The 57201-nt window shown below is 64.7% G+C and carries 54 protein-coding genes and 1 tRNA gene (1 of these 55 only partly in view); 27 read left to right on the top strand and 28 right to left on the bottom strand.

Annotated features, from left to right (window positions below; translation table 11 throughout):
* Both clpA and gloB read right to left on the bottom strand, forming a co-directional pair.
* A protein-coding gene (clpA, locus tag LV82_RS12165) for an ATP-dependent Clp protease ATP-binding subunit ClpA (RefSeq protein WP_104072070.1) crosses the window boundary here: on the bottom strand, positions 1-2117 show its 5' portion. It extends 193 nt beyond the left edge of the window; 2117 of the gene's 2310 nt are visible here — the first part of the coding sequence; it begins with the start codon at positions 2115-2117; its stop codon lies beyond the left edge, outside the window.
* 210 nt (positions 2118-2327) lie between these two features.
* Positions 2328-3095: a hydroxyacylglutathione hydrolase gene (gene gloB, locus LV82_RS12160; RefSeq protein WP_104072069.1), complete on the bottom strand. Its 768-nt coding sequence runs from the start codon at positions 3093-3095 to the stop codon at positions 2328-2330.
* Between the two features lie 61 nt (positions 3096-3156).
* On the opposite strand from gloB, the gene LV82_RS12155 reads away from it, so the two are divergent.
* The 6 genes from LV82_RS12155 (at position 3157) to LV82_RS12130 (ending at position 9092) form a co-directional block, all read left to right on the top strand.
* Positions 3157-3903: a class I SAM-dependent methyltransferase gene (locus LV82_RS12155; RefSeq protein ID WP_104072158.1), complete on the top strand. Its 747-nt coding sequence runs from the start codon at positions 3157-3159 to the stop codon at positions 3901-3903.
* A 288-nt stretch (positions 3904-4191) separates the two neighbouring features.
* Complete coding sequence (locus LV82_RS12150; RefSeq protein ID WP_104072067.1) at positions 4192-4752, top strand: F0F1 ATP synthase subunit delta; 561 nt, start codon at positions 4192-4194, stop codon at positions 4750-4752.
* Complete coding sequence (gene atpA / locus LV82_RS12145; RefSeq protein WP_104072066.1) at positions 4752-6290, top strand: F0F1 ATP synthase subunit alpha; 1539 nt, start codon at positions 4752-4754, stop codon at positions 6288-6290. The genes LV82_RS12150 and atpA overlap by 1 nt, the downstream gene beginning before the upstream one ends.
* Before the next feature lie 24 nt (positions 6291-6314).
* The gene (locus tag LV82_RS12140; protein WP_104072064.1) at positions 6315-7190 is read left to right on the top strand and encodes a F0F1 ATP synthase subunit gamma; all 876 of its coding nucleotides are present in this window, start codon (positions 6315-6317) and stop codon (positions 7188-7190) included.
* 18 nt (positions 7191-7208) lie between these two features.
* On the top strand, positions 7209-8651 hold the full coding sequence (gene atpD / locus LV82_RS12135; RefSeq protein ID WP_104072062.1) for a F0F1 ATP synthase subunit beta: 1443 nt from the start codon (positions 7209-7211) through the stop codon (positions 8649-8651).
* A gap of 9 nt (positions 8652-8660) precedes the next feature.
* Entirely contained in the window at positions 8661-9092 is a 432-nt protein-coding gene (locus tag LV82_RS12130) for a F0F1 ATP synthase subunit epsilon (protein ID WP_104072060.1), read from the top strand.
* 145 nt (positions 9093-9237) lie between these two features.
* Here LV82_RS12130 and LV82_RS12125 read toward each other — a convergent pair whose 3' ends face one another.
* Positions 9238-10944 (bottom strand): bifunctional sulfate adenylyltransferase/adenylylsulfate kinase, encoded by a 1707-nt coding sequence (locus tag LV82_RS12125; protein ID WP_104072059.1) that lies wholly within the window; start codon positions 10942-10944, stop codon positions 9238-9240.
* A 218-nt stretch (positions 10945-11162) separates the two neighbouring features.
* Positions 11163-12131: a thioredoxin-disulfide reductase gene (gene trxB / locus LV82_RS12120; RefSeq protein WP_104072057.1), complete on the bottom strand. Its 969-nt coding sequence runs from the start codon at positions 12129-12131 to the stop codon at positions 11163-11165.
* Positions 12132-12325: 194 nt separating this feature from the next.
* On the opposite strand from trxB, the gene LV82_RS12115 reads away from it, so the two are divergent.
* Positions 12326-12826: an Lrp/AsnC family transcriptional regulator gene (locus LV82_RS12115; protein ID WP_104072056.1), complete on the top strand. Its 501-nt coding sequence runs from the start codon at positions 12326-12328 to the stop codon at positions 12824-12826.
* A gap of 11 nt (positions 12827-12837) precedes the next feature.
* Here LV82_RS12115 and LV82_RS12110 read toward each other — a convergent pair whose 3' ends face one another.
* From LV82_RS12110 to lgt, 4 genes are all read right to left on the bottom strand, one after another.
* On the bottom strand, positions 12838-13410 hold the full coding sequence (locus tag LV82_RS12110; protein WP_170063418.1) for a Hint domain-containing protein: 573 nt from the start codon (positions 13408-13410) through the stop codon (positions 12838-12840).
* Between the two features lie 761 nt (positions 13411-14171).
* A complete protein-coding gene (gene pgeF / locus LV82_RS12105; protein ID WP_104072156.1) occupies positions 14172-14933 on the bottom strand; it encodes a peptidoglycan editing factor PgeF in 762 nt (253 codons plus the stop codon).
* 5 nt (positions 14934-14938) lie between these two features.
* Positions 14939-16015, bottom strand: a complete 1077-nt coding sequence (locus LV82_RS12100; protein ID WP_104072053.1) for a class I SAM-dependent methyltransferase — start codon at positions 16013-16015, stop codon at positions 14939-14941.
* Entirely contained in the window at positions 16012-16920 is a 909-nt protein-coding gene (gene lgt, locus LV82_RS12095) for a prolipoprotein diacylglyceryl transferase (protein ID WP_104072051.1), read from the bottom strand. Before lgt ends, LV82_RS12100 begins: the two co-directional genes overlap by 4 nt.
* 114 nt (positions 16921-17034) lie before the next feature.
* Between lgt and LV82_RS12090 the strand changes: the two genes are divergently transcribed.
* The 4 genes from LV82_RS12090 to LV82_RS12075 all read left to right on the top strand — a co-directional run bounded on the left by LV82_RS12090 (position 17035) and on the right by LV82_RS12075 (position 19173).
* Positions 17035-17298, top strand: coding sequence for an accessory factor UbiK family protein (locus LV82_RS12090; RefSeq protein ID WP_104072050.1), 264 nt, complete (start codon positions 17035-17037; stop codon positions 17296-17298).
* A gap of 166 nt (positions 17299-17464) precedes the next feature.
* Positions 17465-17968: a type III secretion system chaperone family protein gene (locus LV82_RS12085; protein ID WP_104072048.1), complete on the top strand. Its 504-nt coding sequence runs from the start codon at positions 17465-17467 to the stop codon at positions 17966-17968.
* Positions 17969-18034: 66 nt separating this feature from the next.
* The gene (gene proC / locus LV82_RS12080; protein ID WP_104072046.1) at positions 18035-18841 is read left to right on the top strand and encodes a pyrroline-5-carboxylate reductase; all 807 of its coding nucleotides are present in this window, start codon (positions 18035-18037) and stop codon (positions 18839-18841) included.
* Positions 18838-19173, top strand: coding sequence for a tRNA-binding protein (locus tag LV82_RS12075; RefSeq protein ID WP_104072045.1), 336 nt, complete (start codon positions 18838-18840; stop codon positions 19171-19173). Before proC ends, LV82_RS12075 begins: the two co-directional genes overlap by 4 nt.
* Before the next feature lie 7 nt (positions 19174-19180).
* Here the strand turns inward: LV82_RS12075 and LV82_RS12070 are convergent, their stop codons facing one another.
* Entirely contained in the window at positions 19181-19783 is a 603-nt protein-coding gene (locus LV82_RS12070) for a thymidine kinase (protein ID WP_104072043.1), read from the bottom strand.
* Between the two features lie 427 nt (positions 19784-20210).
* Here LV82_RS12070 and LV82_RS12065 point away from each other — a divergent pair, with 427 nt between their 5' ends.
* Both LV82_RS12065 and LV82_RS12060 read left to right on the top strand, forming a co-directional pair.
* Positions 20211-20669 carry a hypothetical protein gene (locus tag LV82_RS12065; protein ID WP_104072042.1) on the top strand — a complete coding sequence of 153 codons (459 nt, stop codon included), beginning with the start codon at positions 20211-20213 and terminating at the stop codon, positions 20667-20669.
* A gap of 1 nt (position 20670) precedes the next feature.
* Positions 20671-21246 (top strand): hypothetical protein, encoded by a 576-nt coding sequence (locus LV82_RS12060; RefSeq protein WP_104072040.1) that lies wholly within the window; start codon positions 20671-20673, stop codon positions 21244-21246.
* Positions 21247-21293: 47 nt separating this feature from the next.
* Here the strand turns inward: LV82_RS12060 and carB are convergent, their stop codons facing one another.
* Together carB and LV82_RS12050 are read right to left on the bottom strand one after the other, a co-directional pair.
* The gene (gene carB, locus LV82_RS12055; RefSeq protein ID WP_104072039.1) at positions 21294-24647 is read right to left on the bottom strand and encodes a carbamoyl-phosphate synthase large subunit; all 3354 of its coding nucleotides are present in this window, start codon (positions 24645-24647) and stop codon (positions 21294-21296) included.
* A 51-nt stretch (positions 24648-24698) separates the two neighbouring features.
* A complete protein-coding gene (locus LV82_RS12050) occupies positions 24699-26000 on the bottom strand; it encodes a glycosyltransferase family 87 protein (protein WP_170063417.1) in 1302 nt (433 codons plus the stop codon).
* A gap of 145 nt (positions 26001-26145) precedes the next feature.
* Here LV82_RS12050 and aspS point away from each other — a divergent pair, with 145 nt between their 5' ends.
* The gene (gene aspS / locus LV82_RS12045) at positions 26146-27927 is read left to right on the top strand and encodes an aspartate--tRNA ligase (protein WP_104072036.1); all 1782 of its coding nucleotides are present in this window, start codon (positions 26146-26148) and stop codon (positions 27925-27927) included.
* A 239-nt stretch (positions 27928-28166) separates the two neighbouring features.
* Here aspS and LV82_RS15230 read toward each other — a convergent pair whose 3' ends face one another.
* Both LV82_RS15230 and LV82_RS12040 read right to left on the bottom strand, forming a co-directional pair.
* On the bottom strand, positions 28167-28295 hold the full coding sequence (locus LV82_RS15230) for a hypothetical protein (protein ID WP_281259919.1): 129 nt from the start codon (positions 28293-28295) through the stop codon (positions 28167-28169).
* Positions 28296-28417: 122 nt separating this feature from the next.
* Entirely contained in the window at positions 28418-29077 is a 660-nt protein-coding gene (locus tag LV82_RS12040) for a response regulator (protein ID WP_170063416.1), read from the bottom strand.
* Between the two features lie 178 nt (positions 29078-29255).
* Between LV82_RS12040 and mce the strand changes: the two genes are divergently transcribed.
* Positions 29256-29660, top strand: coding sequence for a methylmalonyl-CoA epimerase (mce, locus tag LV82_RS12035; RefSeq protein ID WP_104072033.1), 405 nt, complete (start codon positions 29256-29258; stop codon positions 29658-29660).
* Entirely contained in the window at positions 29660-29944 is a 285-nt protein-coding gene (locus tag LV82_RS12030) for a DUF1467 family protein (RefSeq protein ID WP_104072031.1), read from the top strand. Before mce ends, LV82_RS12030 begins: the two co-directional genes overlap by 1 nt.
* On the opposite strand, the gene LV82_RS12025 is transcribed toward LV82_RS12030, so the two are convergent.
* Positions 29945-31825 (bottom strand): monovalent cation:proton antiporter-2 (CPA2) family protein, encoded by a 1881-nt coding sequence (locus LV82_RS12025; protein ID WP_104072029.1) that lies wholly within the window; start codon positions 31823-31825, stop codon positions 29945-29947.
* A gap of 179 nt (positions 31826-32004) precedes the next feature.
* Entirely contained in the window at positions 32005-34143 is a 2139-nt protein-coding gene (locus tag LV82_RS12020) for a hypothetical protein (RefSeq protein ID WP_104072028.1), read from the bottom strand.
* A gap of 161 nt (positions 34144-34304) precedes the next feature.
* On the opposite strand from LV82_RS12020, the gene LV82_RS12015 reads away from it, so the two are divergent.
* Positions 34305-35003 carry an SIMPL domain-containing protein gene (locus LV82_RS12015; RefSeq protein WP_104072026.1) on the top strand — a complete coding sequence of 233 codons (699 nt, stop codon included), beginning with the start codon at positions 34305-34307 and terminating at the stop codon, positions 35001-35003.
* A 51-nt stretch (positions 35004-35054) separates the two neighbouring features.
* On the opposite strand, the gene LV82_RS12010 is transcribed toward LV82_RS12015, so the two are convergent.
* The 4 genes from LV82_RS12010 to LV82_RS11995 all read right to left on the bottom strand — a co-directional run bounded on the left by LV82_RS12010 (position 35055) and on the right by LV82_RS11995 (position 39056).
* Entirely contained in the window at positions 35055-36341 is a 1287-nt protein-coding gene (locus LV82_RS12010; protein WP_104072025.1) for an O-acetylhomoserine aminocarboxypropyltransferase/cysteine synthase family protein, read from the bottom strand.
* Positions 36342-36412: 71 nt separating this feature from the next.
* Complete coding sequence (locus LV82_RS12005; RefSeq protein ID WP_104072023.1) at positions 36413-37789, bottom strand: trypsin-like peptidase domain-containing protein; 1377 nt, start codon at positions 37787-37789, stop codon at positions 36413-36415.
* Positions 37790-37845: 56 nt separating this feature from the next.
* Positions 37846-38865 (bottom strand): hypothetical protein, encoded by a 1020-nt coding sequence (locus LV82_RS12000; protein WP_245873158.1) that lies wholly within the window; start codon positions 38863-38865, stop codon positions 37846-37848.
* A gap of 116 nt (positions 38866-38981) precedes the next feature.
* Positions 38982-39056 (bottom strand) — tRNA-Thr (locus LV82_RS11995).
* Between the two features lie 88 nt (positions 39057-39144).
* On the opposite strand from LV82_RS11995, the gene LV82_RS14945 reads away from it, so the two are divergent.
* The 8 genes from LV82_RS14945 (at position 39145) to LV82_RS11960 (ending at position 44446) form a co-directional block, all read left to right on the top strand.
* Positions 39145-39297, top strand: coding sequence for a hypothetical protein (locus LV82_RS14945; RefSeq protein ID WP_170063415.1), 153 nt, complete (start codon positions 39145-39147; stop codon positions 39295-39297).
* 6 nt (positions 39298-39303) lie between these two features.
* On the top strand, positions 39304-40572 hold the full coding sequence (gene murA, locus LV82_RS11990; RefSeq protein ID WP_104072020.1) for a UDP-N-acetylglucosamine 1-carboxyvinyltransferase: 1269 nt from the start codon (positions 39304-39306) through the stop codon (positions 40570-40572).
* Positions 40573-40574: 2 nt separating this feature from the next.
* Positions 40575-41051, top strand: a complete 477-nt coding sequence (locus tag LV82_RS11985; protein ID WP_104072154.1) for a DUF2948 family protein — start codon at positions 40575-40577, stop codon at positions 41049-41051.
* A gap of 63 nt (positions 41052-41114) precedes the next feature.
* Positions 41115-42428: a histidinol dehydrogenase gene (gene hisD, locus LV82_RS11980; RefSeq protein ID WP_104072019.1), complete on the top strand. Its 1314-nt coding sequence runs from the start codon at positions 41115-41117 to the stop codon at positions 42426-42428.
* Positions 42425-42904 (top strand): UPF0262 family protein, encoded by a 480-nt coding sequence (locus LV82_RS11975; RefSeq protein ID WP_104072017.1) that lies wholly within the window; start codon positions 42425-42427, stop codon positions 42902-42904. The genes hisD and LV82_RS11975 overlap by 4 nt, the downstream gene beginning before the upstream one ends.
* A 3-nt stretch (positions 42905-42907) precedes the next feature.
* On the top strand, positions 42908-43372 hold the full coding sequence (locus LV82_RS11970) for an arsenate-mycothiol transferase ArsC (RefSeq protein WP_104072016.1): 465 nt from the start codon (positions 42908-42910) through the stop codon (positions 43370-43372).
* 91 nt (positions 43373-43463) lie between these two features.
* Entirely contained in the window at positions 43464-43862 is a 399-nt protein-coding gene (locus LV82_RS11965; protein ID WP_104072014.1) for a ketosteroid isomerase-related protein, read from the top strand.
* Entirely contained in the window at positions 43859-44446 is a 588-nt protein-coding gene (locus tag LV82_RS11960) for a GNAT family N-acetyltransferase (protein ID WP_104072013.1), read from the top strand. The genes LV82_RS11965 and LV82_RS11960 overlap by 4 nt, the downstream gene beginning before the upstream one ends.
* 8 nt (positions 44447-44454) lie before the next feature.
* Here LV82_RS11960 and LV82_RS11955 read toward each other — a convergent pair whose 3' ends face one another.
* The 9 genes from LV82_RS11955 to LV82_RS11915 form a co-directional block, all read right to left on the bottom strand.
* Positions 44455-45192 carry an SDR family oxidoreductase gene (locus LV82_RS11955; protein ID WP_104072011.1) on the bottom strand — a complete coding sequence of 246 codons (738 nt, stop codon included), beginning with the start codon at positions 45190-45192 and terminating at the stop codon, positions 44455-44457.
* A complete protein-coding gene (locus LV82_RS11950) occupies positions 45189-46502 on the bottom strand; it encodes an FAD-binding oxidoreductase (protein WP_104072010.1) in 1314 nt (437 codons plus the stop codon). The genes LV82_RS11955 and LV82_RS11950 overlap by 4 nt, the downstream gene beginning before the upstream one ends.
* A complete protein-coding gene (locus LV82_RS11945) occupies positions 46483-47493 on the bottom strand; it encodes a lysylphosphatidylglycerol synthase transmembrane domain-containing protein (protein ID WP_104072008.1) in 1011 nt (336 codons plus the stop codon). Before LV82_RS11945 ends, LV82_RS11950 begins: the two co-directional genes overlap by 20 nt.
* Before the next feature lie 97 nt (positions 47494-47590).
* Entirely contained in the window at positions 47591-48217 is a 627-nt protein-coding gene (locus LV82_RS11940; RefSeq protein ID WP_104072007.1) for a 3-oxoacid CoA-transferase subunit B, read from the bottom strand.
* Entirely contained in the window at positions 48217-48954 is a 738-nt protein-coding gene (locus LV82_RS11935; RefSeq protein ID WP_104072005.1) for a CoA transferase subunit A, read from the bottom strand. The genes LV82_RS11940 and LV82_RS11935 overlap by 1 nt, the downstream gene beginning before the upstream one ends.
* A gap of 78 nt (positions 48955-49032) precedes the next feature.
* Positions 49033-51609 (bottom strand): type I DNA topoisomerase, encoded by a 2577-nt coding sequence (gene topA, locus LV82_RS11930; protein ID WP_104072003.1) that lies wholly within the window; start codon positions 51607-51609, stop codon positions 49033-49035.
* 123 nt (positions 51610-51732) lie between these two features.
* Positions 51733-52944, bottom strand: a complete 1212-nt coding sequence (gene dprA / locus LV82_RS11925) for a DNA-processing protein DprA (RefSeq protein WP_245873157.1) — start codon at positions 52942-52944, stop codon at positions 51733-51735.
* A gap of 85 nt (positions 52945-53029) precedes the next feature.
* Positions 53030-53836 (bottom strand): tellurite resistance TerB family protein, encoded by an 807-nt coding sequence (locus LV82_RS11920; protein WP_104072001.1) that lies wholly within the window; start codon positions 53834-53836, stop codon positions 53030-53032.
* Positions 53837-53912: 76 nt separating this feature from the next.
* Complete coding sequence (locus tag LV82_RS11915) at positions 53913-55280, bottom strand: cytochrome P450 (protein ID WP_211289212.1); 1368 nt, start codon at positions 55278-55280, stop codon at positions 53913-53915.
* Positions 55281-55395: 115 nt separating this feature from the next.
* Here LV82_RS11915 and LV82_RS11910 point away from each other — a divergent pair, with 115 nt between their 5' ends.
* The gene (locus tag LV82_RS11910) at positions 55396-55983 is read left to right on the top strand and encodes a hypothetical protein (protein ID WP_104072148.1); all 588 of its coding nucleotides are present in this window, start codon (positions 55396-55398) and stop codon (positions 55981-55983) included.
* Positions 55984-56071: 88 nt separating this feature from the next.
* A partial coding sequence (gene tuf, locus LV82_RS11905) for an elongation factor Tu (RefSeq protein WP_104072000.1) occupies positions 56072-57201 on the top strand: 1130 nt, incomplete at its 3' end.

Below are 57201 nucleotides of genomic sequence, written 5' to 3'. Positions count from 1 at the left end.
CCCATCTTGTCGTCATAGCCCCGCTCGGCCAGCCAGTTCGCCGCTTCGGGCGTCAGGTCGATATGGACGTTGCGGTCCATGAGCTGTGCCTCGAGCTGCAGCACGAATTTCTCGACGACCTGCAGGATGACCTCGCGCGACAGCGGCGCGAACGAGATGATCGCATCCAGCCGGTTGCGGAATTCCGGCGTGAACGTCCGCTCGATCGCGGCGGTGTCCTCGCCCTCGCGCCGCTCGCGGCCAAAGCCGATGGCCGACTTGGCCTGCTCGGCCGCGCCCGCATTCGAGGTCATGATCAGGATCACGTTGCGGAAATCGACCTGTCTGCCGTTGTGGTCGGTCAGCTTGCCGTGATCCATGACCTGCAACAGGATGTTGAAGACATCCGGATGCGCCTTTTCGATCTCGTCCAGCAGCAGCACGCAATGCGGGTGCTGGTCGACGCTGTCGGTCAGAAGGCCCCCCTGGTCAAAGCCCACATAGCCCGGCGGCGCCCCGATCAGACGGCTGACGGCGTGCTTCTCCATGTATTCCGACATGTCGAAGCGCAGAAGCTCGACGCCCAGCGTATTGGCCAATTGCCGGGCGACCTCGGTCTTGCCGACGCCGGTGGGCCCTGCGAACAGGTAATTGCCGATCGGCTTTTCGGGCTCGCGCAGGCCGGCGCGGGCCAGCTTGATCGCCGAGGCAAGTGCCTCGATCGCCTTGTCCTGGCCGAACACGACGCGCTTGAGCGTGCCTTCGAGGTCCTTCAGAACCTCGGCATCGTCCTTGCTGACATTCTTTGGCGGGATGCGCGCGATCTTGGCGACGACGGCCTCGATTTCCTTGGCGCCGATCGTCTTGCGCCGCTTGCTTTCCGCGACCAGGTGCTGTGCGGCGCCGGCCTCGTCGATGACATCGATCGCCTTGTCGGGCAGCTTGCGGTCATGGATGTAGCGCGCCGAAAGCTCGACCGCCGTGCGGATCGCGTCATGCGTATAGCGCAGCTCGTGATGCTTCTCGAAATAGGGTTTGAGCCCCATCAGGATCTTGACCGCATCCTCGACCGAGGGTTCGTTCACGTCGATCTTCTGGAAGCGCCGGGACAGGGCCCGATCCTTCTCGAAATGCTGGCGGAATTCCTTGTAGGTCGTGCTGCCCATGCAACGCAGCTTGCCACCGGCAAGCGCGGGCTTGAGCAGGTTGGACGCATCCATCGCGCCCCCAGAGGTCGCGCCGGCCCCGATCACGGTATGGATCTCGTCGATGAACAGGATCGCGTCGGGGTGCTCTTCCAGTTCCTTGACGACGGCCTTCAGGCGTTCCTCGAAATCGCCGCGATAGCGCGTGCCGGCCAAAAGCGCGCCCATGTCGAGCGAGAAGATCGTCGCGTTCTTGAGCACCTCTGGCGTTTCGCCGCGCACGATCTTCAGCGCCAGCCCCTCGGCAATGGCGGTCTTGCCAACGCCGGGATCGCCAACAAGCAGCGGGTTGTTCTTGCGCCGTCGGCACAGAACCTGGATGCAGCGTTCCAGCTCGGCCTCGCGCCCGATCAACGGATCGACTTCGCCCTTGCGGGCCTTGGCGTTCAGATCGACGCAATACTTGGCCAGCGCCGTGTCCTTTTCTTCGGAATCGTTCGTCTGGGTCTCTTCCTCGGCGCCCGTCACCGGCCGCGCTTCGGCATATTTCGGGTTCTTGGCCACGCCATGCGCGATGAAGTTCACCGCGTCATAGCGCGTCATGTCCTGCTCTTGCAGGAAATAGGCCGCGTTCGATTCCCGTTCGGCAAAGATCGCCACCAGCACGTTGGCGCCGGTCACCTCGGTGCGGCCAGACGACTGGACATGGATCGCGGCGCGCTGGATCACGCGCTGGAAGGCGGCGGTCGGCACCGCCTCGGAGCCCTCGACATCGGTGACAAGGGTCGACAGGTCTTCGTCGATGAAGTTGGTCAGCGTCTTGCGCAGCGCCTCGATATCGACCGAGCAGGCGCGCATGACCTTGGCCGCGTCCGGCTCGTCCAGAAGGGCCAGAAGCAGATGCTCAAGCGTCGCAAGCTCGTGCCGACGCGAATTCGCGATGGCGAGCGCTGCATGGATTGCCTGTTCGAGCGTGTTCGAGAATGACGGCACGTTCGTGCTCCTTTCCGTTGCGCGAGACGGGTTTCGGGACCTGTGTCCCAGTCTCGTCCCATAGGATTAAAGTTCGGTGGAATTCCGACTTCTTCAAGTGTTTTGTGTCGGAAATCGTGATTTCTGGCCGCGCCGCCGCAAAATGTGATCGCGGGGCCGACGCATGGCCGCGCGTGATGCGTTTCCGCGACTTCGGCGTGTGGTGCTGGTTCAGAACCGGTCCTTGCGGCGTCGGATCTCGGCAAAGACCTCGGCGTCACTGGCACCTTCCATCTTCAGCGTGCGCTTGATCGCCGGCTCGCCGGCGCGAAGGAAGGGGTTCGTCGCCAGTTCCTCGGCCAGGGTCGAGGGTACGGTCGGGCGCCCCTGTTCGCGCGCCACGCGCACGGCCTCGACCCGCTTGACCAGTTCCGGGTTGTCCGGCTCGATCGTCAGCGCGAACCGTCCGTTCGTCAGCGTGTATTCATGGCCCGAGCAGATCAGTGTCTGCGGCGGCAGCGCGGCCAGCCGCGAGAGGCTGGTCCACATCTGCTCCATCGTGCCCTCGAAGACCCGCCCGCAGCCCAGCGCCATCAGGGTGTCGCCGGTAAAGGCGACCGCGGCGACGGGGAAATGATAGGCAACGTGCCCGACCGTGTGGCCCGGAACCTCCATGACGCGCGCCTCTTCAATGCCGATGCGGACGACATCGCCTTCTGCCACGGCAATGTCCAGGCTCGGCAGCCTGTTTGCATCTGCCGCGGCGCCGACCACCTTGGCGCCGGTCGCGGCGGCCAGGGCCTTTACCCCGTCCACGTGATCGGCGTGGTGATGCGTGATCAGGATATGGCTGGCCTTCCAGCCACGATCGCGCAGCGCGTTCAGGATGGGCGAGGTTTCGGGCACATCCACGACCGCCGTTGCCCCCGTCGCCGGATCATGGGCGATGAAGGCATAGTTGTCCGAAAGACACGGTACGGTCACGATTTCAAGGGCCATGGCGTTTCAGTTCCGACTTGGTATGCTCGCCCCAGCTTTGCCCAACATGGCGGCCCGCGCAATGCATCTGGACGTGCTGGATCTGAGGAATTTCTATTACCGGACACAGCTTGGCCGGGTGGCGCAGCGCGCGATCAGGGATCAGGTGGTGACCCTGTGGCCGCCTGTCAAGGGCCAGACGATTGCCGGCTTTGGGTTCGCGGTGCCATTGCTGCGCCCGTACCTGACCGAGGCGCGCCGCGTGATCGGGCTGATGCCCGCGCCACAGGGCGTGATGCCGTGGCCCGCCGGCGGAGAAAATGTCTCGGTCCTTTGCGAAGAAACCCAATGGCCGGTCGAGACAGGCATGATCGATCGGCTGATCGTGCTGCACGGGCTCGAGACGTCCGAACATCCCGGGGCATTGCTGGACGAATGCTGGCGGGTTTTGGGCCCCGGCGGGCGGGCGTTGTTCATCGTGCCCAGCCGATCCGGCCTGTGGTCGCGGTCCGATCGCACGCCTTTCGGCTATGGCAGGCCGTATTCAATGGCGCAGCTCGAAGCCCAGCTGCGGCATCACCACTTTGTCGCTGAACGCCACGAGACCGCGCTGTTCGTTCCGCCAAGCTCGCGCCGGTTCTGGTTGCGCAGCGCGCCGATGTGGGAGCGGCTGGGCGCGCGCGTTTCGGGTGTCTTGACGGGCGGGGTGCTGTTGCTCGAAGTGTCGAAACAGGTGCACGCGCCGCAAAGGCCCGGCCTTGCTGCAGCCGTGCGGCGCCCCTTGCGGGTGCTGGACGCCATCCCGCGCCCGAAACCCGAACCGGCGTGACCCCGCGCCCGGGGCGGGGCTTGGATTCCCCGGGATTCTCGTCTTGCGCGCCGGCAGAGCGATCCTTCGGGTGACGTTTGCGCGCAACACTTTGTCGCGCTGCAAGCAACATCTTGAATCTGCGTGACAACGAAGATCACACTTGCGGGATTACGGCTGTTGCCTGACGGGCAAGGCTCTGCTAGACCCCCGACGAATTCAGGTGTGCGCCCCGCGCATGCCAAGGGTGGCCTCTTACCCGACCGCTGAAAATGGGGCGATGGGACAGAACAATTCGGAAGGGTGCACGTGTCCGAACCAGCTTCGATTTCCGCAGGGATCGCCGGGCGCTATGCCACGGCTTTGTTTGAACTCGCCAAGGAGGAGAACGGACTCGATGCGCTCGGGGCCGATGTCGATGCCTTGGCGGCTGTGCTGGGCGAAAGCGGCGATCTGCGCCGCCTGATCTCTTCGCCGATCTATTCGCGCGACGAGCAGGCCCGCGCCATGGCGGCCATCGCCGACCGGCTGAAATTGTCCAGGCCGACGGCCAACACGCTGGCGCTGATGGCGAACAAGCGCCGGCTTTTCGTCCTGCCCCAGATGGTCAAGGCGCTGCGCCGCCGGATCGCGGACGAGCGGGGCGAGCTGACCGTCGATGTCACGGTCGCTGCGCCGTTGACCAAGACGCAAGAGGCCAAGCTGGCCGATGTTCTGGCCAAGGCCACGGGCAAGACCGTCAAGCTGAACACGACCGTCGATGACAGCCTCATCGGCGGAATGATAGTCAAGGTGGGCTCGAAGATGATCGATTCGTCGATCCGCTCGAAGCTCGCTTCCCTCCAGAATGCCATGAAAGAGGTCGGATAATGGGAATCCAGGCAGCCGAGATCTCTGCGATCCTAAAGGAGCAGATCAAGAACTTCGGTCAGGAAGCGGAAGTTGCCGAGGTCGGCCGCGTGCTGTCCGTCGGTGACGGCATCGCACGCGTCTACGGTCTCGACAATGTTCAGGCCGGCGAGATGGTCGAGTTTCCGGGCGGCATCCGCGGGATGGCGCTGAACCTCGAAACCGACAATGTCGGTATCGTCATCTTCGGCAGTGACCGTGACATCAAGGAAGGCGATGTCGTCAAGCGCACGCGCTCGATCGTGGACGTGCCGGTGGGCGACGGCCTGCTGGGCCGCGTGGTCGACGCGCTGGGCAACCCGATCGACGGCAAGGGCCCGATCGAAGCCGCCGAGCGTCGTATCGCCGACGTCAAGGCGCCCGGCATCATCCCGCGCCGTTCGGTGCACGAGCCGATGGCGACCGGCCTGAAGGCCGTCGACGCCATGATCCCGATCGGCCGCGGCCAGCGCGAGCTGATCATCGGCGACCGCCAGACCGGCAAGACCGCCGTGGCGCTGGACACCATCCTCAACCAGAAGAGCTACAACGACGCCGCGGGCGACGACGAAAGCAAGAAGCTGTACTGCGTCTATGTCGCCGTCGGCCAGAAGCGTTCGACCGTTGCCCAGTTGGTGAAGAAGCTGGAAGAAACCGGCGCGATGGAATATTCGATCGTCGTGGCGGCCACCGCGTCCGACCCGGCGCCGATGCAGTTCCTGGCGCCCTATTCGGCGACGGCCATGGCGGAGTATTTCCGCGACAACGGTCGCCACGCGCTGATCGTGTATGACGATCTGTCCAAGCAGGCCGTCGCCTATCGCCAGATGTCGCTGTTGCTGCGTCGTCCGCCGGGGCGTGAGGCCTATCCGGGCGACGTCTTCTATCTCCATTCGCGCCTGCTGGAGCGTTCGGCCAAGCTGAACGCGGATCATGGCTCGGGCTCGCTGACCGCGCTGCCGATCATCGAAACCCAGGCGGGTGACGTGTCGGCATATATCCCGACGAACGTGATCTCGATCACCGACGGCCAGATCTTCCTGGAAACCGAGCTGTTCTATCAGGGCATCCGTCCTGCCGTGAACACCGGTCTGTCGGTGTCGCGCGTCGGCTCGGCCGCGCAGACCAACGCGATGAAGTCGGTCGCCGGCTCGGTGAAGCTGGAACTGGCCCAGTACCGCGAAATGGCGGCCTTCGCCCAGTTCGGTTCGGACCTCGACGCGGCCACGCAGCGCCTGCTGAACCGTGGTGCGCGCCTGACCGAGCTGATGAAGCAGCCGCAGTATTCGCCGCTGACCAATGCCGAGATCGTCTGCGTGATCTTCGCCGGCATCAAGGGCTTCCTTGACAAGCTTCCGGTGAAGGAGGTCGGCCGCTTCGAGCGCGAGCTGCTGTCCTATCTGCGGACGGCCCGCAAGGACATCCTCGACTGGATCACCAAGGAGGATCCGAAGATCAAGGGTGAGGCAGAAGAGAAGCTCTACGCCGCGATCGATGAGTTCGCCAAGACCTTCGCCTGATGCGCGAAGGAGAGGAGCAGGGACATGCCCAGCCTTAAGGACCTGAAGAACAGGATCGAAAGCGTCAAGTCGACGCGGAAGATCACGAAGGCCATGCAGATGGTCGCGGCGGCCAAGCTTCGCCGCGCCCAGGATGCCGCCGAAGCCGCCCGGCCCTATGCCGAGCGGATGAACGCGGTCGTCTCGGGCCTGGCCGCGGCAGCCCGGGGGTCGGATACGGCCCCCCGTCTGCTGGCCGGAACCGGGTCGGACAACACGCATCTGCTGGTCGTGATGACCGCCGAGCGCGGTCTTTGCGGTGGCTTCAACTCCTCGATCGTGCGGTTGGCCAAGCAGCGCATTGCCGAGCTTCGTGCCGCGGGCAAGACGGTCAAGATCCTGACCGTTGGCCGCAAGGGGCGCGAGCAGATGAAGCGGGAATATGGCGATCTCTTCGTCGGACATGTCGATCTGTCCGAGGTGAAGCGGATCGGCTATGACAACGCCGCGGAGATCGCAAGCGACCTGCTGGCCCGTTTTGACGCGGGCGAATTCGACGTCGCGACGATCTTCTACAACCGCTTCAAGTCGGTGATCAGCCAGATCCCGACGGCGCAGCAGGTCATCCCGGCGCAGTTCGAGGAAGAAGAGGGCGCAGGCGTCAGCGCGCAGCATGATTATGAACCCTCGGAGGAAGAGATCCTGAAGGATCTTCTGCCACGGGGGGTTGCGACGCAGATCTTCGCGGCGCTGCTGGAAAATGCGGCCTCGGAGCAGGGCGCGCGGATGAGCGCGATGGACAACGCCACCCGCAACGCCGGCGAGATGATCGACAAGCTGACGATCCTCTACAACCGCTCGCGCCAGGCCGCGATCACCAAGGAACTCATCGAAATCATTTCGGGCGCCGAGGCGCTCTGACGAAACCGGAGAAACAAGATGGCAAAAGCACCGAAAGCAGCTGCCGCGACGGGCCGCGTGACGCAGGTCATCGGCGCGGTCGTGGACGTGCAGTTCGACGATCACCTTCCGGCGATTCTGAACGCGCTCGAAACCGACAACAACGGCAAGCGCCTCGTGCTCGAGGTTGCGCAGCACCTGGGCGAACATACCGTTCGCTGCATCGCCATGGACGCGACCGAAGGTCTGGTACGCGGACAGGAAGTCGTCGATACGGGTGAACCCATCACGGTTCCGGTCGGCAAGGCCACGCTGGGCCGTATCCTGAACGTCATCGGCGAGCCTGTCGACGAAAAGGGCCCGGTGGACAAGACCGAAGCCCGCGCCATTCACCAGCCGGCTCCGTCCTTTGCCGAGCAGTCGACCCGCTCGGAAGTGCTGGTCACCGGGATCAAGGTCATTGACCTGCTGGCCCCCTATGCCAAGGGCGGCAAGATCGGCCTGTTCGGCGGCGCCGGCGTCGGCAAGACCGTTCTGATCATGGAGCTGATCAACAACATCGCCAAGGTGCACTCGGGCTACTCGGTCTTCGCCGGTGTGGGCGAGCGTACCCGCGAGGGCAACGACCTGTATCACGAGATGATCGAATCCGGCGTCATCAAGCCCGACAACCTGGAAGAAAGCCAGGTGGCGCTGGTCTATGGCCAGATGAACGAGCCCCCGGGGGCGCGTGCCCGCGTCGCGCTGACCGGCCTGACGCTGGCCGAGAAGTTCCGCGACGAATCGGGGACCGACGTTCTGTTCTTCGTGGACAACATCTTCCGCTTCACCCAGGCGGGCTCCGAGGTGTCGGCGCTTCTGGGCCGGATCCCCTCGGCGGTGGGTTATCAGCCGACGCTGGCCACTGACATGGGCGCGCTGCAGGAACGCATCACCTCGACCAAGCAGGGGTCGATCACCTCGGTTCAGGCGATCTACGTTCCGGCCGACGACCTGACCGACCCGGCGCCTGCGACGTCGTTCGCGCACCTGGACGCCACGACCGTTCTGTCGCGTCAGATCGCCGAGCTTGGCATCTATCCGGCGGTGGACCCGCTGGATTCGACCTCGCGGATGCTGGACCCGGCGATCGTCGGCGAAGAGCATTACCAGGTCGCGCGTGACGTTCAGGCGATCCTGCAGCGTTACAAGGCGCTTCAGGACATCATCGCGATCCTTGGCATGGACGAATTGTCCGAAGAGGACAAGCTGATCGTGGCCCGCGCCCGCAAGATCCAGCGCTTCCTGTCGCAGCCGTTCGACGTCGCCAAGGTCTTCACCGGCGCCGATGGTGTTCAGGTTCCGCTGGAAAAGACGATCGCTTCGTTCAAGGCGGTCGTGGCCGGCGAATACGATCACCTGCCCGAGGCCGCCTTCTACATGGTTGGCGACATCGAGGACGTCAAAGCCAAGGCGCAGCGGCTGGCCGCCGAAGCGGCATAAGGGGGCATTATGGCCGACCTGATTCAATTCGAGCTTGTCAGCCCGGAACGCCGGCTGGTTTCGCGCAAGGTGGCCGAGGTCAACATCCCGGCCGCTGCGGGCGGCCTGACGGCCATGGCCGGCCATGCGCCGCTGATCACGACGCTTCGGCCGGGCATCCTGCGCATCAACGGCCCGGAAGGTGCCGATGAATACGCGGTGACCGGTGGCTTTGCCGAGATCAACGGCGACAGCATCTCGGTTCTGGCCGAGCATTCGCTGCATGTCTCGGAAGTCACGCGCGAGGTGCTGGACGGCTTCATCGCCAAGGCGAAGGCTGCCCTTGAAAAGGCCAAGGCCGAACAGGATCACAATATGGTGGACGATGCGGCCAAGCTGTTGGCCGACCTCGTTGCCATGGGTGGACATATCGGTCTGGATCCGAACCAGCCGAATTTCTGACGCCTGCTTCACAAGATCGACGACGCCCGGGGCTGCTGCGCCCGGGCGTTTTTTCATGTCGCGCCCCGGCAAGGGAGGCGTCGCGTCATGCAACGAAAAAGGGGCCCCTTTCGGGGCCCCTTGTGATCTGACGCACCCGCGCGTCTCAGGCCTTGATCAGGCCCATCTGCTCGAGTTTCAGGATCACTTGATGGGCGCAGTGATCGACCTCCAGCCCTTCGGTATCCACGCGCAGTTCGGGGTTCTCGGGCTCTTCATAGGGGTCGGAAATCCCGGTGAACTCCTTGATCTTGCCTTCGCGCGCCAGCTTGTACAGGCCCTTGCGGTCGCGGCGTTCGCATTCCTCGAGGCTGGTTGCAACATGCACCTCTACGAAGGCGCCGAACTGTTCGATCATCTCGCGCACCGCGCGGCGGGTTGCCGCATAGGGCGCAATCGGGGCGCAGATCGCGATGCCGCCGTTCTTGGTGATCTCGCTGGCGACGAAGCCGATGCGGCGGATGTTCAGATCGCGGTGCTCTTTCGAGAAGCCCAGCTCGCTTGACAGGTGCTTGCGCACGACATCGCCATCAAGCAGCGTCACGGGGCGACCGCCCATCTCCATCAGCTTGACCATCAGGGCGTTGGCGATCGTGGACTTGCCCGACCCCGACAGGCCGGTGAAGAATACCGTGAAACCCTGCTTGGCACGTGGCGGATAGCGGCGACGAAGTTCGGCCACGACTTCGGGGAACGAGAACCATTCGGGGATTTCCAATCCCTCGCGCAGACGGCGGCGCAGCTCGGTCCCCGAGATGTTCAGGATCGTCGCGCCTTCTTCGACCTCGTCCGCAGGCTCGTATTGTGCCCGCTCGGCGACATAGACCATCTGCTTGAAATCGACCATTTCGATGCCGATTTCATCCTGGAACTGCCGGAACAGCTCCTGTGCGTCATAGGGACCATAGAAATCTTCGCCCTGGCTGTTCTTGCCCGGGCCCGCATGGTCACGCCCCACGATCATGTGCGTGCAGCCGTGATTGCGTCGGATGATCCCGTGCCAGACGGCTTCGCGCGGACCGGCCATGCGCATGGCAAGGTTCAGCAGCGACAGATGCGTGGTCGAGGCCGGATACTTGTCCAGAACCGCCTCGTAGCAGCGCACGCGGGTAAAGTGATCGACGTCGCCCGGCTTGGTCATGCCGACGACGGGATGGATCAGCAGGTTGGCCTGAGCCTCGCGCGCGGCGCGGAAGGTCAGTTCCTGGTGGGCGCGGTGCAGGGGGTTCCGGGTCTGGAACGCAACGATCCGGCGCCAGCCCATCTTGCGGAAGAAAGCGCGCAGCTCGTTCGGCGTCTCGCGGCGGGCCTTGAAGTCATAATGGATCGGCGGCTGGATGCCGGTGATCTGGCCGCCAAGATAGACATTGCCCGCCGTGTGGTACAGGTAGTTCACCGCCGGATGCGCGACATCATCGGCACCAAAGACCTTTTCGGCCTCGCGCTTCTTGTCCGGCACCCATTTGTCGGTCACCGACAGAATGGCAAGGATCACGCCTTCCTGGTCGCGCAACGCGATGTCCTGGCCGGGCTCGATCGTTTCCGCAAAGGCATCCGACACGTCCAGCGTGATCGGCATCGGCCACAGCGTCCCATCGGCCAGACGCATGTTCTCGACCACGCTTTCGTAGTCAGCCTGGGTCAGAAAGCCCTTCAGCGGGTAGAATCCGCCATTCATCAGCAATTCCAGATCGCAGATCTGGCGCGGGCTCAGATCCCAGGATGGCAGGTTTGCCGCTTCGTGCTTCAGCTTCTGCGCGGATTCATGCGAGACGAAAAGCTCCGGGATCGGAGCGAGATTGGACAAGGTCATGATTCGGACAATCCTCGTGACAACGACATGGCCGCGGACGCGGCGCTGCGTGCCGCATACTCCCGAATGCCTGGGCGGTTCAACCGTCCGCGCGTGTCAGATCGTGAATTCGGGCAAAAGTTGCATATCGGCCCGGCAAGGCGGAATTCGTCCCGATCAAGCCTTCATCGGCTGGACGCTCTTCCCTCTTGCCGGGCCGGGTTGCACCTTGGGTGGATCTATTCGGCGGCCGCGGCCTCGCCGGCGGCATCCTGGGCGGCCAGCCAGCGTTCGGCGTCCAGCGCAGCCATGCAGCCCATTCCGGCCGAGGTGACCGCCTGACGATAGACATGGTCGGTCAGGTCGCCTGCGGCGAAGACGCCCGGAACCGAGGTTTCGGTGGAACCGGGGCGTACCTTCACATAGCCGCCGTGATGCAGTTCCAGCTGATCCTTGACCAGTTCGGATGCGGGCGCATGGCCGATGGCCACGAAGACGCCGTCGCAGGGCAGGACCTGTTCTTCGCCTGTCTGGACGTTGCGCACACGAACGCCGGTTACGCCCTTCGGATCTTCGGTGCCCAGGATTTCCTCGACCGTATGGTGCCACAGCGGCACGATTTTCGGGTTCTTGAACAGCCGGTCCTGCAGGATTTTTTCCGCGCGCAGCTCATCGCGGCGGTGGATCAGCGTGACCTTGGTCGCGAAATTCGTCAGGAACAGGGCTTCTTCGACGGCGGTGTTGCCGCCGCCGATCACGACGACCTCCTTGCCGCGATAGAAAAAGCCGTCACAGGTCGCGCAGGCGGAGACCCCGAAGCCCTTGAACTTCTCTTCACTGGGCAGGCCCAGCCACTTGGCCTGTGCTCCGGTGGCAAGAATCAGGGCATCCGCGGTATAGGTCGTGCCGCTGTCCCCCCTCGCCACGAAAGGGCGCACCGACAGATCGACCGCAGAGATGTGATCGCTGATGATCTCGGTCCCCATGGCGCGGGCATGGGCCTCCATCCGGGCCATCAGTTCGGGCCCCTGGACTTCGGTGTCGCCGGGCCAGTTTTCGACTTCCGTCGTGATGGTCAACTGACCGCCGGGTTGAATGCCCTGCACCAGGATCGGGTTCAGCATCGCCCGCGCGGCATAGATCCCGGCCGTATAGCCCGCCGGGCCCGAGCCGATGATCAGTACCCGGGTATGTCTTGTATCGGCCATGGTCCTTCCTTTCCTCGTATCGCCCACCGATATATGCCGCCTGCATGGCCGCGAAAAGCCCTGGGGACCCGGGCGCGCCAAGATACCGGGCTTCGGGCCGGCCGTGAAAATATATTGCTATATATTGAAATAATCTTGCGCAGATTGGGGTGAATTGGTAAGGTCCGCACTGAACTGAACGGGGAACAAGTGGCATGAGCGCGAACAAGCTCGACGAAATCGATCGCAAGATCCTGGCCGAGCTGCAGGAAGACGGGCGCATGACGAATGTCGAACTGGCCCGTCGCGTCGGCATCTCGGCTCCGCCCTGCCTGCGGCGCGTGCGCGCGCTGGAAGAGGCAGGCTATATCCGCGGCTATCACGCCGATGTCAATGCGCGCGCCCTGGGGTTCGAGGTGCAGGTCTTTGCCATGGTCGGCCTGCATAGCCAGGCCGAGGCCGATCTGTCGGCGTTCGAGGAACGTTGCCGAGGCTGGCCGCTGGTGCGCGAATGCCACATGCTGAACGGCGAGATCGACTTCATCCTGAAATGCGTCGCGCCAGACCTGTCGACCTTTCAGACCTTCCTGACCGAGGAACTCACCTCGGCCCCGAACGTGGCAAGCGTCAAGACCTCACTGGTAATCCGCTGCGCCAAGGACAAGCCGGGCGTTCCCTTCGAAGTGCTGGAAGAGCGTCTGGCGCGCAGCGCCTGAGCCCGTCGGGCTCAGGCGGCGTTCATTCCAGACAGGCACAGCCCGGCGAAAAGTTCGGCGAATCTGCGGCGGTCTTCGGCGCGACGGAAGCGGCGCGTGCCAGGGTCAGTCTTGCCCGGCGCAAGATACAGTCCCGAGACTTTAAGCAAGCCCGGCCGGTCAAGAACGACCTGATGCAGGCTGACCGGGCTGATCGGACGTGTCGCGATGATGCTGTCGCCATCGACGATGTCCCGGGCACGCTCCAGGGGGCCGGCAGGGCCCGTGGCCAGCAGCGCACCCTGACCAAGCAGAAGATCGGTTTCGGGCGTTTGCGGACCAAACGCACCCGCCACCACCCGGAAAAGGCATGAACCGCCTGCTTCGGCCTCGGCGGGATGGATCGTGACCGACCCAACCCACAGGACGCGAGCGGTTGCTCCCTGTGCCGTGCAAACGGTTGTTCCGGGCATCAGGTCAATCGCGGCGATACTGCCGGTGGGTGTTGCGATCATGCAGCCCGCGCCCATTGCGGCGAAGGCCGATTCGAATGGCGGTTCCGCCGGGGCGATCTCGACGCGATCCAGGATCGAACCATCCGGCAACAGGGTTGAAATCCTGTAGCGCCGGCAAAGCCGGGTGCCCGATTGGTCACCATGCCCCACCATGCTGGAGGCTTCGCGCCGGGGTAGCGATGTATGTAATGCGGGGCCGGAAACCGCCATGGCATTGGCGGAGCGATCAATACTCGTCACGAAAACGACCTCAAATATCGTCACGGATGCGGGCCCCCACCCGATGCACCGGACAGGGCCAATATCGGCGGCTGGCCACGAAAGAGTCAAACAAAAGGTAAATCGCCAGCGGTTGCGTGGCCAATCTTGCGCAAATGGCAAGGTTCATTGGTGGGCAGGCGACAATTGGCCGGTGCGTGCGGGATCTACAACCGATTCGGCTCATTGTGTTTGCAGGCGCAGGGCCCAAGATTTGGCCGTGTCCCTTTTAAGAAATTTCCGGGCCCGAAGACGATCTTCGGGCCCGGCCTGCGGTCCATGTCGGACAAAGTGACTTTGTGGCGCCTTGGGACAAGACGGCCGCAGAGCTTTCTGGAAGGTGCCCTTCCGTCAGGCAGCTTCGGAAAGCTCTGTGCTCTTGCGGCTCCAGGGCATTGTCACATCATTCTTGGCGCTTTCGCGCAGAACGCTGGCAATCCAGCGGCGTTCGGTTTTCATGCCGTGTCTCCTCGCGCAGGGTGGTTGCGATGTCGGACACTCGTTACTGATCCCATGATCAACCCAGAATTGCGGCAGCGATTGGGCGCGGACATAGCGATTTGACGGCGAAAAGCTTGAGAATGCGTGAAGGCCTAAAGCCGGATCGCCGAAATCAGGCGCCCGTAATCGGCCTCTTTCCTGTGGACCGAGCGCCGGTAGGAAAAGAACCGATCCGGGTCTGAATAGGTGCAGTGCCGGGTCCATTCCGCGTTGCCGATGCCGGCTTCGCGCAGGCGATACAGCCCGAATGCCGGCAGATCGAACATCACCCTGTCGCCCGGTCCCCCTGCAAAGAAGCGCGACCAGGATGGATCTTCGTCAAGGAAACGCTCCATGAATTCGGGGCCGACCTCGTAGGCACGCTGGCTGATCGTGGGGCCGATCACCGCCACGATCCGGCTGCGCCTTGCGCCTAGGGCGACCATCGCATCGATCGTGGCCTCGAGAATCCCGTCCAGCGTGCCCCGCCATCCGGCATGGGCTGCGCCGATGACACCGGCATCGTGGTCGGCAAACAGAACCGGCTGACAATCGGCCGTCAGAACGCACAGGGCCAGCCCCGGCTCGCATGTCACCATCGCGTCGGCCTTCATCGGCGCCATCAATGGCCCGGTGACGGTCACAACCTCTGCCGAATGAAACTGATGAACGCCGATCATCGCGCCCGTTGACACACCCAGAGCCTCGGCCACGCGCTCGCGGTTGATCGCGACGGCCTCGCTTTGGTCCGAGGAGCCGTGGCCGCAGTTCAGGCCCGCGAAGATGCCCGACGACGCGCCGCCCTTGCGTGTGAAAAAACCGTGCCGCAGCGGCGACAGCGTCTCGTGGGTGATGATCTCGAGCGTCGTCGTCATCGTCATCAGGCAGGGTCCAGTCCCGGTGGTGGCGGACATCCCGGGGGATGAGCGCCGATGACCTTGAACAACTGTCCCATTTCTCCGGGATGGGTCAAGCGGCGATGCGCGGCGATGTGCGATTCCAGCTTGTCTCCTGACAGGCCGTTGGCAAGACGTTGCGCACGGCCCGTTATCCCCAGCCTTTCCAAGAAGACACCCTGCGGGGTCATGGCGGTTGTCACGGCGCCCCCCGCGCGCAGACCAAGCGCCAGTGCCTCGAAATCCACATGCGCGGTCAGGTCGGCAAGGCCGGGTTCCGCCAGTGGATCCACCGGGCTGTGGCCGCGCACGGCCTGAAACGTGTCGCCCAGCGAATGCCACCCGCCATAATCGACGATCAGCGCCGCGCCGCCATGTGCCGCGATGCGACGCCCGATTTCGGCTGCGATGCCCGGCAGGGCAGGGCAGATCTCGACGACGTCGCCTTCGCGGGTGTCTGCCAGCCGATCCGCCAGAGCGGCCAGCGGCACCGGCGGGGCGAGCCCGGGGGCAAGCCGCCCGTCCACCAGGCCGACCTGTCGCTCGGCCCATCCGTCTCCCTTGCGCACGAATTGACGGATCGGAAGCGCATCGAAGAATTCATTGGCCACAACAAACAGGGGCGCGCCCGGCAGATCCTCGACCCGTTCCAGCCACACCGGATCATGTCCCTTCAATGTCTCGGCCTGACGCGCGCGCAAGGTGGGCGAGGCTTCGATCAGGTATATGCGGGCGGCATCGGCCATGCCGGGCACGGCGCGGATCGTGCGCAGGATGTCGGACATGAGCGTACCGCGGCCGGGGCCCGGCTCGGCAAGGACAAAGGGCGTGGGCCGCCCCTGGTCCAGCCAGGCCTGGGCAAGCGCCAGTCCCAGCATCTCGCCAAACATCTGGGATATTTCCGGCGCGGTGGTGAAATCGCCCGCCCGGCCCAGAGGATCGCGCGTGGCATAATAGCCGTGGTCCGGGTGCAGCAGACATTCGGCCATGTACTCGGCCAGCGAGATCGGGCCGCTGGCCGCGATACGCTGGATCAGAAACCGGCCCAGCGGAGTCGTCATGCGCCTGCCTCGGATCGCGGCGCGCCGCCCCTTTGCGCGCGCAGAATCAGCCAGATGCCGACCAGGATCATCGGCAGGGACAGAAGCTGCCCCATGGTCAACCCGAACGCGCCCAGCCGGACCACATGTCCCATCGGGTTGTCGGGCGTGATGAACTGCGCGTCGGCCTGACGCGCGAATTCCACGATGAACCGCGAAACGCCATAGCCCGCAATGAAGGCACCCGTGATGGTGCCCGGCCTCTTTAGCGCGCCACGACGGAAGAGGATGAACAGGACCAGCCCCAGAAGCAGCCCCTCGAGGCCCGCTTCGTAAAGCTGGCTTGGGTGGCGCGCGCATTCGCCATAAAGGATGCCGGGGCAGGTCTGCGCCGCGACGCCCGTAAAGATCACGCCCCAGGGCAGGTCGGTCGGGCGGCCCCACAATTCGGCATTGATGAAATTCGCGATCCGCCCAAGGAAAAGTCCGATCGGCGTGACCAGTGCCAAGGCGTCGGCCAGCTGCATCCGCGGCACGCCATATTTCCTGCAGAACCACAATCCGGCCACGACGACCCCCAGAAAGCCCCCGTGGAAGGACATGCCCCCCTCCCAGATGCGGATGATATCGGCCGGGTGCGACAGGTAATGGCCGGGGCGATAGATCAGCACATAGGCCAGACGCCCGCCAAGGACGACGCCCAGGATGATCGCGGTCAGCAGGTCGTCGATACGCTCGGGCGCGGCTGGCGCGCGATTGGCGGGCCACAATTGGGGGCGCCGCATCAACGCGATCAGGATGCGCCAGCCGGCGATCAGCCCGGCAAGATAGGCCAGCGCATACCAGCGCAGGGCAAATGTGCGGCCGAACAGCTCGATCGCGACCGCATCGGGCGAAATGTCGGGAAAGGGTATGGCGGCAATCATGCGGACCTCCTGTCAGACGGGACAGACCGCTTTGGAATGGCGAAGTCAACCTTGAGCTTTCCGCCGTGGGCGCTCATATAGGCCATGGCGCGACACGGTGGTAGGGAGAATGCGATGACCGGACCGAACAAGCTGTTCGACGATCTGTCGAAGCTGATGACCAACGCGATGGGCGTCGCCCAGGGCGCGCGCAGCGAGGCCGAGAACGCCTTGAAATCGTGGATGGATCGCTGGCTGGCCGATCGCGATCTCGTGACGCGCGAAGAATTCGAGGCCGTCCGCGCCATGGCCGTCAAGGCGCGCGAGGAAAACGAGGCGTTGAAAGCGCGAATCGAGGCGCTGGAAAAGCGGCTCTCCGACGACGCCACCACGAGCTGATGTTTCCATCCCCAGTGTTGTCCACAACATTTTGTGGTGCGCTCTAAAATATTGCTTTACAGGCCAGAGCCTCGCCTACAGCATGGCTGGAGGGGCGGAATCGACTCGCGCCCCATGAACCGAAGGGCTGCGGGACATCCCCGCGGCGGAGGAGGCGAGGCCGCAGATGGCATATTGCGAAGATTTCCTGCAGGGCGAGGAACTGCACCCCATCGACATCGTCGAGGCGGTGGCAGAAAATCATGAATGGGACTTCGATCGTATTGCCGAGGACCAGATCGCCATGGCGGTCGAAGGCCAGTGGCGCACCTATTCGGTAACTCTTGCCTGGTCTGCGCAGGACGAAACGCTGCGGCTGATCTGCAGCTTCGATATGGACCCGCCGCAGGACCGGATCGGGGCGCTTTACGAGACTTTGAACCACGCCAATGACCGTGTCTGGGCTGGGGCATTCGCGTTCTGGCCCGAACAGCGGCTGATGGTGTGGCGCTATGGTCTGATCCTCTCGGGCGGGCAATTTGCATCGCCTGAACAGGTCGATACGATGATCGCCGAGGCGGTCGAGGCGGCCGAACGTTTCTACCCGGCCTTTCAGCTTGCCTGCTGGGGCGGTGAAAGCCCGGTTCAGGCGATGCAGGTCGCGATCGCGGGGGCGATGGGTCACGCCTGATCGGGGCTTTCCTTCATCGGCGAGCCGGCTAATGTGGCGCCGCTGAACAGGAGGTCATCGAAAGTCATGGATCAATTGCGCGACCGGGGGCTTGTCCTTCTTGGGTGTGGAAAGATGGGTTCGGCCATGCTGCAGGGCTGGCTGAACGGCGGATTGCCCGCAAGCTCGGTCTGGGTGCGCGAGCCGCATCCCTCGGACTGGCTGATTACGCTGGGCGTGCATCTTCAGGGCGACCTGCCACAGGATCCGGCCGTGGTCGTGGTTGCCGTCAAGCCGCAGATGATGGAACAGGCACTGCAATCCGTGGCCGGCCTTGGTGGCGGAAAGACGCTGTTCCTCAGCATCGCGGCCGGCACGACGATTGCCACCTATGAACGCATTCTGGGGGCCGGGACGCCCGTCATCCGGGCGATGCCCAACACGCCCGCGGCGATCGGACGCGGCATTACGGCGATCATTGGCAACGACCATGCGACCGGGGCCCATATGGAACTGGCCGAAACCCTGTTGTCGGCCGTTGGCCCGGTGGTTCGCCTGCACGCGGAATCGCAGATGGATGCGGTGACCGCGGTTTCCGGATCGGGGCCGGCCTATGTCTTTCATCTGGTCGAAGCCTTGGCCGAGGCCGGCCGGGCCAAAGGGCTGCCAGCCGACCTGGCCATGCAGCTGGCGCGCGCGACGGTTTCGGGCGCCGGTGCGTTGCTGGATGCCTCGTCCGAAAGCGCCGAGCAGCTGCGCCGCAATGTCACTTCGCCGGGCGGCACGACCGAGGCCGCCCTGAAGGTGCTGATGGATCCCGATACGGGCCTGACGCAACTGATGAAACGCGCCGTTCATGCCGCGGCCGAACGTGGACGGGAGCTGGGCAAGTGACAATCACCTACGACGATTTCCAGAAGGTCGAAATTCGCGTCGGTCGCATCACGCGGGCCGAACCGTTCCCCGAGGCGCGCAAGCCGGCCTACAAGCTGTGGGTCGATTTCGGGCCCGAGATCGGCGAGCGCAAGTCCTCGGCCCAGATCACGCGGCATTACAGGCCCGAAGATCTGGTCGGACGGCAGGTTCTGGCCGTGGTAAATTTCCCGCCACGCCAGATCGGGCCCGTCCGGTCCGAGGTGCTTGTTCTGGGGGTGCCGGATGCCGATGGCGAAGTCGTCCTGGTCGCGCCCGACCAGGATGTTCCGCTGGGCGGTCGGCTGTTCTGAAACGGGCTCACTCGGCAGCGGTCGAGGCGCGGCGGTCGCCGATTTCCTCGCGCCAGTGGCGACGGCATAGCGAAACATAAGTTTCGTTGCCGCCGATCTGGACCTGGGCGCCATCGCGCATCGCGCGGCCATCCGGTCCGCGCCGCACGACCATCGTGGCCTTTCGACCGCAATGACAGATGGTACGCACCTCGCGCATCTCGTCTGCCAGGGCAAGCAGCGCCGCCGATCCGGGAAAGAGCTCGCCCCGGAAGTCGACCCGCAGGCCATAGCACATCACCGGCACGTCCAGGTCATCGACGGCGCGGGCCAGTTGCCAGACCTGGTCGGGCGTCAGGAACTGCGCCTCGTCCACGAACACGCAGGCGACCGGCCCCCGCGCGAGTCTTTCGCGGATGCGGTCGAACAGGTCCGTATCAGGGGCATAGGTATCGGCCTCCTCGCCGATGCCGATGCGACTGGCGATGCGCCCCAGGCCAGCGCGGTCGTCCAGCTGGGCGGTCAGCAGATAGGTCTGCATCCCACGTTCGCGGTAATTGTGCGAGGCCTGCAGCAGCAGGGTCGACTTGCCCGCGTTCATGGTCGAATAATGGAAATAGAGTTTGGCCATGGCGCCTGATAGACCGGGCGGGCCGCGCGTTTCAAGCCGCGGCTGAGGGCGCGGCAAGCCGCATCCGCGTCATTGCCCCATGCTGTTGCCCATGGATCGCAGGCGCCAAGATGGCTCGGGCCGAAAGCCACCAGCCTTCGACCCGATCCAGCCCCGGGGGATGGGGGAAATCCACCCGGGAACACAACCTTGAGACCGCTTACACGTCTGGAAGGGTCACGCATTTGCCTTGCAGCACCCGACCACCCACCTGCCGGGACGTGACCCTTCTTAACCGCACCGGCCTGGGGCGCCGGACACTCTCACGCGTTCCCTTCCGAGAACGATTTGACTATGACAAACGCAAGCTGGTGAATTAATGGGAAACAGAGGCACGTTTTCCCCGCGCCGGATCTCTGGCGACGCGGGTTGGGCGAAGGGACAGGCCATGAGCGATGCGATCGGCAGCTATCTGAAAAAACATACCGAAGCTCTGGTCAAGGACCTGGGAATCGAGACGGCCAGCAAGCTGAGCGGCAAGTCCAAGGCAACCCTGGGACGATACTATTCGCATGACGCCGAACATGCCGACCGGTTCATGCCCATCGATGTCGTGGCCCGGCTGGAAGGCGCGGCATCCTTTCCCCATGTGACGGCCGCGCTGGCCGACCTGCGCGGGATCACGCTGAGCCACGACAAGACCCGCCCCAACACCGAAAGCGCCGGCATCAATTCCGACGTCGTCGCTCTGTCGCAGAGATTTGCCATGCTGATGGCGGAATACCATCAGTCGATCGAGGATGGCACGATCACCATGAACGAGGCCAAGCGCCTGCTGGCCGAAACGCTGGCGATCCAGAAGGTCCTGATCGACATCAAGCTGAACCTCGAGCGCGAGGTGAAGTGAAGTGGGCGCCGCCCTGCATCGGTGGCGAGGCGTATTTCTTGCGCTGCTGGTCGCAAGCTGCGTTTCCGTGGACCGCAGGGATGTTCGCGATCCTGACATCGTCCGTGCCTTGCAGGCCGCGATCGCGGACCTGTCATCGGACGTCCTGCCCGAAGAGGCGGCGCGTGCCGCGCATATTGCCCATGATTGGCCGCTGGAGCTGGCGCGACGCTACCGCGTGACTGATCCGCCGCTGATACACAATACCAAGGTAAATCTTGGGCTTAGGGAGCGTGGCCTGTGCTGGCACTGGGCCGAGGACATGCAGCGCCGCCTGCAGGCGGAACAGTTCCGCAGTCTCGAGATCCGGCGCGCCATTGCCTTGCCAAGCGGAATTGGCATCGACCATTCGACCGCCGTGATCGTCGCGCGCGGTCGCCCGATCGAGGAAGGGATCGTGATCGATCCCTGGCGCTGGGGCGGGCGGCTGTTCTGGGCGCCTGTCGCGAAGGATGTGCGCTATCGCTGGCAGCCGCAGGAAAAGGTGCTGGCCCAGCGCCGCGTGCGGCTGCAGGCAGGTTTTGCCCTGTCAAATTGAACGCCCTGGAAGCCCGGCCAAGGCCATGACCGGGCCATGCGTACGTTTCACCCCTGAAGGGTCCGCACCCCGATCCCTTCGCTGCGCGCCTTCATCGCCTGAACGGCGGCAATCGCACCTGCGGCGGTGGTGAAATAGGGGATCTTGTCGTGCAGCGCGACAGACCGGATTGCACGGCTATCCTCGATCGCCTGTGCGCCTTCGGTCGTGTTGAAGACCAGCGCGATATCGCCATTCTTCAGGCGATCGACGACATGCAGCTTGCCGTCCTGACGGCCCTCATAGACCTTGTTGACGATCTCGGCCTGAACCCCATGTTCGGCCAGGAAGGCCGCCGTGCCGCGGGTGGCCACGATCTCGAAGCCCAGCTCGACCAGGTCGCGCGCGGCCTGCGCCATCGCGGGCCTCTTGTCGGAATCCTTGATCGAGATGAAGACCCGTCCGGATTCGGGCAGCATCGTGCCCGCGCCCATCTGCGCCTTGAGAAATGCCAGCGGGAAGGTCCGGTCCCAGCCCATGACCTCGCCGGTCGAGCGCATCTCGGGGCCAAGGATCGTGTCCACACCCGGGAATCGGGCAAAGGGCAGGACCGCCTCCTTGACGCTGAACCACGGGGTCTTCGGGTCGGCCAGCGTCATCGGATCGGCATAGGGCAGGTCGGTGTCGGGGCCGACGCCCTCGGGATAGGGGGCGCGCATCGGGAAGTCCGACAGCTTCTCGCCCGCCATGATCCGCGCCGCGATCGAGGCGATGGCGCTGTCGGTCGCCTTGGCCACGAAGGGCACGGTGCGGCTGGCGCGCGGATTGACCTCGAGCACGTAGATCTCGCCATCCTTGACGGCGAACTGCACGTTCATCAGGCCGCGCACCTGCAGCGCCAGCGCCAGCGCCTCGGTCTGGCGCTTGATCTCGGCGACGATCTCGTCGGGCAGTGAATGCGGCGGCAGGCAGCAGGCCGAGTCGCCTGAATGGACGCCCGCTTCCTCGATATGTTCCATGATGCCGGCGACATGGACGCGCTCGCCATCGCAAAGCGCATCGACATCGACCTCGATCGCGCCCGACAGATAGGAGTCGAGCAGGACTGGGTTCTTGCCCGAAACATGCACGGCATTGGTGATGTAGCGCTTCAGATGGTCCATGTCGCGCACGATCTCCATCGCGCGACCGCCCAGCACATAGGAGGGCCGGATCACCAGCGGGAAGCCCACCCTTTGCGCGATCTCGATCGCCTGATCGTCCGAGAAGGCGATTCCGTTCACCGGCTGCTTCAGGCCCAGGTCATTGAGAAGCTTCTGGAACCGCTCGCGGTCCTCGGCCAGGTCGATCGCGTCTGGGCTGGTGCCCAGGATCGGGATGCCCTCGGCCGCCAGCGCCTGGGCAAGCTTCAGCGGGGTCTGACCGCCGAACTGGACGATCACGCCATGCAGCGTGCCGTTCGACTGTTCCACGCGCAGGATCTCCAGCACATGTTCCAGTGTCAGGGGCTCGAAATACAGCCGGTCCGAGGTGTCGTAATCGGTCGACACGGTCTCGGGGTTGCAGTTGATCATGATCGTCTCATAGCCCGCATCCGACAGCGAGAAGCAGGCATGGCAGCAGCAATAATCGAACTCGATCCCCTGACCGATCCGGTTCGGGCCGCCGCCCAAGATGACCACCTTCTTGCGGTCGGTGGGCCGGGATTCGCATTCGACCTCGCCCATCGCGGGGGCTTCATAGGTCGAATACATGTAGGGGGTCTGGGCCTCGAACTCGGCCGCGCAGGTGTCGATGCGCTTGAAGACCGCGTTGACGCCGAGGCGGGCGCGGGCGCGGCGGACCTGATCCTCGTCCCGGCCGGTGAGCCTTGCCAGGCGGGCATCGGTGAAGCCCATCATCTTCAGCCGCCGCAGCCCCTCTTCGGTTACGGGCAGGCCATTCCGGCGGATTTCGGCCTCGGTTTCGACGATCTCGCGGATGCGGGCCAGGAACCACGGGTCAAAGGCCGTGGCGTGCTGGATTTCCTCGTCGCTCAGCCCGTGGCGCATCGCCTGTGCCACCAGCCGCAACCTGTCGGGCGTCTGGCGCGACAGCGCCTTGATGACCGCCGCGCGCCCCGTCGCGGGATCGTCGGCGCCCGGAATCTCGATCTCGTCGAACCCGGTCAGCCCGGTTTCCAGGCCGGCCAAAGCCTTCTGCACGCTCTCATGGAAGCTGCGACCGATGGCCATGACCTCGCCCACCGATTTCATCGCGGTGGTCAGCTCGGGCTTGGCGCCGGGGAATTTCTCGAAGGCAAAGCGCGGGATCTTGGTCACGACATAGTCGATCGAAGGCTCGAAACTGGCGGGCGTGACCCGCGTGATGTCGTTGTCCAGCTCATCCAGAGTGTAGCCGACAGCCAGCTTCGCCGCGATCTTGGCGATCGGGAAACCTGTGGCCTTGGAGGCCAGCGCCGAAGAGCGCGACACCCGCGGGTTCATCTCGATCACGACCATGCGGCCATCGCGCGGATTGACCGCCCACTGCACGTTCGATCCGCCGGTCTCCACGCCGATCTCGCGCAGCACCGCGATCGAGCCCGACCGCATCATCTGATATTCCTTGTCGGTCAGCGTCAGCGCCGGGGCGACGGTGATGGAATCGCCGGTATGCACGCCCATCGGATCGATGTTTTCGATCGAGCAGACGATGATCGCGTTGTCCGCCTTGTCGCGGACCACCTCCATCTCGAATTCCTTCCAGCCCAGCAGGCTTTCGTCGATCAGGACCTGTGCCATGGGCGAGGCTTCCAGCCCCGAGCGCACGATGGCTTCGTATTCGTCACGGTTATAGGCCACGCCGCCGCCGGTCCCGCCCAGCGTGAAGGCAGGGCGGATGATCGCGGGCAGCCCCACATGGTCGAGCGCGCGCATGGCTTCGGCGACGCCGGCATTGATGTCGTATCGACCGTTTGACAGCTTTGGGGCCGCGACGATGGTCGCGCGCGGATTTTCCAGCCCGATACGCTCCATCGCCTCGCGGAACAGCTTGCGGTCTTCGGCCATCTCGATCGCGCGGCGGTTGGCGCCGATCAATTCGACGCCAAAGCGATCCAGCACGCCCATGTCGGCAAGCGCAAGCGATGTGTTCAACCCGGTCTGCCCACCCATGGTCGGCAGCAGGGCGTCGGGGCGTTCCTTCTCGATGATCTTGGCAACGATTTCGGGGGTGATCGGTTCGATATAGGTCGCGTCCGCAAGGCCGGGATCGGTCATGATCGTGGCAGGGTTCGAGTTGACGAGGATGACACGATACCCTTCCTCGCGAAGTGCCTTGCACGCCTGCGCCCCGGAATAGTCGAACTCGCAGGCCTGCCCGATCACGATCGGACCCGCCCCGATAATCATGATGGATTCGATATCGGTTCTCTTCGGCATCCTACCGGCCCCCAATTCGCAAATTGTCGGGGTTTATAGACGGAACGCCGGTCAGCGCAACCCCTGTTGGCGGGCGCCCTGTCGCCTGGCCCGCGCGGCCATGATCAGGACGGCGAAAACGGCAAGCCAGAGGGCACAGCGTAACGCTACATAGGCAATGGCGGGAAGATCGAGCGCATGCAGTATGTGCGAGGCGCCAAAAGCCCAGGCTGCCACGACCAGGAAGGTTGCGCGCCATGGTGCGATCGCGGGCAGCGCGGGTATCAGGAGTGCGGGGATGATATAATAGTGCATCCATCCAAGCGGGCCGAACAGCGGCACGAGAATCGACAGCCCGAACAGCGCAAGAAATCGGCGCGCGCACGAATCCGATTGTGCCGTGGCGATCATCAGCAGCGCGGCAAGCGCCGTCAGGGTGATGGACGATGCGGGGCCTATCCACGCAGGAACGTCCTCGATCACGATTATGCGCTGGGAGAGGTCAAGGCTCGGTGTGGCCTCTGCAAGTGCATGGATGGCAAGCGCAAGACTGCGAACCGATACGTTGACCGTGTGAATTAAACCTGCCCGCGAGACGGTACCCAGCTGCTCCAGGAAGACCTGATGAAGGGGCCAGCCCGCCAATGCAATGGACGCAAGGGCAAGGGCAGTTCCGAACAACGCAAAGCTTGCGATGGCGCGCCATTGGCGATCCATCAGAAAGATCAGAACGAAGATCGCGGGCGTCAGCTTGATCGCGGCCGCCAGCGCAAGCATGGCACCCGCAAGGATCGGTCTGCCAGCCTGCAGCCGCTCGAAGGCAAGCAGGACAAGGAACGCGACCAGAATGGATGGTTGGTTGTGCCAGATCGCAAGAAATATATCGATCGAAAGTGAAAGAATTGCCACGCCGAGCAGTGTCCATACCCAGAAGGGCATGCGGGCCGGTCGCGCGATACGTCCTGCAAGCGCGACGCAAAAGGCCAGCAGGGGCACCTGTATCAGCGTTGCCGCATTGGCAAAGTCCTGGGCCGAGACCGCTTTGGCAAGAGGAGCCGTCAACGCTGCCCACAGAGGAGGGTAGACATAGGGAAAGCTGGCGCGGTCGGCGATGCCCAAGGCCTCCCGGGCCGACTGCCATTCCGGTGGCGGGCCGCCGAAGAATCCCGGTGGCGCGGCATAGATCAGGTCGGCCTGTCCGTCTTGCCATAACCTTCCGGCAATGTAGATCGCCGACAGGTCCTCGGCCCATGCGTTCCAGCGAAGCCAGATGGTGACAGCCGCCCATAGTCCCAGAATCGCGGCCGAAAAGGCCCGATCCCAACCTGAAGCCTGTGATCCGTTTCGGGCCATGGCCCCGGGAGTGTCGAACATCGCCTGCACCCGCATGCCGCCTGCAAAACTGCATGGACCCTACTTCGCGACCATGGTCATGGAAAGTCCCGCCCGCCCTTGACTTCGCGCGCGGCAAAGGGTGTATCCATCCGGATCGAAGAAATGCCTCCGGAAAGGGATGTCCATGCACGCCTATCGCAGCCATACCTGCGCGGAACTGAACAAGTCGCATGCCGGTCAGACGGTCCGCCTGTCGGGCTGGGTTCACCGGGTGCGCGACCATGGTGGCGTGTTGTTCGTCGATCTGCGCGACCATTATGGTGTGACGCAGATCCTGGCCGATTCCGACAGCCCCGCCTTTGCGACGATCGAGAAGCTGAAGGCCGAAACGGTCATCCGCATCGATGGTCGGGTGAAGGCGCGTGACGAGGCCCTGGTCAACCCGAAGATCCCGACGGGCGAAATCGAGGTCTATGTCACCGATATCGAAGTTCTCGGCCCCGCCGAAGAATTGCCCCTGCCGGTCTTCGGCGAACCCGATTACCCCGAGGAGACGCGACTTACCTATCGCTTCCTCGATCTGCGGCGTGACAGCCTGCATCGCAAGATGATGCTGCGTTCGCGTGTCATCAAGTCGATGCGCGACCGCATGTGGAATGCGGGCTTCACCGAGTTCCAGACGCCGATCATCACGGCCTCTTCTCCCGAGGGCGCGCGCGACTTCCTGGTCCCCTCGCGTTTGCATCCGGGCAAGTTCTATGCGCTGCCGCAGGCGCCGCAACAGTTCAAGCAGCTGATCATGGTGGCGGGCTTCGACCGCTATTTCCAGATTGCGCCCTGTTTCCGGGACGAAGACCCGCGCGCCGACCGCAGCCCGACGGACTTTTACCAGCTGGACGTCGAGATGTCCTTCGTGACGCAGGACGATGTTCTTTCCGCCGTCCAGCCCGTGATCCAGGGCGTCTTCGAGGAATTCGCCGAAGGCCGTCGCGTCGATACCGAATGGCCGCGCATCAGCTATGCGGACTCGCTGCTTTGGTATGGCACCGACAAGCCCGACCTGCGCAACCCGATCCGGATGCAGCGGGTCAGCGAGCATTTCCGCGGCTCGGGCTTTGCGATCTTTGCCAAGCTGCTGGAGAACGAGGGCACCGAGATCCGCGCGATTCCGGCGCCAGGTGGCGGCAGCCGCAAGTTCTGCGACCGGATGAATGCCTTTGCCCAGCGCGAGGGCCTGCCCGGCATGGGATACATCTTCTGGCGCGAGGCCGAAGGCGGTTCCGGCATCGAGGCCGCCGGACCGATCGCCAAGAATATCGGCCCCGAACGGACCGAGGCGATACGCGCCCAGCTGGGCCTTGGCGTGGGGGACGCCGTGTTCTTCCTTGGCGGGCGGCCTGACCAGTTCGAGGCCGTGGCAGGGCGCGCGCGCATGGAAATCGGCCGCGAACTGGGCCTGATCGACGAAGACACGTTCCGCTTTGCCTGGATCGTGGACTTCCCGATGTATGAAAAGGACCCCGAGACCGGCAAGATCGACTTCAGCCACAACCCGTTCTCGATGCCTCAGGGCGGGCTCGAGGCGTTGTCCGGCGACCCGCTGAAGGTTCTGGGCTATCAGTATGACCTGGCCTGCAACGGTTACGAGATCCTGTCGGGCGCGATCCGCAATCACAAGCTCGAGATCATGTTCAAGGCCTTCGAGATCGCTGGATATTCGCGCGAAGAGGTCGAGAAGCGTTTTGGCGGCATGGTCAAGGCGTTCAAGTACGGCGCACCTCCCCATGGCGGTTGCGCGGCCGGAATCGACCGGATCGTCATGCTTCTGGCCCGGACCTCGAACATTCGCGAAGTGATCATGTTCCCGATGAACCAGCGGGCTGAAGACCTGCTGCTGGGCGCGCCGAGCGAACCGACCAATGAGCAGTTGCGCGAACTGGGCCTTCGCATCGTTCCGAAGGAGTAATCGCGGCCCGCTTCGGTCAGATTGCAGCCTGCCTTTGCAAGAAGGCAGGCTGTTTCACTTGGGACCTGACCATGGGCCCGATTGCACGCGGCCTGTCTGTTGGGCGGGTTTTCTGCCGTAGGGCTGATGACGCGCCAAGCCGGGACGGTCGGGTTGCGGGAACCGGCCGCGGGCCCCGCACGACAAAACGGCCACACCGCGCGGATGTGGCCGTTCCATGTAGTTTGCGCCTTACCGGATCAAAGCGCCGACGCAGCCGTCGCAGCGATCGAGAATACCAGCGACAGCAACCCGATCGTGAACACCGTCCAATGCGCGGCGCGGGTCAGTCTTTCGTTTGTCGCCATCCGGATCAGCCGTTCGGTCATGTCCTGCATCCCCTTCGCAGTCTGTCGGACAAACGTGGCTGTCGATTGAGGCAGGAATTTGGTCAACTCGGGCCGCGACGGGGGCAAAAGGGGACAGTTTTCGGGGCGGTGCCGTGCAGCCGTCACGGATTCGATCTGGCCTTGTGGGGCTTCGGCGCTTCGCGCGGGCTGCCGGCCATCATGGAGTTCGAATTTCCCTTGCGGCCGTAATCGCCCGATTTCGCGGCGCGGTGGCCAAGGTCGATCTGCTGGACGCCACCCGCTTGCCTGTTTCCAGGAAGCTGTCCGGGGCCTGCCCCCGAATTGGCCTTTACGGTATTGGCCTTTACGGTCGTGTTGCGCAGCGTTCCGGTCCTGGGCTGCGGACCCTGCAGAAAGACGGTTTTCGACAGACCAGCGGCCGGGCCACGCCCGTTTCCCGTGACCTCAAGCATCGCGCGCACCATGCTGACAAGGCCGGGAAAAGGCTTGGCGATGAACTTGTCGGCGCCCGCCGCCATCGCGTCATCGCCGGCGCGATCATCGCCAGAGATGGCAATCAGTCCGGTCTGCACTCCCGGCATCTTGCTGACCTCCCGGATCAGGTCCAGTCCCGATCCATCGGGCAGGCCCAGATCCACGACCGCGACATCCGGGCAGAGCGACACAAAAAGGCGTCGTGCCAGATCCAGGTTGCCCGCCCGCCGGACATGCGCGCCTGACCGAACGCACGCCAGCCCCAACACCTCGCTGGCAGAGCCGCTGTCCTCGACCAGCAGAACGGTCATTCCGGCCAAGGGCATTCCATCAGATTCTGTTCGTGTCGCCGCCATCAGCATCGCCGCCGCCCAACCGCATCAATGGCACAACAGCATTGTGGGCCTAACATTGCGTGAATCGTCGCACTTCGTTGCGTCGCGCTTGCGAAGCCGAGGCAGCGACCGCATAACCAATGTCATTCGATCCAGCAGGGGGGAAAAGATGATCGGACGTCTGAACCATGTCGCCATCGCGGTGCCTGATCTGGAGGCTGCGGCCACCCAATATCGGGACATTCTGGGGGCGAAAGTCGGAGATCCGCAGGACGAACCGGACCATGGCGTGACCGTCGTCTTCATCGAGCTTCCGAACACGAAGATCGAACTGCTGTATCCTTTGGGCGAGGAGTCCCCCATCGCGGCCTTTCTCGAGCGCAATCCGGCGGGCGGCATCCATCATATCTGCTATGAGGTGGATGACATCATCGCGGCGCGCGACCGGCTGAAGGCGCAGGGCGCGCGGGTTCTGGGCAACGGCGAGCCGAAGATTGGCGCTCATGGCAAGCCGGTGCTGTTCCTTCATCCCAAGGACTTCAACGGCTGCCTGATCGAACTGGAGCAGGTCTGATGAATCTCACGGGCGGTATCGTTCTGTTTGCGGTGATCTGGTTCATGACCTTCCTTGTGTCGCTGCAGATCGGCGCGCGCAGCCAGGCCGACTCGGGCGAGATCGTTCCCGGCACGCCCGCTGGCGCGCCCGCGTCCTTGAACCTGAGGCGCAAGCTGATCGTGACGACGATCATCACGATCATTCTGTGGACGATCATCGCGGCGATCATCCTTTCCGGCGCGATCGGCCTGCGCGATATCGACTGGTTCAACCGCCTGGGGACCGAGACGTCCGTCCGGTGACTACTCGGCGGCGGACTGCTCGTCCCCATCGCTCTTCTTGCGCCGAGTCTCGGCAAAGCGGGACAGCAAGGCGGCCTCGAGTTCACGGTTCAGTTCACGCGCGCGGGCGATATAGGCCTCGTTGCGTTCGATCGGCACGTCGGGCCGCCACAGTTCGGCCAGTTCACGGATCGCTTCGCGGTCCAGCTTGAAGAAGGTGCGCTCCAGCTCGTGCGCCTCGTATTCCGACAAACCCATGTTTTCCAGCACATAGCGCCCCACGCGCAGGGCGCTGTCGAAATATTCCCGCACGATGTCATCGGCGCCCGCCTTGCGCAGCGCATAGACATGTTCGCGGTCGCGCGCCCGCGCAATGATATGCAGGTCCGGCCGCTGCTTGCGAGCATATTCCACAAGCCGCACGGCGCCGGCGCGGTCGTCGAGGCTGACCACCAGAACCCTTGCGCGATCCAGGCCCGCTGCGCGCAGCAATTCGGGGCGCGTCGGGTCCCCGACATAGCCCTTGAAGCCGAACTTGCGCAGCAGCTGGATCACCTTGACGTCCTGGTCCAGAACGGTCGTGCGAAAGCCCGACATCGTGACCAGCCGGTTGACGACCTGCCCAAAGCGCCCGACGCCGGCGATGATGACCGGTTGCTGTTCATCGATATCATCCGTGTGGCCGCCAAGTGCGTCCTCGCGCAGGCGTCTGGCCAGCACGTCATAGAAAATGAAGAACAATGGCGTCAGCAGCATCGACAGGGCAATCACCATCAGAAGCTTCTGCGCCAGCGGTTCCGGCATGATGCGCTGCTTGACGGCAAAGGCGCTGAGAACGAAGCCGAATTCCCCGGCCTGGGCCAGCGACAGCGTGAACAGCCACCTGTCGCGCGCCTTCAGGCGAAACAGGCTGGCCAGTCCGAACAGCACGCCCCCCTTCAAGAGCATCAGGCACATCGTCAGTCCAAACAGACTGACCGGCTCGGCCCAGAGCAGGTCCAGATCCATCCCCGCGCCGACGGTGATGAAGAACAGCCCCAGAAGCAGCCCCTTGAACGGCGCGATGTCGGATTCCAGTTCGTGCCGGAATTCCGAATTGGCCAGCGCCACGCCCGCCAGGAATGCGCCCAGCGCAGGTGACAGGCCCAGCATCAGCATGATCGTCGCGATTCCCAGGACGATCGTCAGGGCAAGAGCCGTATTCACCTCGCGCAGTCGCGCCCGGTGGACGAACCCGTATAGAGGACGGATAACGTAATGCCCCGCCAGCATGATCGCGGCGATGACGGCAACCGTGACAAGTGTCACGCCCCAGCCGGGCAGGGCCTGAAGGAACGGCAGCTGGACCTTGTGCTCGGCCGCCTCGGCCGCCGCAAGCGCGCGCGCACCCGGCAGCGCCAGAAGCGGCAGAAAGGCCAGCATCGGGATGACCGCGATATCCTGCATCAGCAGGACCGAAAATGCGCTGCGGCCGCCAGCCGTGGACATCAGGTTCTTTTCGGAAAGCGTCTGCAGGACGATGGCCGTCGAGGACAGCGACAGGACGAGCCCCAGCGTGACCGCGATGCGCCAATCCTGCCCAAGAGCCAGCGCCACCGCCGTCACGGCCGCCGAGGTCACCACCACCTGCAGTCCGCCCAGCCCCACCAGCTTGTCGCGCATGCTCCACAAGGCGCGCGGTTCCAGTTCCAGGCCGATCAGAAACAGCATCATGACGACGCCGAACTCGGCGAAATGCTGCAGGTCCCGGGTTTCAGACCCGACAAGGCCCAGGACCGGGCCAATCACGATCCCGGCGGCCAGATAGCCCAGCACCGAACCAAGGCCCAGCCGCGAGGCAATGGGCACGGCCAGAACGACGGCAATCAGATACAGCGTGGCTTGAAACAGAAAGCTTTCCATCGGGTCCGGGCAATCCTGCGAACGTGAACTTGCGCCAGTGGCGGCGGCGGATGGCAACACCATTGCATCGGCCGCATCGGCGGGTCAGACAATGGCCAGATTGATTATTGCCCGGGAAGTTGAAGATTGCACGTCAACTTGTTGCAATATCGGGAAATGATTGCCGGTTGTCCGCTGGCTCAGCCGTCGCCGGCAATCCGCAGCACATGGGTGCGACCGCTTTTCACATAGCTCAGCTCATCGTCGCCGATTGCAACGACCTTGCCGCCATCAAGGCTGTCCCCGACCTTGACCTTGATTCGCCGCCCGTTGGACAACCTGACCAGTGCACGCCGGTTCGCCGAGGAGCCGAAGACCCCGATCAGGTTGATCTTTCGCAGGTTGATCGCATTCGCGACGGTCGCCTGCTTTGCGACCGTTGTCGATGTCGGGATATTCGGGGCCGGAGCCACGGGCTCGGGCTCGTCCACGGTTTCCTCGGGCGCAGGGGCCGCAGATGCGGGTACGGCCATGGCAATCGTGGCAGCCAATGCCGCGGCGGCGGCGTCGTCCACCTCGGCTGTTCGAACGGACGGCTTCAGTCCGGCGGGGCGTGGCGCTGGTCGCTGCGAACTGGCCACCGCCTGTGGCATTGCCGAAGCGATCTGGCGGGCAAGCGCCTCGGCTTCGGCCTGTTCCCGGGCGCGCTTCTGCTGCCATGCCGTGACGATTTCCGTGGGGCGCGGGCGCGGGCCAAGCGCGGCATGGGACGGATTGACGGGGGGCGGCAGGGCCGCATCTTCGCTGGACGGTTCGGGCGTGGCGTCATCGGGCGCCGCCTCCTGCGGTGCCGTGTCGGGGGCGGAGGATGGGCCGCTGTCATCCGTCGGCGACTGGCGCACCTTACCGGGACGCGGGGGCGGCAGGACGTCCGGCCGGCCGGCATGAAGCGTGAAGCCCCCGGGCATTGGGACGCCTTCGGGCGTGGCGCGGATCCAGCCGTTCTCGTCAAGTTCGTATTCGGTGCCAAAGGGTGGGGGCAGGGGTTGCGGTTGCGGTGCGGAATCCGCGGTCTGGTCCGCAGGTGGTGAAATCGGTTCAACATCTTGCGGCCGCCCGGTCGGCGGAGACGTCGGTTCGATGCGCGGCGCGCCGGCGGCGTCTTCGACGGGCTCGCTGGCCTCGGCGGGCGGTTCGGGTGATACGGCGCGCGGCGGCTGCAGGTCCTCGGCCGGATCGGCGATTGCATCGGCATCGGGGCGGGGCGCGGGCTGGGCCGGGGCAACGGGTTCGGGCTGCGCGTCGGCAGACGGGTCGTCCGGCGCGGTTGGCGCAGGCTTGCCCGCGGAAGACATCTGGCTCGCGGGCGCCGGGGTCGCCGCTTCCGGGGCCGCCGTATCCGGGGCCGCCGTATCCGGGGCCGCCGTATCCGGGGTCGCCAAATCCGGGGCCGCCAAATCCGGGGCCGCCAAATCGGGGACCGGGGCGCGGGAATTGTCCGCCGGCTCGGCCCCGAGCATCAGATAGGCGCCAGCCGCGATGGCCGCAGCCAGTGCGGCGATCAGACCGATGCGGACCAGCCCGGGTTTCGGTTTGTCATCAATCCAGGGATCGCCAAGCCGGGTTGTGACAAGTGCGGGCTTCTCGGACCCCGCGATCAGGCTTGGGTCCAGCGCGGCCTTGTCGTCGCCGCCATCGTCGGCGGGGACCGGTTCATCTTCGACTGTCGCGAACGGAGCCTCTTCGGCGGTCATTTCGGGGCGGTGTTCTGCAGCCTCGGTTCCGACGGGATCCGGCGGCGCGTCCTGGTCTTGCGTCGGATGGTCATCCGTGCGCCTGTCGCGTGCCAACGCCATCTGCGTGGGGCCGAAGTCGGGCTCGCGCGGGAACAGATCGCGCCGCGACGGCCCCATGAAGGCGATGGGCCGAAATCCATGGGCGCAGGCAAAGGTTTCGGCCTCTTCCAGAGTCTCCCTGGCGGCAATCGCGATGACCAGTTCCGGGGGCTCGCCAGTCCAGTCGAAGACCAGATCCTCGACCGCATAGGGTGTCAGGCCGTCCAGTTCCTGCAGAATGCGCGCGCGCCGTGCCTCGGGGTCGGTTTCAGAGACCATGACGGTTTCATGGCGCACCAGGTCGGGTGGCAGAACCAGCAGGCATTCGGGATCGGCCTGGTCGTCGCCAAGCTGCTCCTGCGCCTTGGCGCGCAGTTCGGCCATGGCCGTATCAAGGTCCTCGGTCTCGAGAGAAGCCGATGCAATCGGCACCCAGCCGCCATCGGCGCGGATGGACAATGTGACCGTGTCATGGTCGAGGAAAAGCGCAAGCTGCGGCGTCATGGTCCCTTGGTATCACCCTTGAGTCGTCGGCCGGAACCGGCGCGACGATCCTGGACCCGTGTTAAGGCAGAAATCTGCCTACGCCTAGGCGCGGGCGATCACAATTTCCTTGTTTCGGCGGGCCAGCGCCGCATCATCGCGCAGAAAGAGGAGAGTCCGACATGAAAAGCCTGCCCCTGATTGCCGTATTGACCTGTCTGGCGTTGCCCGCGATCGCCCAGGAAGCGCCTGGCCCGCGTCTGTTCGTCACCGGTGCGGGACAGGTCGAGGTCGCGCCGGACATGGCGACGATCACCCTGGGCGTCGTGACCGAGGCGCCGGGCGCAGATGATGCCATGGCCGCCAATTCCAGGGCCCTTGCCGAGGTCATTCAGCGTCTGACCCTGGCCGGGGTTGCGGCGCGTGACATCCAGACGTCGTCCCTGTCGGTGTCGCCGCAATGGACGCGCCCCGAGGACCGGGACGACGCCCCCAGGATCGCGGGCTACCGCGTGCAGAACATGGTCACCGTGCGTATCCGCGACCTCGAGCTTTTGGGGGGCGTCCTGGATTCAGTCGTCCAGGGTGGCGCGAACCAGCTTGTGGGTCTGACGCTGGGGATCGCGGATCCGCACGAGGCCATGAACGAAGCCCGTCGGCGTGCGGTGGCCGACGCAATCGGGCGTGCGCAGGTACTTGCCCAGGCCTCGGGCGTAAAGTTGGGTCCCATCGTCTCGATTTCGGAAGGCGGGTCGGGCATGCCCCAGCCGATGTTCAAGGCCGAGGCCGCCTTTGCGGGACGCGCGATGGATGTGCCGATCGCGGCCGGAGAGCTGACCGTCGAGGCCTCGGTCAGCATGTCGTGGCAGATCGAACAGTAATCGCGAAAGCAGCGGGGCCGCGGTCTGATGCGGCCCCGCCCGGGCAAGGGGTCAGGATGTCGCCTTGGCCAGGGCCTGGTCGAGATCGGCAATCAGATCGTCGGGATCCTCGATGCCGATCGAGACACGAACGACATTGGGCGCGGCGCCGGCCGCGACCTGCTGCTCGGGCGTCAGCTGGCGGTGCGTGGTCGAGGCCGAATGGATGATCAGAGAGCGCGTGTCGCCCAGATTCGCCACGTGGCTGAACAGTTCGAGAGAATCGACCAGCTTGACGCAGGCCTCGTATCCGCCCTTGACGGCAAAGGTGAACAGCGCACCGGCGCCGCGCGGGTAAAGGCGTTGCACGCGATCGTAGTAGGGTGACGAGGGCAGGCCGGCATAGGTCACGAAATCGACACGCGGATCGTTTTCCAGCCATTCGGCGATCTTGCGGGCATTGGCAACGTGGCGCTCCATCCTCAGGCTGAGCGTCTCGATACCCATCAGGGTATAGTGCGCCGCCTGCGGGTTCATCGTCATGCCCAGATCGCGCAGGCCGACCGCGATGGAATGGAAGGTGAAGGCCAGCGGGCCAAAGGTTTCGTGGAATTTCAGCCCGTGATACGCGGGTTCGGGGTCGGAAAGCGACGGGAACTTGCCCGAGGCCGACCAGTCGAAGCGCCCCGAATCGACGACCGCGCCGCCGGTCACGGTGCCGTTGCCCGTCAGATATTTGGTCGTCGAATGCACGACCAGTGTCGCACCCATTTCGATGGGCCGGCACAGATAGGGCGTGGCCGAGGTGTTGTCGACGATCAGCGGCAGGCCGACCTTGTCGGCAACCTTGGCCACGGCGGGAATGTCGGTGACATAGCCGCCGGGATTCGAGATCGATTCGCAGAAGATCGCGCGGGTGTTTTCGTCCACCGCCGCTTCCAGCGCCTCCAGATCGTCGAAATCGACAAAGCGGGCCGACCAGCCGAAGCGACGGATCGTCTGGCTGAATTGCGTGACCGTTCCGCCGTAAAGCCGGGTCGAGGCCACGATGTTGCATCCCGGCGCCATCAGCGGGAACAGGGCCATGATCTGCGCGGCATGGCCGGACGAACAGCAGACCGCGCCCGCGCCGCCCTCAAGCGTTGCAATGCGCTCGGCTAGGACCGAAACGGTCGGGTTGGTCAGGCGGGAATAGATGAAGCCGACTTCCTGCAGGTTGAAAAGCGCCGCGGCATGGTCGGCATCGCGAAAGACATAGGCTGTGGTCTGATAGATCGGCGTCTGTCGCGCGCCGGTCGCGGGATCGGGGCGCGCGCCCGCATGAACCTGCAGGGTATCGAATCCGTATTGCCTGGCCATTTGGTATCCTCCGGCTGGTGTGTTCGCGCCAGACGTTAGGCCAAGGTCATGGCCGCGGCAACCGGTCGCACCTAGCCGTCGATCACCTGCAGGGTGATGCGCTGCCGCCCGCGCAGGAATTCGAAACGCCAGACGGGACGGTCGCGCGCGGCCTCGGCGATCAGGTCCTGGGGCGAACGGATCGGGTTGCCGTTCACGGAAAGAATCACGTCTCCCGGTTGCAGCCGCGTGCGGCGTGCGCGGCCGGTGACATCGGTCACGACCACCCCGGTTGCGGTCTGGGGCAGGCCAAGCCGCTGGATTGCCGCGGGGTCCAGCGGCGCAACCGTCAGGCCTTCCAGCAGCGTTCCCGGGGGTAGTGTCATTGCCTGGCTCCCTGTATCCGGCGCTTCGGCCAGGTGGATGCGGGCGCTGTTCGTCCCGCCGTCGCGCCAATAGGTCACGATCGTATCCGCGCCGGGGCCAAGCACGGCCAGGCGATAATCAAGCTCTTGCGGCGCATCGACCGGTCGTCCGTTCAGTTCAAGGATCGCGTCGCCGGGACGGATTCCGGCTTCCGCGAACGGGCTTTGCGGGTGAATCTGGCGGGCCAGAACGCCCATCGGTCGCGGCAGGCCAAGGGCCTCGGCCAGCGCATGGTCGATCGGTTGAACGTCGATCCCCGCCCAGGGCCGCGCAAAGCGCGTGGCGCCCGCTTCGGCCTGGGCGACATATTGCGCGACAAGGTTCGACGGGATCGCGAATCCGATCCCGTTCGACCCGCCCGACCGCGTCAGGATCGAGGTATTGATGCCCAGCAGCCGGCCCTGGATGTCGACAAGCGCGCCGCCCGAATTGCCCGGGTTGATGGCCGCATCGGTCTGAATGAAGTAGCCTCGTCCGCTGTTCATGCCGCCACCGGCGCGCGCCAGCCCCGACACGATGCCCGATGTCACGGTCTGGCCCACGCCAAAGGGGTTCCCGATCGCCAGGACCAGATCTCCGACCTGTGCTTCGTCGGAATCGGCCAGCTCCAGCGCCGGAAGGTCATGGGCGTCTTCCAGCCGGATGATGGCCAGGTCTGACTCTTCATCGGCCAGAACGACACGTCCGGCAAATTCCCGGCGGTCGGCCAGGACGATGCGGATGTCCTCGGCCCCGCCGACGACGTGGTAATTCGATACCACGATCCCGTCGGGTCGAAGAATCACGCCCGATCCCAGCGAATTCTGCACGCGCGGGATCGCCGGGCCGAAATCGAAGAACTGCGAAAAGAAGGGATCATTGGCAAAGGGGCTGACCCGTTCCGCCACGATCCGGGTCGCATAAATGTTGACCACGGCCGGGGCCGCCTTGCGTGCGACCGGCGCGAATGTCAGCGCGATCTGGGTCTGCGACCGGGGTATCTCGGCCCGGGCGGGGGCCGATAGAATGGCAAGTGCCGTCAGGACGACAAGGATCGGGCGCATCGAAACTCTCCTTCCTGGGGCGCAAGCTGGCCGCGCCCGCGCCGGTTTTCAATCCCCTAGCGTAACCAGAGTTTGGCGCGCTTGATTTGATTGCGAATTGCCTGTTCGCGCCGGGGCAGGGCGCTGCGGTCGAACATGGCGCGAATGCGATGTCCCTTGCGCTGATAGACCAGCTTGCGCAGCGGTTCGTACTGTTTCAGAACCTTCTTGATCCTGTTGGGCGCGATGGCCGTTTCCAGGGCCTGCACGGCGGCGTCGGATTCCTTCGCGTACAGCAGCGGTATCCAGCGGTAATGGCAGCTGACATGACCATCGAGCCCGCAGAGTTCCGGCCCGGGACGTCCACCCCCGAAGGAATGGATCACAAGCGGCAGGGCGACCTGGTCCAGCCACGGGTCCAGGGGCTGGCAGACCAGTTCTTCGGGCGGGTCGTCGCGGATCGTCAGGGCATGGTGCAGGAAGCGTTCGCCAAACTCGTGCGGGCAGCGAAAGAAGAACCAGCCGGCGTTGAAATACAGGTATCGCTGCCAGTACTCGTCGGGCTGCGACAGGTCGAGCGAGCTTTCGAAGTCCAGCCCGAAGCGGTCGTAGAGGGATTTCCAGATCGCGGTATAGCCCGGGCCGTACAGTTCGATCGTGGGCCATGTGGGGCCTCGCCGCATCGAGGCCGAGGGGCGGTCGAAGTCGAAGGGGATCTCGGAGACCCGACCGGTGAACAGCGTGTCCGTGTCGAAGAAGATGAACGGTTCACCCTTGGGCAGGGCAAACAACCCTTCGATCTTGTTGCCGTGGGGGTAGGACGCGCCGAAATGCCTGTTTTCGAACGGAACGATTCGCGCGCCAAGCGACACCAGCAGCGCGCGTATGTCCTCGGGCATGCGCGGATCGTCCGGCCACAGGGGTCCGGGCTGGGGCTCGGCCACGATCAGGCGATCCGCCGCCGCGGGGTCGGCCGCGCGCAGCGTGGCTGCCAGGATCACGGCCTCATAGGCCAGACGTCCCGCCTGACCGATGCACAGGATATTGAACCCGGCGGGCCCGGCTTGCGTCATGTCCTGAGTTCTGTCGTCCGGCATGGAATGGTGCGGTCCTGTCTGGCTGACGATTCGCGCGCACAATAAGACGATGCAGGCGCGGACAAAACCGGCTGCACCGGGTCCGGCTTCTGAAATGGGATGATGCGGTGTGGGGATGGTGCTGCCGGAGAGGATTGAACTCTCGACCTCTCCCTTACCAAGGGAGTGCTCTACCACTGAGCTACGGCAGCCCGTTTCGTGGGGCGGCGTTTAGACAGAAATTCGCGCTTGCGCAAGGCCTATCTGGACCCTTTTTGCCAACCAATGTAGAGAAGGCGCATGAACAGCAGATCCCCCAAGGACCGGACCAGGGAAACGCCCAACGACCGCGAGGCCAGGTTGAAGGCCGCGCTGAAGGCCAACCTTGCGCGACGCAAGGCGCAGGCGCGCGCCCGGGCAAAGAAACCCGACGGGGACGACAGGCAGAACTGAGGGCAAATGGATTCGATCATCGTACAAGGGGGCGTCGAGCTCCGGGGGCAGATTCATGTTGCGGGCGCCAAGAATGCCTGTCTTGCCCTGATGCCGGCGACGCTTCTTTCGGACGAGCCGCTGACGCTGACCAATGCGCCGCGTCTGTCGGATATCCGCACCATGACGCTGTTGCTTGAGTCTCTGGGCGCCGAGGTGCGGTCCATGCAGGACGGCCGCGTCCTGGCCATGTCCAGCCATGACCTGACCAGCCATCGCGCCGATTACGAGATCGTCCGGCGGATGCGGGCATCGAATCTGGTTTTGGGGCCGCTTCTGGCGCGGGCCGGGCATGCCGTGGTCTCTTTGCCCGGTGGCTGCGCCATCGGCGCACGGCCGATGGACATCCATATCCATGGGCTCGAGTCTCTGGGCGCCACGATCGAGCTGAAGGATGGGTATCTGCATGCCGCCGCGCCGAAGGGGCTGAAGGGGGCGCAGATCCAGTTGCGCTTTGCCTCGGTCGGTGCGACCGAGAACATCGTGATGGCCGCCGCGCTGGCCAGGGGCACGACGGTCATCACCAATGCCGCGCGTGAGCCCGAGATCGTGGACCTCGTCCGCTGCCTCCGGGCCATGGGCGCACAGATCGAGGGCGAGGGGACGAGCCGGATCGAGATCCAGGGTGTCGATCGCCTGCATGGCGCGACCCATTCGGTGATCCCCGACAGGATCGAGCTGGGCACTTACATGATCGCACCCGCCATCGCCGGTGGCGAGATCGAGGTGATCGGCGGAACGATGGATCTCTTGCCTGCCTTTTGCGACAAGCTGCAGGAAGCGGGCATCGAGATCGAACCGATCGAGCGCGGCGTCCGCGTGCGCCGTGGCAGCGGCCGCCCGCGCGCGGTCAATGTCCGCACCGAGGTCTTTCCGGGTTTCCCGACCGATCTTCAGGCGCAGATGATGGCGCTGATGTGCACCGCCGACGGCACCAGCGTGCTGGAAGAGACGATCTTCGAGAATCGCTTCATGCACGCGCCAGAGCTGGTGCGCATGGGCGCGAATATCGAGGTTCATGGCGGCACTGCGACCGTGCATGGCGTCGAGCGTCTGAAAGGCGCACCCGTCATGGCGACGGATCTGCGTGCCTCGGTGTCGCTGATCCTTGCGGGTCTTGGAGCCGAAGGGGAAACCGTCGTGAACCGCGTCTATCACCTTGACCGCGGCTATGAACGGGTCGAGGAAAAGCTGGGCGCCTGTGGAGCGCGGATCGAACGGGTCAGGGCAGAGTGATGGTGGAAGACGCGCGTTTCGAAGATGCAGACGACCGGCCGCTGCGCCTGCGGGCCGAGTCGGCCGAGGACATGCCCGTGATTGCCGCCCTGGTTCAGGACGCGATCCTGACGATGGCCGACATGGCCTGGCAGCCGCGCCGGCATCGTCTGGCCTTTCTGGTCAACCGGTTCCGCTGGGAAGACCGCGAGGCGGCAGAGCGCGCGGGACGGCCCTATGAACGCGTTCGCGCCCTGCTGGTCATCGACGGTGTCCTGCGCGTGGCCTCGACCGGCATCGACCGGTCCGACAAGGACGCGGTCCTTTCGATCCTGGACATTGCATGGCACCCCGCCGAGGACGGCGCGGGCCGGGTCGAGATCACGCTGGCCGGGGATGGCGCGATCGCAGCGACGGTCGAATGCCTTGACGTGACGCTTCAGGACGTCACGCGGCCCTATGCCGCACCCTCGGGCAAGGCGCCCGCCCATCCCGACTAGGCGTCGTCGGCTTGAGGCCGAGGGTGGCGCGCGCTATTGCATCGACAAGCCAGGAGCCAATCCATGCCCGTTTTCATCTCGACCCTGGATGACGGTTTCGATGCCGCCTTCAACGCGCTTCTGTCGGCAAAGCGCGAGGAGGCCGCCGATGTCGATGCGGCCGTCGCCGCCATCATCGAGGATGTCCGCACCCGTGGCGACGCGGCGCTGATCGAACTGACCGAACGTTTCGACCGGCTGCGCCTGACGCCCGAGACGCTGGCGTTCACGCCCGAGGAAATCGATGCCCAATGCGCCCGCGTCGGTGCGCAGGAGCGCGCGGCGCTCGAACTCGCCGCCGAGCGGATTCGCGCCTATCACGAACGCCAGATGCCCGGCGACGAACGCTGGCGCGACGCAACCGGCGCCGAACTTGGCTGGCGCTGGACCGCTGTCGGCGCGGCGGGCCTCTATGTGCCGGGGGGGCTGGCGTCCTATCCGTCCTCGGTTCTCATGAACGCGATCCCGGCCAAGGTCGCGGGGGTCGAGCGGCTGGTCGTCGCCTGCCCTACGCCGGGCGGCGCGGTCAATCCGCTGGTGCTTCTGGCCGCCCGCCTGTCGGGCGTGGATGTGGTCTATCGGATCGGTGGCGCGCAGGCGATCGCGGCCCTGGCCTATGGAACCCAGACCATCTCCGCGGTGGACAAGATCACGGGACCCGGCAATGCCTATGTGGCGGCGGCCAAGCGTCGCGTCTTTGGCCGCGTGGGCATCGACATGATCGCGGGGCCGTCGGAAATCCTGGTTATCGCCGATCGTGAGAATGACCCCGACTGGATCGCGCTGGATCTTCTGGCCCAGGCCGAACATGACGAAAGCGCCCAGTCCATCCTGATCACGGATGACGCCGATTTCGGTCGCTCCGTCATGCGGGCAGTCGATGCCCGCCTTGATACGCTGGAACGTCGCGCGATTGCCTCGGCCAGCTGGCGCGACCACGGCGCGGTGATCGTGGTGCGTGACATGGACGAGGCCGTCGCCCTGTCGGACCGCATCGCGCCCGAGCATCTGGAGCTGTGCGTGGCCGACCCAGATGCCCTGGCCGCGCGCATCCGTCACGCGGGGGCGATCTTTCTTGGCCGCTGGACGCCCGAGGCGATCGGCGATTATGTCGGCGGGCCGAACCATGTCTTGCCGACAGCGCGTTCGGCGCGCTTCTCCAGCGGCCTGTCGGTGATGGATTTCCTCAAGCGCACGACGATTGCCCGCATGACGCCCGGGGCTCTGGCCGCGATCGGCCCGGCGGCCGAATGCCTTGCCGGATCGGAAAGCCTGCAGGCGCACGGCCTGTCGGTGCGGGCGCGGCTCGACCACCTGAACGACGAGGGCACGGCATGAGCCGCATCTGCCATATCGAGATCGACGACAGCGATCTTCCGCCGCCGACCCCGGAGATCGAGCAGGAACGCCGCGTGGCGATCTTCGATCTGCTGGAAGACAACAGCTTTGTACTTCCCGGCCGCGATGGCCAGCCCGCGCCACAGGGGCCGTTCCGCCTGCTGCTTGCGATTCGCGAGCGTCGCCTGGTCTTCGACATCCAGAGCGAGGATGGACAGAAGGTGGCCGAATTCCATCTGTCGCTTGGACCGTTCCGCCAGGTGGTCAAGGACTATTACCAGATCTGCGAAAGCTATTTCGAGGCGGTCAAGCGCCTGCCGCCCGGCCAGATCGAGGCGATCGACATGGCGCGCCGGGGCATTCACAATGAAGGCGCCCGCGTCCTGCAGGAAAGGCTGGAGGGAAAGGCCGAACTTGACATCGACACCGCGCGCCGCCTGTTCACGCTGATCAGCGTGCTGCATTCCGGGGCCTAGGACGTGAACGGCAAGCTGCCCCAGTCGGTGCTCTTCTGCTGCGATCACAACGCGGTCCGTTCGCCCATGGCGGAAGGCATGATGAAGAAGTTCTACGGCCAGGATTGCTATGTGCAATCGGCCGGGGTTCGCAACGATCTGGACATCGACGGCTTTGCCATCGCGGTGTGCAAGGAAATTGGCGTCGAACTGTCCCGCCACCGGGTGCGCAGCTTCGAGGAAATGCAGCAATGGGGCGATGACCTTTCGGGCTTCGATCTGGTGGTCGCCCTGTCGCCCGCCAGCCAGCGGCAGGCGCTTGAGCTGACGCGGTATTTTCACCTGACCGTCGAATACTGGCCCATCATGGATCCGACCGGCATCGGTGAAACGCGCGAGGCGAAACTGAACGCCTATCGCCAGACACGCGACCAGATCCGGGCGAAGATGATCGAACGTTTCGGGCCGCCGACCAAGGTTCAGGATTGACGCAAATCGTCGGCCGCGCGCCGCAAGCGGCATGGCCGCAGCCCCGCATGGCCGTAAATTCGACGCCGTATTCCGAGACAGGAGGGACCTCATGAGCCGTGCCACGATCCTGGCCTATTACGACGCCTTCAACCGGGGCGATATCGACGGAATGCTGGCCACGCTGCATGACGATTTCGTCCATCACGTGAACGAGGGCAGCCCGCGCATGGGCAAGCAGGCATTTGCCGATTTCTGTCGTCACATGGCCGAAACCTATTCCGAACAACTGACGGACATGGTGATCTTCGTGAACGAGGACGGCACCCGCGCGGCGGCCGAGTTCACGGTGAACGGGACGTATCTTCGGAACGATCCCGGTCTGCCCGAGGCCCGCGAACAGAAATATGTCCTGCCGGCAGGGGCATTCTTTACGCTGCGGGACGGCAAGATCACGCGCGTGACCACCTATTACAACCTTCAGGACTGGATCCGCCAGGTTTCGGCATGAGCGTGAAGGTCGTTCCGCTTGCCGGTGCTGCGCTGGAAGACGCGCTGGACGACGTGGCCAGGCTGCGCATCGCGGTCTTCCGCGAATGGCCCTATCTGTACGACGGCGATCTGGATTACGAGCGGCGCTATCTTTCCGCCTATCGCGAATCGGCCAATGCGATCGTGGTGGGCGCGTTCGATAACGGTCGGCTGGTCGGGGCGGCCACCGGTACCCCGATGGAGGATCACGTCGACGAATTCTCCGCCGCCTTCCAGAATACCGGGCTGGATCTTGGCGAGATCTTCTACTGTGCCGAATCCGTCCTGCTGCCGGAATATCGCGGCCAGGGAATCGGACACGCCTTCTTTGACGCGCGCGAGGCCCACGCCCGTGCGCTGGGCCGCCGATGGTCGGCCTTCTGCCGGGTGGTGCGGCCAGCGGACCATCCCCTGCGACCGGCCAGCTATCGGCCGCTTGACGATTTCTGGCGCAAACGCGGATATTCGCCGCGGCCCGAGATCCGGACCGGCTATTCCTGGAAGGATGTCGGCGAACATGCCGAGACGGTAAAGCCCATGGAATTCTGGCTGCGCGCGCTTTGAAAGGCGCTTTAGATCTTCAGTTTCTTGAAGATCGGCTCGGGGATCGTGCGGATGATCAGCATGATCCAGCGCCAGAAGAAGGGCGTGTAAATGACATTCCTGCGCTTGCGCACCGCGCGCAGGATGTCCTGTGCCACGGCCTCGGGCGAGGCGACAAGAAACATGCCCGGCAACCCCCAGGTCATGGCCGTATCGACGAAGCCCGGCTTGACGGTCACGACATGGACGCCCGATCGGGCAAGACGGTTGCGCAGTCCCGACAGGTAGGTGGCGAAAGCCGCCTTGGCCGCGCCATAGACATAATTGTTCAGCCGGCCACGATCGCCGGCCACAGACCCGACGCCAACGATCGCGCCGCAGCCGCGCGATTCCATCCGGGGCGCCAGCATGTGCAGCACACGCGCGGGGCCGGTGTGGTTGTCGGCCATGACGCCATCGATCAGGGACGGGTCGGAATCGATCTCGGTCTGGCTGGGCATCGAACCGGCGAAGACAGCGGCATTGAGCTCGCCTTCTTCCTGGCAGGCGCGCGCGATCAGGGGGCCAAAGGTTTCGGGGTCGCGGGCGTCGAAATGCAGTGCCGTGGCAATGCGTGCCCCGCGCAGCTGACAATCCGAGGCCAGACGCGACAATTCCTCCATGTCCCGGCCTGCCAGCAGGATGCCCGCGCCTTCGATGGCAACCGCGCGCGCGAAGGCCCGCGCCATGGAAGAGGTTGCGCCAAGGATGATCCAGGTGCTGTTCATGCCGTTCCTCTCAATTGCAGGCGGCGAACCAGATCGGTGATCAGCCGTCCCTGCGGGTCTTGCCTGCCGACGACCACGCGCCAGTCGTCCAGTTCGGGATACATGCCCGTAATGTCTTCGGCCCTCGCAAGGCTGTCCTTTGCGAAATAGATACGGCCGCCCGCATCGCGTGCCTGGACGATCAGTTCGCGGATCAGGCTGCGTGCCGCCTCGGTATTGGGCATGTCGACGGCCAGCGTATAGCCCTCCATCGGGAAGCTCAGATATCCCGCCCGTCCGGCCCCCATGCGCTTGAGCACGGCCAGGGGCGAGGCGAGGCCGGAACGCGCAATCCGCTCCAGCATGGCGCGCAGCGCATCGGCCGCGCCAACCGGGACGACGCATTGGAACTGGTGAAAACCGGACTTCCCGTACAGGCGGTTCCAGTCATGAATGCGGTCCAGAGGAAAAAAGAAGTCGTCGATCGGCCGAACCACGGTGCGCCCCGAGGCCGGAACGCGCCGGAAATAGGCTGCGTTGAACGCGCGCACCACGGGCGAGGACAAGGCAATGCGCGGCGCATCCATGGGCACACGCGCGGCCCGCCTGCGACGCGGCACAAGGCCCGAGCCGGTTTCGCCCTCCTCGAGGATGCCGCGGCCAAGTTTCGCCCCGGTCGCGGTCGCATCGATCCAGCCGACCGTGTAGGTCGCGCGCGACCCGTCCAGCCGCGCCAGGAATTCGTCCCAGTCCGCGATGCGCCGCTCCGTCACCACCATCACGTCGCCGGGGCAGCGCGCCAGCTTCATGCGCGCCGAGACGATGACCCCGGTTTGCCCAAGGCCGCCCGCCGTGGCGCGAAACAGGTCGGGGGACCCTTCCGGCGTGACCTCGTTTTCGCCCGTCGGGGTCGCCAGCCGCAGCGAGACGACATGCTGGCAGAAGGAACCGGCATGGTGGTGGTTCTTGCCATGCACATCCTGCGCGATGCATCCGCCGACCGTGGCAAATCCCGTGCCGGGCATGACGGCCGGCAGCCAGCCGCGCGGCGCAAAGGCCGCGGCGATCTCGCCGATACGAACGCCGGCTTCGACCTCCAAAATACCGGTTGCCGGATCAAAGCCGATCATGCGGTCAAGACGCGTCATGTCGATGACCCGACCGCCGTCGACCAGCGCCGCGTCGCCATAGCTGCGCCGCATTCCCATGGCGGGGACGAGGGCATCGCCCATCGTGCCGTGCAATGCCCGCAGACGCTCGGGTCGGGCGATTTCCGCCGTTGCGCGCAAGGCCCGGCCCCAGCCGGCATATTCAGTCCGCTTCCAGGACATCTCTTCCTCTTTTCGATTGCCGCTCGGCCAGCGGAAAGGCCACCAGCCCCATGGCGAGCGCAAACCACAGGGTCGTTGCGCGAATGATCGCAGTTGCGGGCAGGGCGGTTTCCATCGGAACACCCTCGAGCGCAAGAAGGCCGATCATCGCGGCCTCGGCCCCGCCCAGGCCCCCGGGCGCTCCGGTCAGGCCGCCGGCGAGCGTGGCGAAGACAAAGATTCCAATGGCCCGCATCACCCCGATATCGGCCCCCATCCATGCCAGCAACAGATGGAACGCATAGCCTTCGGCGAGCCATCCAAGCAGTCCCAGTCCCATGACGGGAAGCATGGCCCGTGGCGTCACGACACGCTCCATCGCCCGCGCGGCGCGTCGCGCGCGGCCAAACAGGCGTGGCATCCGTCCGATCGTCGCGTGCAGGCCGGTGACCAAGGCGCGAAGAAGCGGGGGATGGGTGACGATCCATGCGGCCAGTAGCCCCGCGGCGGCCACGGCCAATGCCATCTTCCCGCCCGTGGCCGTCGCCATCGCGACCACCGCCAGAATCGCCGCCATCGCGGCCAGGTCGGCCGCGCGATCGACCAGGGCCAATGGGGCCGTTCGGTCAAAGCTCCATCCGGTTTCGCGCGCGATCCAGCGCATGCGGACCAGCTCGCCCACGCGGCCCGGGGTGACGATCATCGCGAAACCGCCAAGGAAGTGGATCACGTTGCGTTCGACAGACAATGGCAGCCCAAGGCGCCGGGCCAGAACATGCCAGCGCAGGCCGCGCAAAAGATAGTTCACGCAGGACAGGGCCAGCAGGCCCAGCAGCTGTGCGGGACCAAGGCGTGCAATCTGGGCCCAAGTCTCGCGCCAGCCGGTTGCCGCCGCCAGTCCGGCCAGCCCCACGACGAAGCAGATCAGAAGCGCCGCCATGAAGACCCGGTCGCGCCGCCAGAAGGCGCGCCGGTTGCGGGAAAAGGGGTGGATCACGTCGGCATGTCTCATTGCCCCGCTGGCTAGCAACGGATTGGGGCAGGATTATGGATCTGTTTCGAAAAAAACGACAGTGGCCGGGCGCGCGCCCGGCCAGCGAATTCATCGATCAGACGATCGTGGCTTCGGTCGCCGCGCGCAGTTCCGCTTCGGTCACGCCGGGGGCCAGTTCGACGATCTTCAACCCGCCTTCGACCACATCCAGAACGCCCAGATTCGTGATGATCCGATCGACCACCCCCTTGCCGGTCAGCGGCAGGGTGCATTGCTTCAGCACCTTCGACTGGCCGTGCTTGTTGGTATGGTCCATGACCACCACCACCCGGCGCACACCGGCGACCAGGTCCATGGCGCCGCCCATGCCCTTGACCAACTTGCCGGGGATCATCCAGTTGGCGAGGTCGCCGGTTTCGCTGACCTCCATCGCACCCAGAATGGCCATGGCGATCTTGCCGCCGCGGATCATGGCAAAGCTTGTCGCGCTGTCGAAATAGGCGGTATAGGGCAGTTCGGTGATGGTCTGCTTGCCGGCATTGATCAGATCGGGGTCTTCTTCGCCCTCGTAGGGGAACGGCCCCATTCCAAGCATTCCGTTCTCGGACTGCAGGACGACGAACTTGTCCTTGGGGATGTAGTTCGACACCAGCGTCGGGATGCCGATGCCAAGGTTGACATACATCCCGTCTTCAAGCTCTTCGGCCGCGCGGGCGGCCATGTGGTTGCGATCCCAGGCCATCAGACTTCCTCCCCCGTTGCGGCAGGCGCGCCGCTCATCTCGCCGCGCGGTCTGACCGTGCGCTGTTCGATGCGTTTTTCGTGCTGTCCCTGGATCAGGCGATGCACATAGATCCCCGGCAGGTGGACGTGGTCGGGGTCGATGCTGCCGACGGGCACGATCTCCTCGACTTCCATCACGCAGATCCTGCCGCAGGTCGCAGCCGGCGGATTGAAGTTGCGCGCGGTCTTGCGGAAGATCGCGTTGCCCGTCTTATCGGCCTTCCAGGCCTTGACGATCGACAGGTCGGCCACGATCGCGCGTTCCAGGATATAGGTCTCGCCGTTGAATTCCTTGTGTTCCTTGCCCTCGGCGATGACGGTGCCCACGCCGGTCTTGGTGTAGAAGCCCGGGATGCCCGCGCCGCCGGCCCGCATTCGTTCGGCCAGCGTGCCCTGAGGCGTGAATTCCAGCTCGAGCTCACCGGCGAGGTATTGCCGCATGAATTCGGCGTTCTCTCCGACATAGGAAGAGATCATCTTGCGAATCTGGCGCGTTTTCAGAAGCTTGCCCAGGCCGAAATCGTCGACTCCGGCATTGTTCGAGGCCACGGTAAGATCCTTGACGCCGCTTTCGACGATTGCATCGATCAGAAGCTCGGGAATGCCGCACAGGCCAAAGCCGCCCGCCGCGATCGTCATGCCGTCGAAGAGCAGCCCGTCCAGGGCCTCCTTCGCGCTGCCATAGACTTTCTTCATGGTCTCGTCCCCGCAATTTCGCTGGGAAAAGTCATGCAGGCCGGGCGCGCATGAGTCAATCGCCGCGGTGCGGCGCTCTCACTCCTTGGCCTTGGCTTTCGTCGCAGAGGCTTTCTTCTTTGCCGTGGACTTGGTGGCGGTCTTCTTTTTGGCGGCCGTCTTCCTGGTTGCGGTCTTGCGCGTGCCCTTCTTGGCGGCTTTCTCGGCGATCAGTTCCAGCGCCTGCTCCAGCGTGACAGAGTCCGGGGTCACGCCCGCGGGCAGGGTCGCGTTGATCTTGTCCCATTTGACATAGGGGCCATAGCGGCCGTTCATCACCTGGATCACGCCGCCATCGGGATGTTCGCCCAGTTCGCGCAAGGGGGCCTGCGCGCCGCGCCCCCCGCGACCGCGGGCGGCCTTTTCGGCAAGCAGCTCGACCGCCCGGTTCATGCCGATTGTAAAGACGTCCTCGACATCGGGCAGGTTAGCATAGGTTCGGCCATGCTTGACATAGGGGCCATAACGCCCGATCGCGGCCTCGATCATCTCGCCGTCCTCGGGGTGGGGGCCGATCTGGCGCGGCAGGTTCAACAGCATCAGGGCCCGTTCCAGATCCATGTCGGCGGGGTCCCAACCCTTGGGCAGGCTGGCGCGCGGCGGCTTTGGATTGTCCTCGGTCGCTTCGCCGCGCTGGACATAGGGGCCAAAGCGGCCGGTCTTCAGCCAGATCTCGTCACCGCCATCGACGCCCAGAAGGCGGTCGGCGGCCGCCTCGGTCTCGTCCCCGCTTGGGGCGGACAGCGGACGGGTGTACCGGCATTCGGGATAGTTCGAACAGCCGATGAAGGCCCCGCCCGACCGCGCGGTGCGCAGCGACAGCCGACCCTTGCCGCAACCCGGGCACAGGCGCGGGTCCGAGCCATCCTCGCGTGGGGGATAGAGATGGGGCGCCAGGAACTCGTCGATCTTTTCCAGAACCTCCGAGATGCGCAGATCGGCCGTTTCGGCTATGGCCGCGGTGAAGTCGCGCCAGAAGCGATCCAGCACTTCGCGCCAGTTCAGGTGGCCGGCCGAGATCTCGTCCAGCTGGTTTTCCAGGTCGGCGGTAAAGTCGTATTCGACATAGCGCCGGAAGAAATTCGTCAGGAAGGCCGTGACAAGGCGTCCCTTGTCCTGCGGGATCAGACGTCCCTTCTCCTTGCGTACATAGTCGCGTTCCTGGATCGTCGTGACGATCGAGGCATAGGTCGAGGGGCGGCCGATCCCCAGCTCTTCCATCCGCTTGACCAGCGTTGCCTCGGTATAGCGCGGCGGCGGCTGGGTGAAGTGCTGTTCGGGCTGGATCGCGCGCTTTTCGGCGGGCTCGCCGGCCGCGATCTGGGGCAGGCGGGCGCTGTCTTCGTCGCCATCGTCGTCGCGGCCTTCGTCATAGATCTTCAGGAAGCCGTCGAACGTGATGACCTGACCGGTGGCGCGCAGCCCGACTTCCCGATCGGGGCTTTCGATCTCGACGACCGTGCGCTCGAGCCGGGCGCTGGCCATCTGGCTGGCCAGAGTGCGCTTCCAGATCAGATCATACAGGCGACGCTGGTCTTCGGCGACCTTCAGCTTGTCCGGCGAGAGGCTCATGTCCGTGGGGCGGATGCATTCGTGGGCCTCCTGTGCGTTCTTGGCCTTGTTCTTGTACATCCGCGGGCTGTCGGGGACATACTCGGCGCCAAAGCGGCGACGGATCTCGTCGCGCGCGGCATGAACGGCCTCGGGCGCCATGTCGATCCCGTCGGTTCGCATATAGGTGATATAACCGGCCTCATACAGCCGCTGCGCTGCCGACATGGTTGCCTTGGCGCCCATGCCCAGCTTGCGGCTGGCTTCCTGTTGCAGGGTCGAGGTCATGAAGGGCGGCCAGGGGTTGCGTGTCGCGGGCTTGGATTCGACCGATGCGACCCGCAGATCGCGCGATTGGATGGCCTGCACGGCCAGCTCGGCCGCCGTCTGGTTGGCAAGGTCGAACCGTTCCAGCTTGCGTCCGCCCAGTACCGTCAGGCGGGCCTGATATTCCTGACCGCGCGGCGTGGCCAGGGTTGCGGTCACGGTCCAGTATTCCTGGGCGCGGAATGTCTCGATCTCCATCTCGCGCTCGACGATCAGGCGCAGGCAGACCGATTGGACGCGCCCCGCGGACCGCGCGCCAGGCAGCTTTCGCCACAGGACGGGCGACAGGTTGAACCCCACCAGATAATCCAGTGCCCGGCGCGCAAGATAGGCCTCGACCAGCGCCTGGTCGATGTCGCGCGGGCGCGCCATTGCATCCGTCACGGCAGTCTTGGTGATCGCGTTGAAGGTCACGCGGCGCACCGTCTTGCCCTTCTTGAGGCTGGGTTTCAGCGCCTCGGTCAGGTGCCACGAGATCGCTTCGCCCTCGCGATCAGGGTCGGTGGCCAGGATCAGCGTGTCGTCGGATTTCAACGCTTCGGCAATGGCGCGCAGGTGCTTCTTGCTGTCCGGCGCGACCTCCCATTTCATCTCGAATCCATGTTCGGGATCGACCGATCCATCCTTGGCAGGCAGGTCACGCACATGCCCATAGGACGCCAGAACCGTGAAGTCGGATCCCAGATACTTGTTGATTGTCTTGGCCTTGGCTGGGGATTCGACGACGACGACGGCCATGATTGCCTCATGTTTTCAGAACTGTGCTTGGGCGCGGAACATGGGCGGCAAGGGGCAGAGATGTCAATGACCCCTCGATCAGGCGCTGATCCGGGGCGCAGTCTGCGCTGGTCGGACAGGCGCCTACAATGCCAGGGAAACCGCCCCGCCCGGGTGGCGCAGAATGCGACCTTCCAGTTCAAGCACCGTCAGTTCGGAGGCAAGCCGCGCGGCCGGCAGATCGAGATCCCGGATCAGTTGATCCTCTGCGATCGGCGAGGGGCCAAGTTGGGCGAGTATGCGGGCGGACAGGGTTTGCGCCCCGGCCATTGCGTCTTCTTGCGTCTGCTCATCGCTGCGGTGGGCTGCGGCCGGCCCCTGATGGGCGCGGGGCAAAGGCGGTGTCGGGGCTGGATGCGATCCCGCGCAAGTGCCGCGATGATCCTTGTCCTGGGCGGGCATCGAAGGTTCGGCTGGAATGGAAAGGGCTTCAAGCACATCCTGAATGCCGCGCACCAAGGTCGCGCCATCGCGGATCAACATGTTGCATCCGGCCGCGCGCGGGTCCAGCGGATGACCCGGAACGGCCATGACCTCGCGTCCCTGATCCAGCGCCTGACGCGCCGTGATGAGACTGCCGGAACCGGGCGCCGCCTCGACCACGATCACCGCGCGGCACAGGCCGGCCACGATCCGGTTGCGCGCGGGAAAGTGGCGTGCCGTGGGCTGCTCGCCCGGGGGGTGTTCGGAAACCAGGGCGCCATTTTCCACGATCGATCGCGCCAGCGTTTCGTGTTCGGGGGGATAGATGACATCCACGCCGCCGGGCATGACGGCGATTGTCCCGCCTTCCAGCGCGGCCTGGTGGGCCGCCGCATCTATGCCGCGCGCAAGGCCCGACACGACGCAGAAACCCGCCTCTGCCAGATCGCGGCCCAGTTTGCGCGCCATCCGCAGGCCCAGAGAGGATGCTGCGCGCGAGCCGACCAGGGCAATCATCGGGCGCGTGAAGGTGTCGATGCATCCGCGCACCCAGAGGACGGGAGGAGCGTCATCCAGTCCGGCCAGCGGTTCGGGATAATCGGGCTCGCCCCGGCAGACCAATCGCGCGCCCAGCTTGCGCCCGGCGCGCAGTTCGCGTTCGACAATCTGCGGGGGGCAGGGCTGATATGACTCGACCCCGGCCGCGCGTGCGATTTCGGGCAGGGCTTCCAGCGCGGCATCGGCCGAGCCGTATTCCGCCAGAAGTCGCCAGAACGTCGTGGGGCCCACCCGGCGCGAACGAATGAGGCGAAGCCACGACAGCCTGTCGTCTTCCGCGGTGGGTGGGGTAAGGGGGGTGGAATGGAAAAACAAACCTGACCTGCCTGGCTTCGCCTCTCACGCAGGAAAGCCCTAGCGGAATCAGGGTTAACAACCGGTTATCACCCCCGTCCCGAGTTCAGCGGTAAAGCCGTGGCACGCCAAGCCGGTCATGGATCGCGTTGACCTGTTCGGGGCGGAAACCCAAGGCCTGCGCCAGTTCGTGCAGATATGTTGCCTCGGCCCGGCTGTCGAGGTCGATTGCCATGACCGACATTGCATAGACCTGCGGCTCCAGCCCCGGCGGCACCTGTTCGGCCAAGGCGCGCGCATCGATCGGACGGCGCAGTTCTTCCTCGACAAAGCGGCGCTCCTCGGGCGTTGAATCGGCAAGGCTTTCAGCCAGCTTGCGCTGTTCTTCCGCGTCGATGCGCCCATCGGCGCGCGCCGCCTGGATCATCGCCCGCAGCATCAGACCCGCGGCCGCATCCTGCTGGGGCGTTGGCTTTCGCGTCGGCTCGCCGCATTGACCGATGGATTCGTTGAGAAGATCGCCAAAGCCACCTTCGGGTTCGGGGGCGGCCCCGGATTCCGCGCGGGGCGAAGCCCCGCCCATCATGCCGCCAAGAACGCCACCAAGGATGTCGCCCAGACCACCCGAACCGGCCGTGCGGCCAAGGATGTCGTCCAGCCCGCCGCCGCGCGCCGTTTCGCGGGACCGGTCGGGCGCGTATTGGCCCAGCTCTTCCAGCAGATCGCCGAATCCACCCGTTTGCGGGCTGGCGCGGCCGGACGCCCCGGACCCGCCCAGAATGTCGCCCATCATGTCGCCAAGGCCGCCTCCGGCCGATCGGCCCGGGCTGCGTCCGCCACCCATCATTCCGCTTACGCCCTTTGCCACGACCACGCCGATCGCGACCTTCGCCAGTGTTCCCATCAGGCTCATGTTCAACTCCCATCTTGTCGCGAACAGGGTAACCCATCCGGCGGTGCGACTCAGGGGGAAAAGTGACGAAATTCGCTCATGCAGGCTCGATCCGCAGCCAGACGCCGCCCTCGGGGCGTAGCGTGACGATCAGGACGGGCCGGGGTTCGCGCCCCGGAATTGCCGAGAACCGGAACCGCGACAGCAGCGTGGCCAGAACGATCACCGCTTCCTGCAGGGCGAATGATGCGCCGATGCAGATCCGCGGCCCCCCGCCGAAGGGCAGGAAGGCAAAGCGATCAATCCGGTCGGGTTCGACAAACCGATCGGGATCGAAGCGGTCGGGATCTTCCCACAACATGTGGTGCCGGTGCAGCGCGTAGATGGGCAGCATCACCGTGTCTCCGGGGCGGATCTCGCGGCCGCACAGCGTGTCGTGCGCACGGGCCGTGCGCGAGAGAAACGCAGCCGGCGGATAAAGACGCAGGGTCTCGTCCACGATCCGACGCGTCAGTGGAAGATTGGGCAGGTCCGCGACGGTCGCGGCACGACCTTGCAGGGCCGCCTGTGACTCGGCGCGGGCACGGTCCTGCACGTCCGGATCGAAGGCGCACAGATACAGCGCCCAGGCCAGCGTCAGGGCGGTCGTTTCATGCCCCGCCACGATGAAGGCCAGAAGGTTGTCGCGCAGCTCTTGCGTCGTCATGCGCCGACCGGTCTGGGGGTCCTGCGCCTGCAAAAGCAGGTCCAGCAGGTCGGGAACGCCCGGTTTGCCCGTCTGCCGGCGGCGATCAATTGCGGCATCCGCCATGGCCTTCATGGCCGCAAGATCTCTTGCGGCGAACAGGCGCGAGGGCCTTGGCACCCACATCGGCGCACCAATGATATCCAGCAGCGACACCCGGGCCGATCCCGCGATGAAGGCGTCGATCGCGTGATGAACCGCGTCGCGGTCGAAGCCTTCGCCGCCCGAAAACGTGACATCCGATATCACCTCGAAGGTCGTTGCGACCATCTCCTCGAACAGGTCGGCGGCGCGGCCAGCCTGACGAGTCAGGCGGTCGCATGCGCGTTCGGCCGCCGCGGTCATCACGGGGGCCAAGGCCTGCACATGCCGCGGCGAAAATACAGGCGCGGCGGCGCGGCGCTGCCAGTGCCAATGCGCGCCTTCGGCGATGAACAGGCTGTCGCCGATCGCGGGATTGAGGATCAGTTTCGTGACGTCCGATTTCGGGTAGGATTCGACCGCATCTTTCAGGATCCTGCGGTTTGCGTCGGGGTCCATGACCATATGCCAGCGCTTCACCGTCCGACCCGAGATGATCGGTTGGCGCGTCGCGATCTCGGGGATCAATTCCAGAACGTTGCGGCGGCCGGTGCGAAAGGACTCCCATATGCCCAAGGGCCGGTTGTGCAAAGGCACCCGCGCCGGATACCTGGCCGCGTCGGTGGCCGCGTCTTTCATGATCGTCTCCCTGTTTGACGGAATATAGGGCGCCGGGCGCGCACGACAAAGGCATGTGCGATTGCCGTTTGCCCGGCGCGCGGCTAAGCAGTCCGAAAACGGGAGGGAAGCCGCAATGCCGATCCGCCACGTTCTTGCGCTTTGTGCCGTCGTTTCGCTGGCCGCCTGCGCGGGCAAGGACCTGACACAGCCGCCCGAGGATTTCGGCGACTTTCGCCTGGGCTACACCATCGTTTCAGCGCGGCAGGCACAGACGGCCGGCCCGTCACGCAAGGCCAGCGCCGAGGAATGGGAACAGGCACTGAAATCGGCGATCGAGGCGCAGCTTGGCCGCTATGACGGAGACAGGTTCTATCACGTGGGCGTCGGGGTGGATGCCTATGCACTGGCCGTGCCGGGGATCCCGGTGCTGCTTTCGCCGAAATCCGTGCTGCGGATCACGGTCAATGTCTGGGACGATGCCGCCCAGCGAAAGGTCAATCCCGAACCGAAAACCTTTACCGTGTTCGAGCAGATTTCGCCCGAAACGTTGATCGGATCGGGCCTGACGCAGGACAAGCAACAGCAGATCACCAACCTGTCGGCCAATGCCGCGCGCGAGATCAACGAATGGCTGGTGCAAAACCGCGAATGGTTCACGCCTGAAGCCGCCGAAGAGCGCCTGCGGCTTGGTCCGCAGGTTTCGTCCGCGCAGGCCAACTGACGCTTGATTTTTTCGTCGCCAGCCGATAGGCAGCGCGCGATGTCTAACCGGGGCCGCAGGCCCCCCGAGTAGATGAGGCGCCCGCGAGATGGCAAAGGCAAAGTTTGAACGCACGAAACCGCATGTGAACATCGGCACGATTGGTCACGTTGACCACGGCAAGACGACGCTGACGGCTGCGATCACGAAGTATTTTGGCGAGTTCAAGGACTACAGCCAGATTGACGCGGCCCCCGAGGAGCGTGCGCGCGGCATCACGATCTCGACGGCGCATGTCGAGTACGAGACCGAGAACCGTCACTATGCGCATGTGGACTGCCCGGGCCACGCGGACTACGTGAAGAACATGATCACGGGTGCTGCGCAGATGGACGGTGCGATCCTGGTGGTTTCGGCGGCTGACGGTCCGATGCCGCAGACGCGCGAGCACATCCTTCTGGCCCGTCAGGTCGGCGTTCCGGCGATCGTGGTCTACATGAACAAGGTCGACCAGGTTGACGACGAGGAGCTTCTGGAGCTGGTCGAGATGGAGATCCGCGAGCTTCTGTCGTCCTACGACTTCCCGGGCGACGACATTCCGATCGTCAAGGGTTCGGCGCTGGCGGCTCTGGAAGGGCGTGACCCGGAAATCGGCGAGAACTCGATCCGCGAGCTGATGAAGGCGGTGGACGAATACATCCCGACCCCGGCGCGTGCGATCGACCAGCCGTTCCTGATGCCGATCGAGGACGTGTTCTCGATCTCGGGCCGCGGTACGGTTGTGACCGGCCGTGTCGAGCGTGGCGTGATCAACGTTGGTGACGAAGTCGAGATCGTCGGCATCCGCCCGACGAAGAAGACGACCGTGACCGGTGTCGAGATGTTCCGCAAGCTGCTGGATCGCGGCGAGGCGGGCGACAACATCGGCGCGCTGCTGCGCGGTATCGAGCGTGACGGCGTCGAGCGCGGCCAGGTTCTGGCCAAGCCCGGCTCGGTGACGCCGCACACCGAGTTCGAGGCCGAGGCCTACATCCTGACCAAGGAAGAGGGTGGCCGTCACACGCCGTTCTTCGCCAACTACCGTCCGCAGTTCTACTTCCGCACGACGGACGTGACGGGCACGGTGAAGCTTCCCGAGGGCGTCGAGATGGTCATGCCGGGCGACAACCTGAAGTTCGAGGTCGAGCTGATCGCCCCGATCGCGATGGAAGAAGGCCTGCGCTTCGCCATCCGCGAAGG

This window comes from Albidovulum inexpectatum, assembly GCF_002927635.1.
Lineage (GTDB): Bacteria > Pseudomonadota > Alphaproteobacteria > Rhodobacterales > Rhodobacteraceae > Albidovulum > Albidovulum inexpectatum.
The sequence above is the reverse complement of the archived record's forward strand: the minus strand, read 5'-3'. Positions and strand labels throughout refer to the sequence as shown.

Coding starts and splice junctions, on each gene's coding strand:
- LV82_RS11965 (WP_104072014.1), top strand. CDS start 43,464: ATGAGCCGTGCCACGATCCTGGCCTATTACGACGCCTTCAACCGGGGC.
- LV82_RS15230 (WP_281259919.1), bottom strand. CDS start 28,295: ATGACCGAACGGCTGATCCGGATGGCGACAAACGAAAGACTGACCCGC.
- LV82_RS12015 (WP_104072026.1), top strand. CDS start 34,305: ATGAAAAGCCTGCCCCTGATTGCCGTATTGACCTGTCTGGCGTTGCCC.
- LV82_RS11910 (WP_104072148.1), top strand. CDS start 55,396: ATGCCGATCCGCCACGTTCTTGCGCTTTGTGCCGTCGTTTCGCTGGCC.
- LV82_RS11935 (WP_104072005.1), bottom strand. CDS start 48,954: ATGAAGAAAGTCTATGGCAGCGCGAAGGAGGCCCTGGACGGGCTGCTC.
- LV82_RS12050 (WP_170063417.1), bottom strand. CDS start 26,000: ATGTTCGACACTCCCGGGGCCATGGCCCGAAACGGATCACAGGCTTCA.
- carB (WP_104072039.1), bottom strand. CDS start 24,647: ATGCCGAAGAGAACCGATATCGAATCCATCATGATTATCGGGGCGGGT.
- LV82_RS12085 (WP_104072048.1), top strand. CDS start 17,465: ATGGCATATTGCGAAGATTTCCTGCAGGGCGAGGAACTGCACCCCATC.
- LV82_RS11950 (WP_104072010.1), bottom strand. CDS start 46,502: ATGTCCTGGAAGCGGACTGAATATGCCGGCTGGGGCCGGGCCTTGCGC.
- LV82_RS12030 (WP_104072031.1), top strand. CDS start 29,660: ATGAATCTCACGGGCGGTATCGTTCTGTTTGCGGTGATCTGGTTCATG.
- aspS (WP_104072036.1), top strand. CDS start 26,146: ATGCACGCCTATCGCAGCCATACCTGCGCGGAACTGAACAAGTCGCAT.
- LV82_RS11960 (WP_104072013.1), top strand. CDS start 43,859: ATGAGCGTGAAGGTCGTTCCGCTTGCCGGTGCTGCGCTGGAAGACGCG.
- LV82_RS12130 (WP_104072060.1), top strand. CDS start 8,661: ATGGCCGACCTGATTCAATTCGAGCTTGTCAGCCCGGAACGCCGGCTG.
- LV82_RS12065 (WP_104072042.1), top strand. CDS start 20,211: ATGAGCGATGCGATCGGCAGCTATCTGAAAAAACATACCGAAGCTCTG.
- hisD (WP_104072019.1), top strand. CDS start 41,115: ATGCCCGTTTTCATCTCGACCCTGGATGACGGTTTCGATGCCGCCTTC.
- topA (WP_104072003.1), bottom strand. CDS start 51,609: ATGGCCGTCGTCGTCGTCGAATCCCCAGCCAAGGCCAAGACAATCAAC.
- LV82_RS11975 (WP_104072017.1), top strand. CDS start 42,425: ATGAGCCGCATCTGCCATATCGAGATCGACGACAGCGATCTTCCGCCG.
- LV82_RS12125 (WP_104072059.1), bottom strand. CDS start 10,944: ATGACCTTGTCCAATCTCGCTCCGATCCCGGAGCTTTTCGTCTCGCAT.
- LV82_RS12070 (WP_104072043.1), bottom strand. CDS start 19,783: ATGGCCAAACTCTATTTCCATTATTCGACCATGAACGCGGGCAAGTCG.
- LV82_RS12115 (WP_104072056.1), top strand. CDS start 12,326: ATGAGCGCGAACAAGCTCGACGAAATCGATCGCAAGATCCTGGCCGAG.
- LV82_RS12090 (WP_104072050.1), top strand. CDS start 17,035: ATGACCGGACCGAACAAGCTGTTCGACGATCTGTCGAAGCTGATGACC.
- atpD (WP_104072062.1), top strand. CDS start 7,209: ATGGCAAAAGCACCGAAAGCAGCTGCCGCGACGGGCCGCGTGACGCAG.
- LV82_RS14945 (WP_170063415.1), top strand. CDS start 39,145: ATGAACAGCAGATCCCCCAAGGACCGGACCAGGGAAACGCCCAACGAC.
- LV82_RS12140 (WP_104072064.1), top strand. CDS start 6,315: ATGCCCAGCCTTAAGGACCTGAAGAACAGGATCGAAAGCGTCAAGTCG.
- LV82_RS12040 (WP_170063416.1), bottom strand. CDS start 29,077: ATGCCCTTGGCCGGAATGACCGTTCTGCTGGTCGAGGACAGCGGCTCT.
- mce (WP_104072033.1), top strand. CDS start 29,256: ATGATCGGACGTCTGAACCATGTCGCCATCGCGGTGCCTGATCTGGAG.
- LV82_RS11945 (WP_104072008.1), bottom strand. CDS start 47,493: ATGAGACATGCCGACGTGATCCACCCCTTTTCCCGCAACCGGCGCGCC.
- LV82_RS12000 (WP_245873158.1), bottom strand. CDS start 38,865: ATGCCGGACGACAGAACTCAGGACATGACGCAAGCCGGGCCCGCCGGG.
- proC (WP_104072046.1), top strand. CDS start 18,035: ATGGATCAATTGCGCGACCGGGGGCTTGTCCTTCTTGGGTGTGGAAAG.
- LV82_RS12020 (WP_104072028.1), bottom strand. CDS start 34,143: ATGACGCCGCAGCTTGCGCTTTTCCTCGACCATGACACGGTCACATTG.
- trxB (WP_104072057.1), bottom strand. CDS start 12,131: ATGGCCGATACAAGACATACCCGGGTACTGATCATCGGCTCGGGCCCG.
- LV82_RS11940 (WP_104072007.1), bottom strand. CDS start 48,217: ATGGCCTGGGATCGCAACCACATGGCCGCCCGCGCGGCCGAAGAGCTT.
- LV82_RS12010 (WP_104072025.1), bottom strand. CDS start 36,341: ATGGCCAGGCAATACGGATTCGATACCCTGCAGGTTCATGCGGGCGCG.
- murA (WP_104072020.1), top strand. CDS start 39,304: ATGGATTCGATCATCGTACAAGGGGGCGTCGAGCTCCGGGGGCAGATT.
- lgt (WP_104072051.1), bottom strand. CDS start 16,920: ATGATTGCCGCCATACCCTTTCCCGACATTTCGCCCGATGCGGTCGCG.
- LV82_RS12155 (WP_104072158.1), top strand. CDS start 3,157: ATGCATCTGGACGTGCTGGATCTGAGGAATTTCTATTACCGGACACAG.
- LV82_RS12005 (WP_104072023.1), bottom strand. CDS start 37,789: ATGCGCCCGATCCTTGTCGTCCTGACGGCACTTGCCATTCTATCGGCC.
- LV82_RS11920 (WP_104072001.1), bottom strand. CDS start 53,836: ATGAGCCTGATGGGAACACTGGCGAAGGTCGCGATCGGCGTGGTCGTG.
- LV82_RS12100 (WP_104072053.1), bottom strand. CDS start 16,015: ATGACGACTCCGCTGGGCCGGTTTCTGATCCAGCGTATCGCGGCCAGC.
- atpA (WP_104072066.1), top strand. CDS start 4,752: ATGGGAATCCAGGCAGCCGAGATCTCTGCGATCCTAAAGGAGCAGATC.
- LV82_RS11955 (WP_104072011.1), bottom strand. CDS start 45,192: ATGAACAGCACCTGGATCATCCTTGGCGCAACCTCTTCCATGGCGCGG.
- LV82_RS11915 (WP_211289212.1), bottom strand. CDS start 55,280: ATGAAAGACGCGGCCACCGACGCGGCCAGGTATCCGGCGCGGGTGCCT.
- gloB (WP_104072069.1), bottom strand. CDS start 3,095: ATGGCCCTTGAAATCGTGACCGTACCGTGTCTTTCGGACAACTATGCC.
- pgeF (WP_104072156.1), bottom strand. CDS start 14,933: ATGACGACGACGCTCGAGATCATCACCCACGAGACGCTGTCGCCGCTG.
- LV82_RS12025 (WP_104072029.1), bottom strand. CDS start 31,825: ATGGAAAGCTTTCTGTTTCAAGCCACGCTGTATCTGATTGCCGTCGTT.